A 55,917-nucleotide genomic window follows, 5' to 3' on the forward strand; every position below is an offset into this window, starting at 1 on the left:
CCCCCCCCCCCCCCCCCCCCCCCCCCCCCCCCCGCTCCCACCGGGAATTACGCTGTTCTCAGGTGAATGCAGCGAGCAGATCCTCCTCGAATGCCTTCTGCGCATCCCCCGGAACCTGTGCCCGATGGCGGGCCAGCTGGAATGACACGTCGAAACTCATGTCGCTGCAGCGCACCGCCCGTAGCAGCCCCTTGTCTTCCCACGCGCGGGCAAAGTGGCTGGGCAGGTAGCCGACATGCTTGCCCGACAGAATGAAGGCGAGGGTGCCTTCGACCTGTTCCGAGCGCGCCGAGCACAGCTTGCCCTGGAACGGCTCATCGCTGCGCAGGAAGCGATAGGGGTGATCGACTCGGTCGCAGGCCTGCATGGCCTCATCGTCCGGGGCATCGTGGGTGAACAGTGGATGGCCGGCGGCGCAGTACAGGTGTTGGGTTTCCGTGAACAGCTCACGGTAGTCAAAAGCGCTTTGCACCTGGGAGAAATAGCCGATCGCCAGGTCCAGCCGCTGCTGCAACAGCAAGCGCTCCATCTCGCCGGGCATGGCGCTGATCAGTTCGATGCGCACCGATTGATCGCGCTCGCGAAACCGCCGGATCGCGTCTGCCACCCGTTGCAGCACCGATTGATCCAGGGCCTCGGACAGCCCCAGACGCACTTCGCCGATCAGCCGACCGGCGACACCGTTGGATTGATGACGGAACGCTTCGATGGACTCGAACAGCCCGCGTGTCGCCAGCAGCAGTTGCTCGCCCTTGGGCGTGATGCGAAATCCACCCTTGCCGCGACTGCACAGGCGATAGCCGAGGCGGGTCTCAAGCCGGGCCATTTGCTGGCTGATGCTTGACTGGCTCAGGCCCAGTTCACCCTGGGCCGCGCTGAAGCCGCCGCATTCCACCACGCTGACGAACAGCCGCAGCAACTGCAAATCCACATCATGAAGCTGGCCGAGCATTAAACATTACTCCGCAATAAAGTCAGGGTAATTGACTTGGTATTTTTCCAATGTATCCGACGGCGCATTCTGCCACCACTTCCTCTGGTCAGGTGTTCGTCATGGCTCCTTTCTTCAAACTGTGTTTAGCCGCGCTGTTCGTGGCCGTGTCCGTGTCGGCCCTGGCCGAAGAAAAAGTCGTCAATCTCTACAGTTGGGCCGATTATGTCGCGCCGGAAACCTTGCAGCGTTTCGAGCAGGAAACCGGCATCCACGTGCGCTACGACACCTTCGACTCCTCGGAAGTCCTGGAAACCAAGCTGCTCACCGGTGGCAGCGGCTATGACGTGGTGGTGCCGTCGTCCAGCGTGCTGGCGCGAGGGTTGGCGGCGGGGGCGCTGAAGGCGATTCCCCACGAAGGCCTCAAGGGCTACGCCAACCTCGATCCGGACTTGCTGGAAAAACTCGCCGCGGTCGATCCCGGCAACCAATATGGCGTGCCGTACACCTGGGGCACGCTGGGGTTGGGGATGAATGTCGAGGCGGTGCAACAGCGCCTGCCGGGTGTGCCGCTCAACAGCCTCGATTTGCTGTTCAAGCCCGAGTACGCCAGCAAACTGAAGGATTGCGGCGTCGCGATCATCGATTCGCCGCAGGAAGTGATCGGCCTGGCGCTGCACTATCTCGGTAAAGATCCCTACAGCACCGACAAGGCTGATCTGTCAGCCGCCGAGGCCCTGTTGCATCAGTTGCAGCCGAATGTGCTGTACGTCGCCAGCGGTCGGCAGATCAACGACCTGGCCAACGGCAGTGTCTGCCTGGCGCTGACCTACAACGGCGACGCCAGCATGGCTGCCGATCAGGCGCGCAAGGCCAATAAACCCTACGAAGTGGCGTACCGGATTCCGAAGGAAGGCACGCTGGTCTGGCAAGACAACCTGGCGATCCCCAAGGACGCGCCACACCCTGAAGCCGCTCGCGAGTTTATCGAATTCATGCTGCGCCCCGAGTCCGTCGCGGCGCTGACCAACACGCTGTTCTTCGCCACGGCCAACCAGGCCGCCACCCCGTTGGTAGATGAGGCGGTGCGCAACGATCCAGACATCTACCCCCTCGCCGAGGTGCGTGAGCGGCTGTACGCCGACCGCAGCATGAGCCTCAAGGACATGCGTCAGCGCACCCGCTTGTGGACCACTTTCCGTAGCCGCCAATAACAAAAAAGGAGATACAGATGGACGTGCCCGTGCAAAACGATCAGGCCATGACCCGCGACAGCCTCTATGGGACTGCCGCCGAAAGTACCTACGCCGGCATCACCAGTTTCATGCGTCGACGTTATAGCCGTGACTTGCGCGGTGTCGACGTGGCCGTCAGCGGCGTGCCGTTCGATACCGCCACCAGCAACCGTCCCGGTGCGCGTTTCGGGCCGCGCGGGATTCGCGCGGCGTCTGCCGGGATTGCCTGGGAGCGCCACTGGCCGTGGACGTTCGACCCGTTCGATCACCTGGCCGTGATCGACTACGGCGACTGCGACTTCGATTACGGCTCGCCGCAGTCGACACCGGAAACCATCGAAGCCCACGCCGAACACATCCTGAATGCCGGTTGCGCAATGTTGACCTTCGGCGGCGATCACTTCATCAGTTACCCGCTGCTCAAGGCCCACGCCCGCAAGCATGGAACGCTGTCGCTGATCCACTTCGACGCCCACAGTGACACCTGGCCGGACGAGGGGGGCAAGCGAGTCGATCACGGCACGATGTTCTGGCACGCGGCCAGGGAAGGCCTGGTGGACCCGGCGCGCTCGGTACAGATCGGCTTGCGCACCACCAATGACGATCACCAGGGCTTTCAGGTGCTGGACGCGCGGCAAGTGCATCGCCGTGGGGTGGATGCGATTGTCGAGGACATTCGGGCGCGTGTCGGCGACAACCCGGTGTACCTGACGTTCGATATCGACTGCCTCGACCCGGCGTTCGCGCCGGGCACCGGGACCCCGGTGTGCGGCGGCCTGAGCACGGTGCAGGCGCTGGAGATCCTCGGCGGCTTGCGCGGGATCAACCTGGTGGGCATGGACGTGGTGGAAGTGGCCCCGGCGTACGACAGTGCGGAAGTCACCGCACTGGCGGCAGCGACGTTGGCAATGGAGATGCTGTGTCTGTATGCGGCGAAGCATAAGGTTGATCTGTAGTACGCCGTAAGGTGGGAGCGAGCCTGCTCGCGCAAGCGCTGTGTCAGGCCACATGAACACTTGAATGTGCAGGCCTCATCGCGAGTAAGCTCGCTCCTATAGTGGAACCCGGTGTGCGTGTGCCCCAATCCCTGTAGGAGCCAGCTTGCTGGCGATGGCGCCAGTTCAGGCGACGGGAATAATGGGCAGGTCCAGGGTCTCAGTCCCGGAATACCGCGGCTTCGACCCGACGATGGTTCCGTGAGGCACACCCGCTTCCACGGCACTCACCCCATCCAGTCGCGACACCTGCTGCGCATTCAACTGCACATCCAGCGCCCCCAGCGTTGCATCCAGCTGTTCACGGGTGCGCGAACCCAGGATCGGGATCAACGCCGTCGTCGAGCGTTTGGCTTTTTCCCGCAGCCAGGCAATCGCCACGTGCGTCGGGCTGGCGTCCAGTTCGACGGCCACCGCCAGCAACGCGTCGAGGAGGGCGGTTTCCCGGGCGCTTTTTTCCGCATGAATCAGCATGCCGAGCTTGGCTGCGCGGTTATCGCCATCGTTGTTGCGGTATTTGCCGGTGAGGAAGCCGCCGCCCAGCGGTGACCACAGTGTGGCGGCCAACCCGAGGGCCTCGGCCATCGGCAGCATCTCGCGTTCCGCGGTGCGTTCGACCAGGCTGTACTCGACCTGAATCGCAGCGATCGGCGCAAAACCGCGCAGTTCGGCCAGCACATCGGCCCGGGCAATGCGCCACGCCGGGAAGTTCGACAACCCGGCGTAATGAATCTTGCCGGCGCGCACCAGGTCATCGAAGCCCCGGAGGATTTCTTCCATAGGCGTCACGCCGTCGCTGATGTGCGCCCAGAACAGGTCGATGTGATCGGTGCCCAGTCGTTTCAGGCTTTCTTCCACTGCGCGAACCATGTTCTTGCGGCTGTTGCCGGTGTGGGAAATGCCCGCTGCCGGCGTCGTCCCCAAAGTGTATTTGGTCGCGACGACCAGGCGATCCCGCTCCGGGGCGATGAATTCGCGGAGCATGGCTTCCGACTGGCCACCCTGATAACCGTTGGCGGTGTCGATGAAATTGCCACCGGCCTCCAGGAAACCGTCAAAGATGCGTTTGGCTTCCTCGCGCTCGGCGCCATGGCCCCAGCCCGTACCAAAGTTACCGGCGCCCAGCGCCAGTTCCGAGACACGCAAGCCGGTTTTTCGGCCGAACACTTTGTAATGCATGGGAAGACTCCTGAGGGAAAACCATGGTGGAATGTTTTAAATGTTAAGCGACATGTATAAAACATGATGCCTCTCATCTATTCCGTCAAGCGACTTTTTGTTTGTGGGGGGCTGTGCAATGGCATACTCCCGCGCATGAATGCCAACTCCCCTTTAAGCGCCTGGCAGCACGCCATCGAACAGAAGGGCTTCGTTCAGGACGAAGCCCAAGAGCATGCTGTCTGGGCGCTGCAAAAATGTTACGAAGCCCTGCATGAAGGTCACGCGCCGGTGACAGGCGTCTACTTGTGGGGCCCGGTCGGGCGCGGCAAGACCTGGCTGATGGACCAGTTCTATCAAAGCCTGCAAGTACCGGCCCGCCGCCAGCACTTCCATCACTTCATGGGCTGGGTGCATCAGCGCTCATTTCAGCTGACCGGCACCGCCGACCCGCTGAAAGCCCTGGCCCGGGAGTTGAGCCAGGAAGTCCGGGTGCTGTGTTTCGATGAGCTGTTCGTCAATGACATCGGTGATGCGATCATTCTCGGGCGCTTGTTCCAGGTGATGTTCGACGAGGGCGTGGTGGTGGTCTGCACCTCCAATCAGCCGCCGGATCTGCTGTACGCCGATGGCTTCAATCGCGACCGTTTCATGCCGGCCATCGAGGCGATCAAGCGGCACATGCAGGTGATTGCGGTGGATGGCGGCGAAGATCATCGCCTGCATCCCGGTGCCGGCCTGCAACGCTATTGGGTTGCCGCGCCAGGGCAGCCGGGTGCGTTGGGTGAAGTGTTCAAGGCGCTGACCGCCGGGCAGGCGGTGTCCAGTGAGCCGGTCAAGGTCGGCTACCGCTCGCTGAATGTGGTGCAGGCCAGTGCAAGCGTGCTCTGGTGCCGTTATGCCGACCTTTGCGAGCAACCCTTTGCCGCCATGGATTTCATGGCCCTGTGCGACACCTTCAAGGCTATTCTGTTGAGTGATGTGCCCAGCCTCAGTGCGCAAAAACGCGAAGGGCGCATCGCTCGCGGCACCGAAGACGGTGTCGAGCGGGTGGTGGCGGGTGATCGCGAGTTGCCGCAGCTGTCGGTGCATGACGACGGCGTGCGGCGTTTCATCGCGCTGGTGGACGAATGCTACGACCGTAAAGTGCCGTTGTACCTTGAGGCGCAGGTGCCAATGGACGCGCTCTACACCGAAGGCTATCTGGAGTTTCCGTTCCGCCGTACCCTCAGCCGACTCCAGGAAATGCAGCTGCAGCGTTTCGCCGACGCGTGAATCCAGGGCGCCGCGAAAATGAATCACCCCTTGTCCCACCCTTTGCTGACCATGGCCTATCAGAACGCCTGGGCCAACCATCGACTGGGGCAGTTGAGCCCTGACGACCTCGCGGAGTTTTTCTGTGCCGGCGAATCGGCCCTGCGGGCGGCGGATGTCGCCGAACCGGGCTGGACCGAAGCGTTGATCTGGGACCGTTAGGGCAAAATGCCCGTTGCGCCATCCTCTGCGGCCGCGATAGGGTCGCGTCACGCTATTTCACGTGTGATCGAGGATGCAGATGGAACCCGCAGAAATTCTTGTGCTTCAGGCCAGCTATACCAACCCGGTGCATGCCGAGGCGGTGCGTGTGGTGTTGAATCATTACGCCGAAGACCCGATGGGTGGCGGTCACTCCTTGCCCGCCGAGGTGCTGGAGCATTTGCCCGAAGAACTGGCCAAGCGTCCCCATGCGTTCAGCGTGTTGGCGTTTGTCGGTGGTGAACCGGCCGGGCTGGTCAATTGTTTTGAAGGGTTTTCGACGTTTGCCTGTCGGCCGCTGGTCAACGTGCATGACGTCGCGGTGATGAAGCCGTTTCGCGGCTTGGGCTTGAGCCAGAGGATGTTGCAGAAGGTCGAGGAAATCGCCCGCCAGCGCGGTTGCTGCAAGATTACCCTGGAGGTGCTGGAAGGGAATGCGGTGGCCCAGTCGTCGTACGCCAAATTCGGCTTTTCCGCGGGCATGTTCGATCCGGAGCATGGGCAAATGCTGTTCTGGATTAAGCCGCTGTAGGCGTGCAAGCACTGTAGGAGCGAGCTTGCTCGCGATGAACGCACAGGCGGCGCGTTTATCCAGAAAAAGCACGCGTCATCGTTGACGACCCTCGCGAGCAAGCTCACTCCTACAGGGGCGGGCGTTACGGTTTGTAGTGCTCGGTCACTTGCGCCGTCTGATCGTCCGGAACCCGGACCTCGGCGGTTTGCTGGCTTTGATTGTCTTGCTGGCTGAGTCGCAGGGTCTCGTAGTAATAACGCATGCGTTCGGCGCCACCTTCGGCCAATGCGCTGGTCGCAACGAAGGTCATCAGGCCGGCAATGATCAGCGGTGTACGGTTCATGATTCGCCTCCCATCTAACGGATAACGGGTGCCTCTCCTCCATGAAGCAATGTCGAGAGGCAATGATCCGCCGATTCCGTTAAACGGGAATTAACTGCGAGGGGGCGAGGGCACAGCAAAAGGGGCCGGAATCGGCCCCTGTGGAGTTACTTCAAAACAACGCCGGCCGAATCCGGCTTCACCTTGGGCTTGATCAGGCTGAAGTCGATCAGCGCTTTCTGCTCGCGCTCGTATGGGTTGCCGATCAATAACGGCCGCGGCTTGAAGCTGTCGCTGACCAGGCTTTTGCTGCGATCGAGTTCATCGAAACTCAAACCGGCCAGATCAGCCCAGGTATGGATCAGCTGCGAGCTGCTGTACGGCCGCCCCAGATCCCCGGCGAAATTCCAGTCATGGTTTTCGCGCCATTTCGGCGAAGCCCAGGCCATGAACGGAATCGTGTACATCGGCGCCGTCGGCTTGGCCTCGTTGCGGCCCAGGGTGCTGTGGCCGGGCGAGTCGAACACGTCTTCGCCGTGGTCGGAGAGGTACAGCAGGAAACCGTTCGGATCGGACTTGGCGTAATCCTTGATCAGGCTCGAGACCACGAAATCGTTGTACAGCACCGCGTTGTCATAGCTGTTGTAGGTCGGCAGCTGATCGTCACTTATGCCGGCTGGAACGCCGTTACGGTCCTTGAACTTGTCGAAGGTCGACGGGTAACGGTACTGGTAGCTCATGTGCGTGCCAAGCAGATGCACAACGATCAGCTTGCGCGGCGCCGCGTCGGCCAGGGCCTTGTTGAACGGCTCGATCACGTCGCCATCGTACTGGGCGGCGTTCTGGTTGCGGTTGTTGTTCAGGTACACCTGCTCGTCGGCCTGCTCGGAAAAGGTCGTGAGCATGGTGTTGCGCTTGGTCATGGTCTGCTGGTTGGTGATCCAGAAGGTTTTGTAGCCGGCCTGTTTCATCATGCTGACCAGCGACGGCGTCGACAGGTACAGGTCCGGGTTTTCTTCGTCGGCGAAGGTCAGCACCTGCTGCAGCGCCTCGATGGTGTAGGGGCGCGGGGTGATGACGTTATCGAAGACCGCCAGTTGATCCTTGAGCTTGTCCAGTTCCGGCGTGGTTTCCCGCGGGTAGCCGTAGAGGCTCATGCGCTGGCGGTTGGTGGATTCGCCGATCACCAGTACCAGGGTCGCCGGCTGGTTGGCGGCCGAGTCCTTGAGGTTGTGCAGCGGCGCAATCTTGCTCGCGCTGTCGAGCATGTCCTGCATGCCGGCCAGGGTATCGAGGTAGCGGTGATAAGCCACGGCCATCTGCCATGGCACGGCAGGCTCGATGCGGGTTTCGAATTTCTCGAAACCGCCAGCGAAGCTGCCGGTGCGGGCGGTCTGCTTGATCAACGGATAACCGACAACGGCCACCAGAATGGCCGTCGCGGCCACCAGCGCGCGACCGCGGGGCATGTACACCGGGCGCAAGCGGGTCCACAGGAAGTAGGCAAACAGCGTGTGGGCAATGAACGCCGCCACCATCCACCAGGCGAAATACTGGGTCATGTACTCGCCAGCTTCAGCGATGTTCGACTCGAACATGATGAAGATGACGCTTTGGGAAAATTCCTGCTGATAGATGAAGAAGTAGCCGAGGCTGGCCATGGAACAAGCCCACAACACCACGCCGATGACTGCCGCCATGACACGCGTCTGTTTCGGGAACAGCAGCATCGGCGCCAGCCAGATCGCGCTCATCACGAAGGCTTGACGGAATCCGGTGAAGCCGGAAGTCCCTGTCAATTGAATCAGCAGTTGGGTGATGCCGGAAAAATACCAGAAGAACAGGAATAGCCAGAGAAATCCTGCCCAATCAAAACCTTCCGCAGACGAATTGCTGCGTTTGAACCAAGCCATTGCGCGCTCCAGCAATAATCACTTCCACCGCCGCGACCGGGAAGTCGCCGACGAACGGGCGCCGCGCGGATACCGAGCGGCCATAAAGGGCCGGAGTATCAACAAGTCCGTGTGAAAACTTTGTTAGTTGCGAGGGTGAATGAATCGGCGGAGCGTATCGGAAACAGCGGAGGCCGTTTCCGATCAGGCGAGGGGATCAGGCGTGGGGTGCACGCAGGGTGACAGGCATCGGCTGAGCCTGGAGTCCTTGCGTCAGCAGGCGAAGTTGTTCGACCTCCTGCTTCAGCTGGTCGCGCTCGTCTTTCAACTGGCGCAATTCATCACGACGGATCGTGACGTAAAGGGTTTGTGCTGGCCGTGCTGCTTGTACTGTGCCCATTGCTCACCTCGCAAATGGCTGTCTCAACTGTAGATCCGCCCCGACATCGGTGCTGTATCTACTATCGGCGCCAATTTTGATTTCTTTTGCCCGGGAAGGGAACTTTTTTATTTTTCACGGTCGTTGTGTCTTCGGCACGATTCCCGACGTTATCAATCAGGATCGGGCACAATGCCCGGAAACTTCACGCCAACGCTCTGGACTAACCCACATTAGTCGCGTTGGGCTATAACCTTTGACACACTTTATTTGTAGTAGGGAGCATCAGCACATGCAACTCGGGATTATTGGACTGGGCCGCATGGGCGGCAATATTGCGCGGCGCCTGATGCTCAACGGGCATACCACCGTTGTTTACGACCGCAATACCGCCTTCGTCGACACCCTGGACGCTGAAGGCTCCAAGGGCGTCATCGATCTGCCGGCCCTTGTCGCCGGCCTGGCCAAACCACGCGCCATCTGGGTCATGCTGCCGGCCGGCGCGCCGACCGAAGACACCATCGACGTTCTGAGCACCTTGCTCGAACCCGGCGATACCATCATCGACGGCGGCAACACCTTCTATAAGGACGACATCCGCCGGGCGAAAACCCTTTCGGAAAAAGGCCTGCACTACGTCGACGTCGGCACTTCGGGCGGCGTTTGGGGCCTGGAGCGCGGCTACTGCATGATGATCGGCGGCGAAGCCGAGGTGGTGAAGCGCCTTGACCCGCTGTTCGACAGCCTTGCACCGGGCATGGGCAGCATCCCGCGTACCAAGGACCGCAAGTCCGACGATGACCGCGCCGAACGCGGTTACATCCACGCTGGGCCGGCAGGTGCCGGTCACTTCGTGAAGATGATCCACAACGGCATCGAATACGGAATGATGCAGGCCTTCGCCGAAGGTTTCGACATCCTCAAGACCAAGGGCAGCACCCAGTTGCCGGAAGACCAGCGTTTCGACCTCAACGTCGCCGACATCGCCGAAGTCTGGCGCCGTGGCAGCGTGGTGTCGTCCTGGCTGCTTGACCTGACCGCCGACGCCCTGGCAGCCGATCCGAAGCTCGACGGCTATTCCGGTGAAGTCGCCGACAGCGGCGAAGGTCGCTGGACCATCGAAGCCGCCATGGAGCAGGCGGTGCCGGTACCGGTGCTGTCGAACTCGCTGTTCTCGCGCTACCGTTCCCGCGGTCAGGGTACTTTTGGCGACAAGATCCTCTCGGCCCAGCGCTTCGGCTTCGGCGGCCATGTGGAGACTCCGAAAAAATGACTCGATTGATCCGCAACAAATCCAAGGCAGAACCCGCACCACCGACCACGCTGTTCCTGTTCGGTGCCCACGGTGACCTGGTCAAGCGTTTGCTGATGCCGGCGCTGTACAACCTGAGTCGCGACGGTCTGCTGGGGGATGGGTTGCGGATCATCGGCGTTGACCACAACGCCATCACCGATGAGGCCTTTGCGCAAAAGCTCGAGGATTTCATTCGCGCCGAAGTGGCCAGCAAGGTCGGCAAGGGCGATGAAGTCCTCGATCCTGCGTTGTGGGCCAAGCTGGCCAAAGGCATCAGCTACGTCCAGGGCGACTTCCTGGACGACAGCACGTATCAGGCGCTGGCGGCAAAAATCGCTGCCAGCGGCACCGGCAACGCGGTGTTCTATCTGGCCACCGCGCCGCGTTTCTTCAGTGAAGTGGTGCGTCGTCTCGGCGCCGCCGGTTTGCTGCAAGAAACACCGGAAGCGTTCAGAAGGGTGGTGATCGAAAAACCGTTTGGCTCCGACCTGCAAACCGCCGAAGCCTTGAACGGGTGCCTGCTCAAGGTGATGACGGAAAACCAGATCTACCGGATCGATCACTATCTGGGCAAGGAAACCGTGCAGAACATTCTGATCAGCCGGTTCTCCAACAGCCTGTTCGAAGCGTTCTGGAACAATCATTACATCGACCACGTGCAAATCACTGCCGCCGAAACCGTCGGCGTGGAAACCCGTGGCAGTTTTTATGAACACACCGGCGCCCTGCGGGACATGGTGCCCAATCACCTGTTCCAGTTGCTGGCGATGGTGGCAATGGAACCGCCGGCGGCGTTTGGCGCCGATGCGGTCCGTGGCGAAAAAGCCAAAGTGGTGGGGGCGATTCGTCCCTGGTCCACGGAAGAGGCTCGGGCCAATTCGGTGCGCGGCCAATACGCCGCCGGTGAAGTCGATGGCAAGCGGTTGCCGGGTTATCGCGAGGAAAACAACGTCTCGCCCGACAGCACCACCGAAACTTATGTCGCCCTCAAAGTCATGATCGACAACTGGCGCTGGGTCGGCGTGCCGTTCTACCTGCGCACCGGCAAACGCATGAGCGTGCGCGACACCGAGATCGTCATCTGCTTCAAACCTGCGCCTTACGCGCAGTTCCGCGATACCGAGGTCGATGAGTTGCAACCGACCTATCTGCGGATCCAGATCCAGCCCAACGAAGGCATGTGGTTCGACCTGTTGGCCAAGCGCCCTGGCCCGGCGTTGAAAATGGCCAATATCGAACTGGGTTTTGCCTATAAGGATTTCTTCGAAATGCAGCCGTCCACCGGCTACGAAACCCTGATCTACGATTGCCTGACCGGCGATCAAACGCTGTTCCAGCGCGCCGACAACATTGAAAACGGCTGGCGCGCCGTGCAGCCGTTTCTCGATGCCTGGCAGCAGGATGCAAGTGTGCAGGCCTACGCGGCGGGTGAAGACGGTCCGGCGGCTGCAGAAGACTTGCTGACTCGCGACGGTCGCGTCTGGCATGGCCTCGGATGAGTGACGCGCCGCAACACCCTATCCGTTTCCTGCTCTGTGACATGGACGGCACGTTGCTGCTGCCGGATCACAGCCTGAGCCAGCGCACCATTGATGCCGTCCGTTCGTTGCGCGAGGCGGGCGTGCTGTTCAGTCTGGCCACCGGGCGCCCACCAAAAGCCATGCTGCAGCAGATCGAAGCCCTGGGCGTCGATCTGCCAACGGCGGCGTTCAACGGCGGCACGATCGTCCATCCCGATGGCAGTTTTCTGGTCGCGCATTACTTGCCGGCCACCGCGGCGCTGACCGCACTGGCGCAGTTCTCCGATCTGCCGGACATCGAGGTGTGGGTGTTCAGTGGCGGAGACTGGCTGGTCAAAGACCCGAACGGGCCGATGGTGCCGCGCGAACAGCATGGCCTGGGCTATCCGCCGGTGGTGGTGGAGAGCTTCGAGCCTTATCTGCAACGCATCGACAAGATTGTCGCGACGAGTCACAACACGCAGTTGTTGATTGAGCTGGAGGCGCAGTTGCTGCCCAAGGTCGAGGGCCAGGCGCAGGTCTCGCGTTCGCAGCCCGTGTACCTGGACGTGACCGCGATGCAGGCCAACAAGGGTGCAGCGTTGGCGACGCTGGCCGAATTCCTCGGCGTGTCACTGGAGCAAACGGCCGCCATGGGCGATGGCGGCAATGACCCGGCGATGTTTCATCGCGCCGGACTGTCGATCGCCATGGGGCAGGCGGAGGAGGCGGTGAAGCGCCAGGCCGACGTGGTCACCGGTGCGAACACCGAAGACGGTGCGGCGCAGGCGATTGAGCGGTACATCCTGCCGTAAGCCGCTTTTGTGGGAGCGAGCCTGCTCGCGATGGCGGTGGGTCTGTTATGCCTCTGGCAGCTGACATACCGCCATCGCGAGCAGGCTCGCTCCCACTGGCTATCAAAAACCGGTTACAACCAGTCACTCACCGCATACCACCCCAACACCCCCATGACCACTGTATACGGCAACGCCATCCACACCATCCGCCCATACGACAGGCGAATCAGCGGCGCAATCGCCGACGTCAGCAGAAACAGAAACGCCGCCTGACCATTAGGCGTGGCCACGCTCGGCAGGTTGGTGCCGGTATTGATCGCAATCGCCAGCGTCTCAAAGTGCTCGCGGCTCATGTGGCCGGAAAGGAACGCCTGTTTCACTTCAGTGATGTAAATGGTCGCGACGAACACGTTGTCGCTGATCGCCGAGAGCAAGCCGTTGGCGATGAACAGCATGCCCGGTTGCTGATTTTCCGGCAGGGTCAGCACCCACTGGATCAGCGGCGTGAACAACTGCTGATCATGAATCACCGCCACCACCGCAAAGAACACCACCAGCAGTGCGGTGAACGGCATGGCGTCCTTGAACGCGTTGCCGAGGCGGTGCTCGTCGGTGATGCCGGTGAACGCGGTGATCAGCACGATCACCATCAGGCCGATCAGGCCGACCTCAGCGATGTGAAAGGCCAAACCAGCAATCAGAATCAGCGCCGCCAACCCCTGAACGATCAGCGCCGCGCGTTGGCGCGAGGTGCGTTCGGCGTTGTCTTCGGCGGCGTAATTGGCCAGCACGGCGCGCACGGTGTCCGGCAGTAGCGTGCCGTAACCGAACCAACGCAATTTCTCCAGCAGCACGCAGGTCACCATTCCTGCCACCAACACGGGCAGCGAAACCGGTGCGATTTTCAGAAAGAACTCGGCGAAGTGCCAACCCATTTCATGGCCGATCAGCAGGTTCTGCGGCTCGCCGACCAGGGTGCACACACCGCCCAATGAGGTGCCCACGGCGCCGTGCATCAGCAGGCTACGCAGGAAGGCGCGGAACTGCTCGAGGTCATCGTGATGGAGGGTGGGTAAGTGGCGGTCGTCGTTGAATTCGCTGTCCTGGCGCGGATCGTTGCCCGAGGCGACACGGTGATACACCGAGTAGAACCCTACCGCCGCGCTGATGATCACCGCCGTCACGGTCAAGGCATCGAGAAAGGCCGAGAGAAACGCCGACAGAAAGCAGAACATCAGCGCCAGCATCGCCTTGGAGCGAACCCCGAGCAACAGGCGCGAGAATAGGAACAGCAGCAGGTCTTTCATGAAGTAGATGCCCGCCACCATGAACATTAGCAGCAGGATCACCGGGAAGTTGTGCAGCAGCTCGTCGTACAGCGCCTGGGGCGTGGTCATCTGCAGCAGCAGTGCTTCGATCAACAGCAAACCACCGGGCATCAGCGGATAACACTTGAGCGCCATGGCCAGGGTGAAAATGAATTCCAGCACCAGCAGCCAACCGGCCGCCACCGGACCTGCGGTCCACAGTACCAGGGCGTTGAGAATCAGGAAGCCGACAATGCTGGCCTTGTACCAGCGAGGTGAATGCCCAAGAAAATTGTGCGCGAACGCCCGGGCCATGGAAGCGGACATCGGCTACTCCTTGTATTAAGAAGCGCGCAAGGTGCCGTATGTCGGAGGCAAGATCAAGCGTAGGAGATTTGCGCGGGGCCTACCCCAGATACCGGGCGACGATTGCCCGGTAATTGCCGTCCAGGGAATAGCCGCCGACGACAATGTTGCCATTGGCCTGCACGGCCAAGGATGTCGCAGTGTCCGGGCTGCGGCTCAGGCGGGTGCGGACCCAGCCGACGCCGTTGCCAAACCGGCTGTCGAGCTGTCCGTCGGGCAGGTGCCGGGCCAGGACGAAATCCGCTTCGATCCCGCCGACGGTGGCGCCAACGGTCAACACGCTGCCATCGGCAAGGGCCTCGGCGGCGGTCCATTGGCAACTGCTGTGGCCAATTTGCAGCAATTGTGGCTGGCCGCCGTGGCAATGGATGTCCGGGCGACCATTGCTGTGGACCTTCAATGCCATGCATTGCATCGGATCGCGGCTGCTGCCGAAGCACTGCAGATCGCCATTGTCCTGCAAGACGATCTGGCTGACCTGAGCGTGACGTCCGTCGGCCATGAAACTCATGAAGCCGTCCAGGGCGAAGTGGTCGTCCAGGGTGCCGTCGCGGTGATAGCGCGCGAGCAGGCCTTCTTCGGGAAAGTTGATCGAGCCGCCGACCACGATCCGACCATCACGCTGGACCATCACGCTGCTGAGCCAGGTGTTCATCAGCAAATGCCTGACCAGCACGAAGCCGCGACCGTTGAAGGTTTCGTCCGGCGAGCCATCCGTCTTGAGCCGTATCAGCAGGCCGACGTGATCGGCCAGTTCGAAATGATGATTGGCCAGCAGCAGAATCCTGCCGTCGTCCTGCACACAGACATCGCAGACTTCGGCGCCCGGCACGCCGGGTGGCAACCAGGTGTCGCGCACGCCTTGGGAAAGATTGCCCGGCAGGCGCACGACGCATCGACCGTTGTCGCCAAAGGAGCGGACTGGTTTGCCCTGTTGATCGAACAGCGCAAGAGCCGGGAGCGTGTGGTGCGCGTCTTCGTAGTGGAGGCCGGCCAGCAGGATGCGCCCGTCGTCGAGCAGCAGGACTTTGCCGGCCATGGCCTCAAAGCCCGGTTCGAACTGGCTGATGACGCTGCCTTGCTGACCGAACGCCAGGTCAGCCGAGCCGTCCTCAAGCAAGCGCGCCAGGCCGAAGCGGCTGCCGCCCGGAGTGCCAACCTTCGCCGCTATCAGCAGCCGGCCCGCGGCATCGATCGCGACGTCGTTGGCCATGCTGGAAGTGCTGCCGACGAAATACACTTGAGTGGTGCCGGTGCCGCCAAAGCTGACGTCGAGTTCGCCGGCATCGTTCTGCGCGGGGGGTAGGGCCAAAGCGGTCTGGACTGACATTGCACGCATCTCCTTGCGAGTCGTCGTGATCCAGGGATAGGCGATGGCGACTGGGGAAACATTCAACGCCTGAATGATCCGATGCACAACTGACAGAACGAACAGGCGGAGGGTCGCTGTGTGCCAGAACGATGTCTTTTCGAACCACTGCTAAGCAGCCAAATAAATGGCCTGGAAGTTCGAATATAGGCATGTCGTAAGTTGCTGGTGTTTATGCCAGCAACTTACGATAAGGGGAGGGGGCGGATTACCTTGAGGTAATCCGCAAAACGCTTAGTGTGGCATGGACCACGATTGCAACGCATAACCTTCCTGGCTCAGCTCTTTGCGGGCTTCTTCCAGAACATGTTCAAGTTGCGCAGGATCGGTATAGGCACTGCTCGGAATCTGCTTGTGGCCTATACGGGTATTTGTACGGTCGATGACGGTCAGGCTGAGTTCGCCGTTGCCGTCTTGTGGGGCCCAGGCCACGCATTGAAATGGCTTGAACGCGCGGTCGGCAATCAAAAGAGCTTCGTTGATACGGAGCGGGGCGGTCATGGGATCTTCTCTCTGTATGCCCAATCAAGTGATGTGCCGTCGGTTGGGCTTACCGTTCGGCTGGTTACTTGTACTGATGCCCGCAACCCGTGGGCGGGTCACATACAATTAAAAGAAATTTCAACTTTCTTTCATCGGTTCAGGATAGCGACGGGTTTTGAAAGCTCGATGAAAGGTTCGGCTCGGTAGTTAAATAACGAAGTGACTTCTTATAACTGATTGAGCGATCACCCTATAGTCAATCGGTACAAGCGCGCGTCAAATTATTGCTAATGTTACAGCCAGGTCCGCCAAATGACTGTTTTTAGTGATATTTCCTATAATTTGGCGCCAAGGAACAGTCATGATCGAAGCGCCTGCATTGCGACGTCTATTGGTGGTGGATCCCTGCGACGACTGCCATCGTCTGTTACCGGGGCTGCGTTCCGTGGGTTGGGACGTTGACAGCTGTACGCTGGAGAATGCCGCTGACCGGCCTTGTGACGTGGGTTTGTTACGTTTGCAGCCCCATCATCTCGAGCACCCGGATGCCGTCAAAGAGGTGATCAGCCGCAGCGGTACGGAATGGATCGCTGTGCTCAATCAGGAAGTTCTGCGGCTACAGAACGTCGGAGACTTTGTCTGCGAGTGGTTTTTCGATTTTCATACGTTGCCGTTCGATGTGTCGCGGGTTCAAGTCACACTGGGGCGGGCCTTTGGCATGGCGCGCCTGCGCGGGCAGGGCACGGTTCATATCGATCAGCCCGAGCACGAACTGCTGGGCGACAGCAAGCCGATACGCGAACTGCGCAAGCTATTGAGCAAACTGGCGCCCACCGAGTCGCCGGTGTTGATTCGCGGGGAAAGCGGGACCGGTAAAGAGCTGGTCGCCCGCACGCTGCATCGGCAATCCCAGCGTCACAGCAAGCCCTTCGTCGCGATCAATTGTGGCGCGATTCCCGAGCACCTGATCCAGTCCGAACTGTTCGGCCACGAGAAGGGGGCCTTTACCGGCGCCCATCAACGCAAGATCGGGCGGATCGAGGCGGCTAACGGCGGCACGCTGTTTCTTGATGAGATCGGTGATCTGCCCCTTGAGCTGCAGGCGAATCTGTTGCGTTTTCTTCAGGAAAAGCACATCGAGCGAGTGGGTGGCAGTCAGCCGATTCCAGTCGATGTGCGGGTATTGGCGGCGACCCATGTCGATCTTGAGGCCGCCATCGAGAAGAAACGCTTTCGCGAAGATCTTTATTATCGACTGAACGTCTTGCAGGTTGTGACCGCGCCCCTGCGCGAGCGCAATGGCGATTTGTCGATGCTGGCCAACCATTTTTCGCATTTCTACAGCCATGAAACCGGCCGCCGTCCGCGCAGCTTCAGTGAAGACGCATTGATTGCGCTGGGCAAACATGACTGGCCAGGCAACGTCCGTGAACTGGCCAACCGGGTACGCCGCGGGTTGGTGCTGGCCGAAGGCCGGCAGATCGAGGCGCGCGACCTGGGGCTGATCAGCCATCACGCCATTGCCGCACCGATGGGCACGCTGGAGGACTACAAGCATCGGGCCGAGCGTCAGGCGTTATGCGATGTGCTTAACCGCCACAGCGATAATCTGAGCATCGCCGCCAAGGTGCTGGGGATTTCCAGGCCCACCTTCTACCGTTTGTTGCATAAACATCAGATCCGCTGAGCGCTAACGACCATCGCGAGCAAGCTCGCTCCTACATGCGAAAAGCCCCGCTGCGACCTGAATCGCAGCGGGGCTTTTCGTTGGGGGCCCGGATCAGAAGTAATACGGGAATTTCAGGCTGAAGGAAAAATCTGGCGCGTCGTCGGTCAGGCCGATGGCCAGGTTGGGCACGATTGTCAGGTTGTCGGTGGCGGCGAGCGTCATGCCGATGTTGAAGTTGGCGGCGTTGTAATCGCTGTTGGAAATCGATTGCCAATCACCGCCGTCCGGTTTGATCTTGCTCTTGCGGGCGAACTGATCACTGAACGAGAACGACATACTCATCTTCTCGTTCAAGGCAAATGCAATGCCGGCGCCGACCTGCCAGGAGTCGCCGAGCTTCACGTCGCCTTTAACCTTGGAGCCTTGCTGAGGGCTGATGTCGCTGAAAGAGTCCTGCACGTTGTAGGTGTAGGCGAGGGTGCCGAACAGCACGGCCGGATCGAACGTCTTGACCAGCGAGATCCCCGGGGTGATCGACCAGACCCCGTTACCGGTAGGCAAGTCCTCGGGGACGGCGAGGTTGTTGTTGTTTGGATCCTCGACCAGTTTGATGCCGTAAGGGTCCTTGCCGGTCGGTGCCTTGATACGCAGGGTAGCGACCGCATCGGGCAGGTTGGCCGACTCATCCAGAAACTTGTAGGCAACGCCGACGTTCACATCGCCAATGGTTGGATCGCGGGTGACGCTGGCGTCCGACGTCACCGGGCCGGCGCCACCTGCGCCACCAGAGGAATACGTCGAATCGCGATAAACAATGGGGACGTTAATGTCGAACTGCCACCGTTGAGCCACGTTGTAGCGGGCCGTCAGGTCCAGCGTCCAGTTGTCGGCCTTGATGCGGTCGAGGTTGATGTTGCCGAGGAAAATCGAATCGAGTGCCAGGAAGCCGTTGAGCGTCAGTGCGCGGGTATCGTAGTGGGTGTAGGTCAGGCCGGTTTCGACGCTGAACTTGCCGCCGCCGAAGAAGCCGCTGGCTTCGTCATACAGGTTGGAAACGCTCTGCGCAGGTTCGGAGTCATCCTTGAGCGATTGGCCGTATGAACTGCCGGTGGTGCCCGGCGCGGCGGCGGCCACCGCCTGACCACCCCTGGTCGATTCCGCAGGGGATTTGGTCAGACGTTTGGGAGCCGGTGCCGCAGGTGCTTCTTCGACTTGCTTGACGCGTTGCTCCAGCACCATCAACGCGTTCTGTTGTGCTTCGTAACGCTGTTTCAACTCCATGAGTTCTTGTTTTAGTGCTTCGACCTGGGGATCCGGTGCTGCGTACAGCAGTGAGGCCGGAGCCAGGCTACTCAAACAAACAATAGCTTTGAACGTTAACGATCGGTGCATGGGTTAGCCGTCCCTTCTGATACATCTGATGAGACTGAGCGTAGATCAGAATCCGAGAGCGCGAAGACCTTTCAGCTGGTCCAGGTTGCCGCTGAATGCCCCGGTGGTCGTCGCGCTGTCACGCAGCACGACATTGAGGGACGTCAGGTTGCGGACCTGGTTGCTGCCACCGAGCAAAGTCGTGTTCTGCATCAGCCCACCCTGGGCCAGACGTTGCATGGTAGTACCCTGGTTGTTGTTGGCCAGAATGTTGAGTTGCACGCCGGAACCGGTCGAGGAAACGCTCATCGAGCCCGCGGCATTGGCACCGGTCACCGTTGAACCTGCTTCCAACAGCTGGCCCTGTTGCTGGATTGCGGGTGCCTCGCTGGCCTTCGTAACGTTGATATCAACGTCGTTGTAGGCCGTGTTGTTGTCGCCGGCAGCACGTACGACTTGAGTGACGCCGTTGGTGTTGTTGAGGCCGTTGCCGCCCGTCACGCTACCGGTGCCTTGTTTGATCAATGAGCTATTACCGGTCTGGTCGATCGTCGATACGTAGAACTGAGGCTTGATGGTGGTTTGTTGAACCTGCATTGAGGTGCTGGCCCCGATCACAGTGCCATTGGCGTTTTGCCAGGTGCTGGTCATGACAATGCCGAAACTGATAATCCGTCCCGGCATGACATACCGGCCTCGCAGGTTCGCCAGTTCCTGATCCTTCAGTTCGATGGGGGTGAATATCTGTGCGTGGGCTGGCAGGCTGGCGGCGAGGCAAACCACTGCTAGCCAGATTGGAGTCTTCATTAAATGCTCCCGGAGCTTCGTGCTCCCTTGTTATTAGAAGAAGTCGCTGCGCAGGAATCCGAACTCCATCAACTCCGAGTCTTGTACCGGGTTGAAGGTGTTGAGGTTTTTCTTGGCGGTCAGTGGCAGGGGCGGGTCGAGCAACGCATTGGTTTTGTCGTAGCCCTGACCGATGACGGCAAAGATGATGCCGTTCCAGCCTTTGACAAAGTCTTCGACTTTGAAACGTTTATGACCGAGGACCGGATCTCCGATGTAAACCCAGCCCCTATCAACTTTTTGCATGACCACAAAATGTTTGTAGCCACGGATATCCAGCAGCACCACCACCGGAATTTTGATATCGCTCAACGTTTCCGGTGCTACCCGGTAGCCGCGGGCGCGCATGCCGATACTTTCCACGTAGCGCTTCATGTCGAGCATGGAGAAGCCTTGAACGCGGACGAGGTTTTGATCGGAGTGTTCCAGCATGCCTTCGATGATCTGGTCTTCAGTCACGTCCAGCCAATAGGCCTGGCGCAATACGGTCGCCAGGGCAGCTGCGCCACAACTGAAGTCGGTTTTCTGTTGCACCAGGTCGGCAAATTTACGCTCGCGTATGCTCTGGATCGGCTTGTAAACGACCGCGCCGCCCGGCAGAACGGAAAGCGGCATTTGTGCAGCCTCGCTCACACTGGCCACGCAGAGCAAAAATGCCAAGGCGATAATGCGCATGGTGGGACGCCCTCTGGTCGTACTGAAAAAGGCCCCCGTAAGGGGGCCTCCAGAGACAGCATTAGAACGATTGGTTGGAGATGGCCAGCGAGTTGCTTTGCTGGTTGCCCACACCGGCCGCCACGTTCACGCCGAGGTTGCCACTGCCGCCATTCACCGAACCGCTCAGGGTTGCAGTGTTGGTCACAGGGTTCGCCCAGCCAGTAGGCGTCAACACTTGATAGGAGTAAGTGTTGCTCAGGTCAAACGAACTGCTCTCGCTGTAGCTCTTCGTGACGTCTTTCGACGAAGCGGACGATTTCTCGCCAGACTTGTCGTACGAGGAGTCAAACGATTTTGCGAACGAGGAATCGTAGGCTTTCGCGAACGAAGAGTCGGTCGAGTTTGCGTTCGAGGTGTTGACCGAGCCATTGAGCGACGCGTTGAGCGATGCGTTGCCGTTGGCACTGCGAGTGTGATCGCCGTTGCCATTATTGAAGGTCACACTGCCGGCGGCATTCGCCGAGGCTGTCAGGTTAGCGTTGATGGAAGCGCTGCTGGTTCCGCTCGAATCCGTGCTGTGCGAACCGCTCGCGTCAACACTTTTCGAACCGCTGGCATCGAAGCTGTTGGAACCGCTCGCAGCCCAGTTGCTGGAAGCGCTCTTATCAACACTCAGATTCGAGTCTTTGTTGAACGAGGCACTGCCGCTGTGGGTTGTGGTGAACGACAGCGTATCGAGGCTGTAGGTACGATCAGCCACGTTGTTCACAACCAGGCCAGGACCGCTTTGATTGGCAGAGGCGGTAGCCGATGCGTTACCCAATGGCGAATTGGAGTTGGCAATGGCCATGGTGTTTTTCTGTTGGTTGAGGTCGCCGCCGGCAATGTTGATACCCATGTTGCCGCTGCCACCGTTGCCCGATCCACTCATCGTGGCTGAATTGGTGACGGAGTAGTTATCGACCCGGTTATTGTTGCTGTATTGCGTGACTTGAGCGGTGGCAGTAGCGGTACCAAATACGAAGCTGTTATCCAGACTCGAGTCAGACTGCGCGTTGGCGATGGCCGCGGCGTTGTCTTGTTGGTTACCGTCGCCGCCTGCCACGTTGACGCCGACGTTGCCGCTGGCGCCTGTGCCAGAACTGCTCATCTCGGCACTGTTCTGGGTCCCTTGGTTAAGGATGCGGTTGCCGGTGCTGCGCTGACTATCAGTGGCAGTGGCAGTGGCGCTGACAGGAATCATTGTGGGACGAGGAGGAGTTTGTTGACCGCCGTTGTTATGGCCATTGTGGTGGCCGTTGTGTTGGTCATCGTTCCCGTTGGCTTGTACAGCAACAGCCATGACCGCAGCAATTGCGAAAACCAGAGGCTTGAGTGCCATCGAAGGTTTCATGGTGATTCTCCGTACTTATTTTAGGTTAAGTGTTGTTATTACCTGTTTGGGTCAATCCGCGACCCGTATGCTCAAGGTGTTGGCCATTCGGTTTCCCACCCCGGCACTCTGATTCAACTGAACTACCCCACGACTACCGGTGAAGGCCTGGTCACCAGTGGTGACCTGGCGATGGCCCGGTGCAGCGTCAGTTGGATCGGAGTTGTTGAGCAGCGCCACGTTCTGTTGCATGAGGACGCTGTCGTCGATGCTTTGCGGCTGCGCACTGATGCTGATGCGCAGTGCGTTGGCTTGCTGGGTATTGGCACCCGCGCTCTGGTTGACCCCCAGTACGCCATTGCCGTGGCTGAAGGCGTCGCCCTGGATACTGGCGTTGGCATCCATCCTGGGGTCGGCAGGTGTATTCAGCCGTTGGCGAATCTGGGTGGTCGCACTGGCGCCGTGGCCAATGGCGATGGCCCGGGCGTTGGCCTGTTGCTGCTGATCGCCAGCCGCCTGGTTGACCCCGAGGTTGCCCTGGTACTGCGAGCCCGAGCTGTCGATGTCAGCGTTATTGATGACAGGCGACTGGGCAAACGCCGAAGCCGTGCAAAACATGGCGACTAACAATAAAGAGCGATTCATCTTAACGGTCTCCCGTTATGATTTTCAGCGCACCCAGACCTTGCTGGATGTTTGAATTGACCATGTTGGCAATGCCATTGCCGCCACCGCCTGAACGTCCACCCGGCATATTGGAGAGCTGACTCTGGTTGCTGATGTTGCCGCCCATGTTGGTGTTGTTCTGCACCACGAGGCGCGTAATGCCCGCACCGCTGGCGACGTTGGCAAAGTCACCGTCGCTCAACTCGTTTGTGGCCTTCAGGACGTATTGGGAAGGGTTGGCGTTTACGGTCGTGGGATTTGGGTCGGGAATCACCGGCGCTTGCACGGCATTGCGCACTTGAACATCGCGTTTGATGATAATGATGCCGTTGTCAGCCTGAACAGGCAGGCACACGACTGAGCCCAGTGCACATGCGGTCAGTAGAAGGCTGAAAATCTTGTTATTTAATGTCCCCACGGCGGCAATTCCTTCTGTGAGTCGAACGCTGGCCCTTATTAGCGTTGCGAGGTACAGAGCAGAAGCTGTGCCGGTTTTTGTGTTTCTTTTAAAAACAGTGGGTTGGAGTTAATCGCTAAGACCGTGAAGATAAATTTGTAACGCAGCTGAGACATAGCCCCGCGGCAATGCCGCTTTTGCTCGCGACATAGCGAGCCAGAGGCATTGCGGACCGGGTGTATCAGAGGGTTAACATTTTCTTGAGGGAGTTCCCGGGCCGCTTTAGCTCGCGGCTCTTAGGGGAAGAGGGTGTTTCAGGGATGGACATGGTGGCAAGGAGCTATACACCCTCCGGCCCTAATAAACGCCTTACAGCGTTGAATACCGTGTCCTTGCGTTGCTGCCAATCGCCTTCCACCACCAAGCAAGGCTGGTGGTGTTGTTCGAGCCATTCGCGGCTCGCCTGAAAAAACGCCTGTCGCTCCGCCAGGAGCGGCTGGCAACGCTGTCCGTCATCGTGCCAGGCCACGGTTTCAGGGCTCAGCAATAAATGCAGGTCGTAGTGCCGTGTCAGTAATGCTTGCTCGATCCACGCCGGGCAAGCGCCAAACAACGTGCGACTCCACAGAATGTTGCTCAGCAGGTGCGTATCGAGTATCAGCAGGGAAGGCTGTTTGGCACGGGCCTCATCTTCCCAGGTAAGTTGGCCATCTGCTATCGGTGTGATGTCTCCGTAGCACGTCTCCCGGGCTTCACGCTCGATGAAATGCCGAACGTACTCGCCGACCAATATGCCGCCAAAGTTGGCGTGAATCTCGTTCGACAGCCAGCTCTTGCCGCTGGACTCCGGCCCGGTAAGCACCAGCACCTTCATGTGCGCAACGCCGGATCGGCCCGCCATTCCCGCCAGCCTTGCACCGCCAGCAGCAGGAACAGCCCGTAAAGGGCCGCGGTCAGGTACAGACCTTTATAGATAAACAGCCCGACGAAGACCACGTCCACTGCGATCCACAATGGCCAGCACTGAACACGCTTCTGCGCCATCCACCCTTGCGCCACCAGGCTGAAGCCCGTCAGCGCCGCATCGAGCCAGGGCTGCGCAGCGTCGGTCCAATGGGCCATGGCCGCGCCCAGCAACAGGCCGCCCAGTGCGCCGACGGCCAGGCCGATCGCCACGGATCGTGTATCGAGCCGACTGACCTGCCGGCCATCCTGCGTGTCGCCCGCACGGGTCCATTGCCACCAGCCATACAGTTGCAGCGCGGCGTAGATCACTTGCAGCAGCATGTCCGAATACAGCTTCACTTCGAAAAAGATCCAGCTATAAAGCAGCACCATGACCAAGCCGATCGGCCAGCACCAGGGGTTCTGTTTGACCGTCAGCCAGACGGCGATGACACCGAGGGCGGCGGCAAACAGTTCAAGCCCGGACATGGAGGTTCCTTGGGGAAGACGAAGTGGGGGGCGGATTGTAGCCGCAGGCGCCCCCAAGTAGAACCGGCTTGCACAGGGTTGCGCTTAGACGCGGAACTGTTTGAGCAGGCCGTTCAGTTGCTCGCTCAAGTCCTTGAGGCGGACGCTGGCGACGCTCGACTGTTCCGCCGCCAACGCGGTGCTGTGGGACAAGCCGGCGGCCTGGGTGACGTTCTGGTTGATGTCCTCGACCACGTGGGATTGCTGCAGGGTGGCACTGGCAATGGACGCGTTCAGCCCGTTGAGGTTGCGCAAGGCCTGGCCGATGGCATTCAGGCTCGCGCCGGCCAGCCCCGCCTGTTCGATGGTGACCCGGGACGCTTGGCTGCTCTCGCCGATGACCTTCACCGCCGCTTCGGAGTGGCTCTGCAAACGCTCGATCATCGACTGGATCTCGGCGGTGGACTTCTGCGTGCGCTGGGCCAGCAGGCGAACTTCGTCCGCGACGACGGCAAAGCCGCGACCTTGCTCGCCGGCCCGGGCGGCTTCAATGGCGGCATTGAGTGCCAGCAGATTGGTTTGTTCGGCGATCGAGCGGATCACTTCCAGCACGCTGCCGATTTGCGTGCTTTCGCTGGCCAGCGTGCGAATGACTTCCACGGCCTGATCAATGGTGGACGACAACGTGTCGATCTGTTGCAGACTGCTGTCGATGTTGACCTGGCCCTGCCGCGCCTGGGATTCGGCGTCGCGCATTTCGCTCGCCGCCTGCTCGGCGTTCTTCGCGACATCCTGCACGCCGTAAGTCACTTCATTAATAGCCGTGGCCACCAGCTCCATCTGCTGGGATTGTTGCTGACTGCGTTGCTGAGCCTGGGCGGCATCGTTGCCCAGTTCACTGGACGACAGGCCCAGCGCGCTGGCGGACACTTGCAGTTCGCCGATCACGCCACGCAGTTTGGCGGTAAAGGCATTGAAGTGGCGAGCCAGTTGCGTGACTTCATCCTGGCCGTGGGTGTCGAGGCTGCGGGTCAGGTCGCTTTCGCCGCTGGCAATGTTGGCCATGGCGATCACGGTTTCCTGCAGCGGACGGACGATGCTGCGGGCGATCAGGATCACCAGCAGCGCCATGATGCCGGCGATCACCAGCCCGACGATGGAGGCTTCCCAGACCTGACCGACGAACTCGGCCTGCATGTCATCGATGTACACGCCGGAACCGATCACCCAGCCCCAAGGCTCGAACAATTTCACGTAGGAGGTTTTTTCCACCGGCTCGCTGGCGCCCGGTTTTGGCCAGCGATAGTCGATCGCGCCGGCACCCTTGCTTTTGGCGAGGGCGACCATTTCATTGAACACCGCAAACCCGTCCGGGTCGCGAATGGCCGAGAGGTTTTGACCATCGAGTTTCGGGTTGGCCGGGTGCATGATCATCACCGGCGTCAGGTCATTGATCCAGAAGTAGTCATTCTGGTCATAACGCAGGCCGCGAACGGCCGTCAGCGCCTGTTTCTGCGCCGCGTCGCGGGTCAGCGTGCCGGCGGTTTCCAGGTCATGGTAGTAGGCCAGAATGCCACTGGCGGTCTGCACGACGTGCTGGGTTTTCTGCGCCTTGGCGTGATACAGGTCTTCGTGAATCTGCTTGAGCATCAACACGCCCAGCGTCAAAAGCATCATGACGGCCACGATCAAAATGAGCCACAGACGGCGGCTGATCGACATATTGCGCAAGCTGTTCATAACGCTGTCACTCCGGATTCTTTTTCTTGTAATGAATGATCGCCAGCATCCAACCACACTTTGCCGATCGGGCATATCCGACCCAGGCCCAATAACGTGGCAGCGTTAATCGGGCTTGTCTGATAGGATTTCGGCCCCGCACGGAAAAACCTGAATCCACGTCGATTTTTCACGGAATTTTTACGGTTTCGTCCGGATTCTGTGCGCGCGGGATCTTTAGCTACGCTGGTCGCAGTGAACGTTTAAAAAAATACTAACGGGGCATGCTGTCGAGCATCGCTTTTTGGGGGATTAATGGATCTTTGGACCGCCTTGCAGGCATTGATACTTGGAGTTGTAGAAGGGCTGACGGAGTTTTTGCCCATTTCCAGTACCGGACACCAGATCATTGTGGCCGACTTGCTCAACTTCGGTGGCGAGCGTGCCATCGCGTTCAACATCATTATTCAGTTGGGTGCGATCCTGGCGGTAGTGTGGGAGTTTCGGCGCAAGATCCTTGATGTCGTGACCGGCTTGCCGACGCAACCCAGCGCTCGACGCTTTACCGCCAACCTGCTGATCGCATTCATGCCGGCGGTGGTGCTCGGGGTGATTTTTTCCGACCTGATTCACCATTACCTGTTCAACCCGATTACGGTCGCGGCGGCGCTGGTGGTGGGCGGGGTCATCATGTTGTGGGCGGAAAAACGTCAGCATGAGGTGCACGCCGAAACCGTTGACGAGATCACCTGGCAAGACGCGCTGAAAGTCGGTTTCGCCCAATGCCTGGCGATGATTCCCGGCACCTCGCGATCCGGCTCGACCATCATTGGCGGCTTGCTGTTCGGCCTGTCGCGCAAGACCGCCACCGAGTTCTCGTTTTTCCTGGCCATGCCGACCATGGTTGCGGCGGCGGTGTACTCAGGGTTCAAGTACCGCCATATGTTCGTGCCGGCTGATTTTCCGGTGTTCGCCATCGGCTTCGTCACCGCGTTTATCTTCGCGATGATCGCGGTCAGGGGACTGCTCAAGTTCATCGCCAGCCACAGCTATGCAGCGTTCGCCTGGTATCGCATTGCGTTTGGCCTGGTGATCCTGGCCACCTGGCAGTTCGGTTGGGTCGATTGGAGCGCGGCCGCGCCATGAGTGACGCCAGCGCGCGCAACACGCCCGGACGCCGCTCGGCAGGGCAGATCCAGCATCCTCGACTGAAGCTGCTGGTGTTCGCGATGGTGTGCGCGCTGCCGCTGACGGGTTCGTTGTCGTTTTTTCTGCGAGGCATTTCGCTGATCCCGCTGGCGGCCTACGGCCTCGTCAGCGTCCTGGCGTTCTTCCTTTATTGGAGCGACAAACGCAAGGCCCGAACCGACCGCTGGCGTACACCGGAGAATGTGTTGCATGCGGTGGAACTCGCCGGCGGCTGGCCAGGGGCCTTGCTCGCCCAGCAAGTGTTCCGGCACAAGACGCGCAAAGTGTCGTTCCAAGTGTTGTTCTGGATTATCGTAATATTGCACCAAGTGTTCTGGATCGATCAATTGTTCGTGCAGCCACATTGGCTTGGCTTGTCTTTAAGCGGCTGATCGGCCTACTTGTCATTACATTAAATCGAACAACACTAGGGCTGTTAACGGTGCTTCCGGAAAATAAACTTACAGTTATGCGTTCGTCTTTGAATTTTTGCCGTGCTAGCTTCCAATAACTTTAATTATCTAGAGATTAGTAATGCGATTTGAAGCAATTACGAATGAGATGGCGATGAGCAAGTTGGCGGCATTTATTGCTTGTACACCTGCGGAGAAAGTAGCTTATGTAAGGAGCCGCTCAGAAGTTGTCAGGCACGAAGATCTGAGCGACTTGTCCGACCAACATATACTTGACTCTTTGGTGTCGCTAGAAAGTCGTATGCAGTCATACATTGATCGGTTCAACAAGGTGAAGTGCGCAATTACTCCGGGGCTGATTCTCGATAGCGACTTGATCGCGAAAACCAATGAATTTTTCAATGTTGCCGTTCCCGCCGGTATTGAGTCTATTCTGCAGGCACTTGAACCCGGCGATGGTGTGACGCCTGCTGGCAATGAGGAACTAACCAGGGCCATCGATACGTTATTTTCAGACAGGCAGCATATGCGGGAGCAGCTTGAACTCATTTATACGTCGATCAAGAAGCCGGAACTTGTCTGCGAAGTCATTCGAACGGATGCCAGGACTTACAAAAAGCTTTACTACCCGGTGCTCAACCGGATTATCAAGGGGCTCGAAGTTCCGTTTGCGCTCGCGTTTCCGGCCTTCTTGGGTATAGAGTCATGTCTATTAGTTCATTCGGCGGGCCTGAGGGTCAATCAAACATACACTCCCAAGGTCTCGGGATTTTCAAATGAGTTCCTCATGTATCTGATGCTGCATGAAGTCACGCACTTGTTGCGTTACACCAGTGACACCGCCTATGTGTTTGAAGGCACGACGCAAGTGAGTGATTTTGACGTCTATTCAATGACCAGCTTGCCAGCTGAAAATAATCATAACGCTGACAATTACACCGTCTTGATCCTTAATGCCTTGGCCCTGATGCACAAAGAGGGGCGCATCGATCTTCGCAACTATTGAGTACTTGGCCAGAATTGTCTATCAGTCGCCCGTTGAAAGAAGCGTTGCCTCCTGAATGCGCTTCGTGCTATCGGGCGGCATTTAAAATTACTTATCAGGTTATTAGCGATTGTTGCTGGCAGATTCCGTTGGCCCAATTGCACAAAGCGGGGTGCCTGGACCTGCGTCGGTATTAAAGCAACAACCCGACCTGGGTGCGCTTGGGTAATTTGCTCACCACCAGTTGGTGGGAGCGCTGCAGCAAGGCTTGCAGCTCCTGGGTACCCAGCGGGTAGGGCGTTTCCATGATGATCCACTGCGCTCGAGCCAGATAAGGCGCCGGGTGAATGCCCGGACGGTCGCAGTGGCCCAGGAACAGGTCCTTGTCGACCTTGAAAGCCAGGGAGTCGCCCCGCAGGTTCTGCAGGGCGAACATCTTGTTCCCGGCAATAGAAAACACCCGCACGCCTCCCCACTTGAAGTCTTCCCTGGCGCCCGGCAGGGCGAGACAGAATTGTGCGACGTCTACTTCGTTCATTCGTCCAGCGTTCATATCAGTCGGTCCCCGCAGGCATTGAATGATTCGATCAAATGGTCGAGCCAGGCGCGCACGGCCGGCATCACGCCGCGCCGATGAGGGTAGACCGCTTGCAGCCAGCCACCCGGCAACGACCATTCGGGGAGCAACTGCACCAGAGCACCACTTTCCAGTTCCTGCTCGCAATACATCATCGGCAGCATGGTAAAGCCCTGGCCCGCGAGCGTGCAGGCCCTGCGCACGATAAAGTCGTCGATCCCCAGTCGCGCCTCAAGGGCCAGTTCATGGCTTTTACCGTGTTGATCGAGCATGCGGATGTGCACCATGCGGTCAGCCTCAAGAGCACCGAGCACTGGCAAGTCCTTGAGGTCCCCGGGATGATTGATCTCCCGGCCATGGAGAAAGCCCGGGCTGGCCACCATCAGCATCTGTGCCTGACGCAGGCGGCGGGTGACCAGCAACGGGTCTTCATCCCCCAGCTCACGGACCCGCAGGGCGACATCGACGCCTTCGGTCACCAGATCGACGCGCCGATTGAGCAGCATCACTTCCAGTTGCACCTGCGGGTATTTTTCAAGAAACCGGCTGATGACCGTCGGCAGCATTTCATGGGCCAGCCCGACGGGGCAGGACACTCGCAAACGCCCGCGAGGCTCGCTGGACATGCTGGCCACGGCTTCATCGGCCATCTCGGCTTCCAGCAGCATTGCCTGACAATGCCGCAGGTAGCGTTCACCCACGGCAGTCAGCTTCAGTTGTCGCGTAGTACGTTGCAGCAGGCGTGCGCCCAGGCGCTCTTCCAGTTCGGCGATGCGCCGCGACAGCCGCGACTTGGGAATCCCGAGCAAACGCCCGGCTGCCGCGAAACCACCGGCTTCGACCACCTTGGCAAAGTAATAGAGGTCATTGAGGTCTTGCATGATGATGACTCGACTGTTCTATTCGTGGGACGAACTATCGCATTGTTGCCGCCTAATCAGCTATTGGATTCGTCTGTAGGATTGTCTCCATCAGATCGCCCCGTGGCGATCCTCACCTGGAGATCCCACATGAAACTGCTGCACATCGATTCGAGCATTCTTGGTGACAACTCGGCTTCCCGTCAGCTCAGCGGCGAAGTCGTCAAAGCCTGGCAAGCCGCCGAGCCGGCCGCGGTGGTGACTTACCGCGACCTGGCCAACGATGCCATCAGCCATTTCTCCGCCACGACCCTGGTCGCCGCCGGCACCACCGCTGAATTGCGCAACGCCGCACAACAGCACGAAGCCGAGCTGAGCGCCTCGACCCTGGCCGAATTCATTGCCGCCGATGCCGTCGTCATTGCCGCGCCGATGTACAACTTTACCGTCCCGACCCAACTCAAGGCCTGGATCGACCGCATCGCTGTTGCCGGCCAGACTTTCCGTTACACCGAAGCCGGCCCGGAAGGCCTGTGCGGCAACAAGAAAGTCGTGATCGTCTCGACTTCTGGCGGTCTGCATGCCGGTCAGGCGACTGGCGTTGCCCATGAAGAGTACCTGAAGGTGCTGTTCGGTTTCCTCGGCATCACCGATATCGAATTCGTCCGCGCCCACGGCCTGGCCTACGGTGACGAAGTGCGTACCAAAGCCATGAGCGACGCTCACACGCAAATCAGCGAGCAGCTGTTCGCCGCTGCGTAAGGCTTGCGTAAAGATGTAAATCAGCTCGGGCAACACCCCAAAAAACTCTGTATTCTGATCACGCAAGTGTCAGATACGGAGTTTTTTGTTTCTGACTATTTCGCATTCTGGCCCAGGTTATGCAGTCGAGGGTTATCGTCCCCGTTCTGCAACGACCTTGGTGGCCGCAATTGCTGGTACAAGGCCGCTTCCTCGATGTTCCAGGGAGAACGGGCTTTCCGGTCAAGTAACAAAGGTGGGGCATCCCATGGTGCGTCTTTGTGCAATGTTACTGATTTGCCTGCTCAGCAGCCTGAATTCAGTGCACGCCGCGCCTGCGCCGCACCCTCGCTGGAGCGTCGGCTTCCATGAGCTGACTTTTCTCGATCCGCTGGATCTGCAGCCGATGCGCGCCATCGCGTTCTACCCCTCCAGTGACCGGGAACACACCAGCAAACTCGAGGGCTACACGGTCGAAGCGGGCGAGGACACGCGCGTCGCCATTGGCCGTTTCCCGATGCTGATGCTGTCCCACGGCAACACCGGAACCCCGCTGGCCCTGCATGACCTCGCCACATCGCTGGCGCGCAAGGGATTTGTGGTGGTGGCGGTGTTTCATCCCGGTGACAACTCCAAGGACCACAGCCGCCTCGGCACCTTGAGCAACCTCTATGGGCGGCCGATCCAGATTTCCGAAGCCATTACCGCGACGCTGGGCGACCGCATGCTCGCGCCGTTTGTGAATGCTGATCAGGTGGGGGTGATTGGTTATTCGGCGGGCGGCGAGACGGCGTTGATTTTGTCCGGCGCGACGCCTGACCTGGATCGTCTGCGCCGCTACTGCCAGGAGCGCCCGGATGACCGCGATGCCTGCAACACCAAGGGCGAGTTGATCGTTGACCGTGATGACCTGCAGCCGGTGGCGGATCCGCGGGTTCACGCGCTGCTGCTGATGGCGCCGCTGAGCCTGAAGTTCGGTCGTCACACCCTGGCGGATGTGCATGTGCCCGTGCTGTTGTACAGCGGGGACGGCGACAAACTGGTGGCATTCGACAAGAATGCCGCGGCGCTGGCGCGCAAACTGCCGATCGCGCCGGATTTCAAATTGCTGGCCGGGGCAGGGCACTTCGTGTTCATGGCGCCGTGCAACGAAGAGCAGATCGCGACGATGCCAGCGCTGTGCACCGATGCAGACGGTGTCGACCGCGAAGACATTCATCGCAACATGATTTCCGAAGCCGGGCGGTTCTTCTCCCATGCGCTGGGCAAACCCACCCGCGCGGGCATGCAAACCGCCGACCAGTAACGTCACGCAATCCCTGTAGGAGCCAGCTTGCTGGCGATAGCGATTTCGAAGACGCCATCGCCAGCAAGCCGGCTCCTGCAAGGGTTATGTCCTTCAGGCCGTGGCGCGGCGTTTCAGTAGGAGGGTCAAGGCCAGGCCCGTCACCGACAACATCGCCGCGCTGAAGAAAATCCACGGATACCCCAGATTCAACGCCACCGCCCCCATCAACGGCCCGGCGATTGCCAGCGCCAGATCAAAAAACACCGCATACGCGCTCAGGCCGGCGCCGCGACTGGAGTTCGGCACTTGCTTGATCGCCTCAACCCCCAGCGCCGGGTACACCAGTGACAAACCAAACCCCGCCAATCCTGCGCCAATCAGCGCATAACCGGTCGAAGGCGCGAGCCACAGCAGCACCAGGCCGGCCGTTTCAATGCTCATGCAGGCAATCGCGGATGTGAAACCACCGAACCGGCTGATGCTCGAGATAAACAGCAAGCGCGCCAGAATGAAGCAGATCCCGAACACCGTCAGGCAGTACGCGGCACCCGTCCAGCCACGGTTGACGTAATAGAGGGTGATAAAGGTGGTCAGTGTGCCGTAGCCGATGGACGCCAGGCTCAGGCTCGCGCCAAACGGCGCGATGCGTCCGAACACCGCCCAGAACGGCATTCGTTCACCGCGAACAACCGGCACCGAGGGTTTGTTGCGGATCAGCACCAGTGCCAGCCCGGCCAGCACCGCCAACGCGATGCCGAGGCTGACGAAGCCATACTCGGCCACCATCACCACACCCAGCGGCGCACCAATGGCGATGGCGCCGTAGGACGCAATGCCGTTCCACGAGATCGAGCGCGCAGTGTGTTCAGCGCCGACCTGGCCCATGCACCAGCTGATGGTGCCGACGCCGATCAGACCCTGGGCGATCCCCAGCAGCAAACGACCAGCGATCAGGATCAACAGGCTCGCCATCGGAAAACTTTGCAGCAGCGTCGACAGCAATGTCAGCACGCCGCTCAAGACAATCCCCGACAAACCGTAGACGATCGAGCGTTTGGTGCCGACGCTGTCCGACATGCGCCCGGCCATGGGGCGGCTGAGCAGGGTGGCGAGGTATTGCGAGCCGATGGTCAGCCCGGCGACCACCGCACTGAAACCCAGTTGCTCATGGACATAACCCGGCAACACCGCAATCGGCAGGCCGATGCAGAGGAAGGCAATAAAGGTATAGAAAACAATGGAGACGATCTGCAGTGTGATCGCCATGGAGCTTTGCGGTGGCAGTTGCTGCGCAGACATGAGGGCTCGTTCGCGGGCGGCGGTGGGAGAGCTGCATCATGGCGTGGGTGTGGAATAAATGAAAGCTGGCTAACGATCAAAAAACCAGACGCATCCTGTAGGAGCGAGCCTACTCGCGATGATCGCCCAGACACCGCGGGCATTCAGACAGCCCGCGTCATCGTTGTCGTCCATCCCGAGCAACCTACAGGTGCGTTTTCTGTAGGAGCGAGCCTGCTCGCGATGGCGGTACAGACACCGCGGGCATTCAGGCAGGTGCTTTGCTTAGAACACCACACCCTGGCTACGCAGGTAATCATCATACGTGCCGCTGAAGTCGATCACGCCGCTGGCACTCAATTCGATAATGCGCGTGGCCAGCGACGATACGAACTCACGGTCGTGGCTGACGAAGATCAGCGTGCCCGGATAGTTCTCCAGCGCCAGGTTCAGCGCCTCGATCGACTCCATGTCCAAGTGGTTGGTCGGTTCATCCATGATCAGCACGTTCGGTTTCTGCAGGATCAGCTTGCCGAACAGCATGCGACCTTGCTCACCGCCGGAGATGACCTTGACCGACTTCAGGATCTCGTCGTTGGAGAACAGCATGCGGCCGAGGGTGCCGCGAACCAGCTGCTCGCCGCCCTGGGTCCACTGGCCCATCCAGTCGAACAGGTTGCAATCGTCTTCGAAGTCGTGGGCGTGGTCCTGGGCGTAGTAGCCCAGTTCCGCGGCGTCGGTCCACTTCACGGTGCCGGCATCCGGGGTCAGTTCGTTGACCAGGGTGCGCAGCAGGGTGGTTTTGCCGATACCGTTCGGGCCGATGATCGCCACACGCTCGCCGGCTTCAACCTGGAAGCTGAAGTCCTTGAACAGTGGCTTGCCGTCGAAGCCCTTGGCCATGTTCTCGACGATGACCGCCTGACGGTGCAGCTTCTTGGTTTGTTCGAAACGGATGAACGGGCTCACACGGCTCGAAGGCTTGACCTCGGCCAGCTGGATCTTGTCGATCGCCTTGGCGCGGGATGTGGCCTGCTTGGCTTTCGAGGCGTTGGCCGAGAAGCGGCTGACGAACGATTGCAGTTCGGAAATCTGCGCTTTCTTCTTGGCGTTGTCCGACAGCAGTTGCTCGCGGGACTGGGTCGCCACGGTCATGTACTCATCGTAGTTGCCCGGGAACAGGCGCAGCTCGCCGTAATCCAGGTCAGCCATGTGGGTGCACACGCTGTTCAGGAAGTGACGGTCGTGAGAGATGATGATCATCAGGCTGGAGCGCTGGGTCAGCACGTTTTCCAGCCAGCGAATGGTGTTGATGTCCAGGTGGTTGGTCGGTTCGTCGAGCAACAGCACTTCCGGATCGGAGAACAGCGCCTGGGCCAGCAATACGCGCAGTTTCCAGCCTGGGGACACCTCGCTCATCGGGCCGAAGTGTTGCTCGATGCCGATACCCAGGCCCAGCAACAGCTCGCCGGCGCGGGATTCGGCGGTGTAGCCGTCCATTTCGGCGAACTCGGTTTCCAGTTCAGCCACGGCCATGCCGTCTTCTTCGGTCATTTCCGGCAGCGAGTAGATGCGGTCGCGCTCGGCCTTGACCTTCCACAGCTCTTCGTGACCCATGATCACGGTGTCGATCACGGTAAATTCTTCGTAGGCGAACTGGTCCTGGCGCAATTTACCCAGGCGCACGTTCGGTTCGAGCATGACCTGACCGCCGGACGGCTCGAGGTCGCCACCGAGGATTTTCATGAAAGTCGACTTGCCGCAGCCGTTGGCGCCGATCAGGCCATAGCGGTTGCCCGCGCCGAATTTGACCGAAACGTTTTCGAATAGCGGCTTGGCGCCGAACTGCATCGTGATGTTAGCTGTAGAGATCAAAGGTTTTTCCTGCGAAGCATTCAGAGTAGCTAGGGTTGCGGCAGTACCGATTCAGTACCTGTTTCCGGTTTTCGAACCACGGGAAATGCATCCCGGTCAGAAGCGGAAGGTCCATCTGGCAATAAGTGGACAGCAGCATGTGGAGCGCTTGGCCCGAGTCGAAGTGCGCTGAGGCGGGGTTAATTCCGTCGTCAACCAAGGGGGGCGCGTAATGTTTGGCGGCGATTGTACTGGTCTGGCTCTTTAAACGATAGGGCGTTGAGGCCCCGCGGGCGTTTTGGCTGCCTCGGCGGACAGATTTTCACATTTGCAGGTTAACTATTGGTTACAAATCGTGGCTAAAATGCCATCTTTCGAACTGACGCCGACAGGCACGGACGCAGTTTGTTCACTTCTGACGTGTGACGATTTCCGTGAAACTCATCATTGCCGCTATTTATATTGTCTCGATTGCATACGTCCACCTGCGCGGGCGCGTGCGCCACAAACTGGGCCGCCAGTTGAGCGATCACTCTTCGTTTCTGGCACCCATCAATTGCTTCCTTTACCTGTGCTCGAAGATGCCCAACAAGCCGTACCTCGATCCGGCCGATTTTCCTGACCTGAGTCCGTTGCAGGCCCATTGGGAGGAAATCCGTGCCGAAGGCCAGAACCTGCTGCGGGCCGGTGAGATCAAGCGTTCGAACCAGTACGACGATGTCGGTTTCAACTCGTTCTTCAAGACTGGCTGGAAGCGTTTCTATCTCAAGTGGTACGGCGCCAGCCATCCGTCGGCGATGAAGCTCTGTCCGCGCACCACGGAGCTTGTACAAAGCATCGGCTCGATCAAGGCCGCGATGTTCGCCGAGTTGCCGCCAGGCTCCAAACTGGTGCGTCATCGCGACCCGTACGCGGGTTCCTATCGTTATCACCTGGGCCTGGAAACGCCCAACGATGCCGGATGCTATATCAACGTCGACGGCGAGAATTACCACTGGCGCGATGGCGAAGCGGTGATGTTCGATGAAACCTTCATTCATTACGCGGAAAACACCACCGATCAGAACCGCATCATCCTGTTCTGCGATGTCGAGCGGCCGATGAAGTATCGCTGGGCGGCGGCGTTCAACGGCTGGTTCAGCCGTAACGTGATGGCGGCCGCGGGTGCGCCGAATGATGTGGGGGACAAGACCGGAGCGATCAACCGGCTGTTCGCCAAAATCTACAAGATTCGTTTACGCGGCAAGGCGCTGAAGAAGCGCAACCGCAAGCTCTATTACCTGGAAAAATGGGCGATTTTTGGTGGGTTGCTGGCGTTTTTTGTGTTGATCTGATTTTTGCCTTGTTGCTGGTTGCCCCTTCGCGAGCAAGCCCGCTCCCACATGGGGCTCTCGGTGTGTCCAGGATTTTGTGCACACCACCGAGCCAATGTGGGAGCGGGCTTGCTCGCGAAGAGGCCATCACTTTCACCGCCCAGCCGACAAATCAACCACTCGACCGCTTGCTCGCCTTCTTCGCCGCCGGTTTAGCCGTCGCTTTCGACTTGGCCGCCGGCTTGGCCCCAGCCTTGCCACCGAGGCTGCGCTTCAGCAATTCGGTCAAATCGATAACATCCGCAGTCTTGCGTTCCTCTTCCCCGGTCGCGGTTTCCACGTCCTCGATCTTGCCTTCATTGGCCTTCTTCTCGACCAGCGCCATGATCTTGTCTTCGAAGCTGTCGCGGTAATCGTCAGGGCTCCAGTCGCCGCTCATGTCCTGCACCAGGCGCTTGGCCATGTCCAGTTCGCCCTTGGCCAACTCCGGCTTGGTCACTTCGGTGCCCAGCTCCAGGGTGTCGAGGCTGCGCACTTCTGCCGGCCAGCGCAGCATCACCAAAACCATCGCCGACTCCAACGGCATCAGCGCCGCCAGATGCTGACGGGTGTGCAGCACCACGTGGGCGAGGGCGACCTTGTTGGTTTTGCTGAGGGTTTCACGCAGCAACGCATAGACCTTGCCGCCGCGTTTATCCGGGGCGAGGTAGTAGGGCGTGTCGATGTTCTGCAGTGGAATCTGCTCGCTGTCGACAAAGGAAAAGATGTCGATGGTCTGCGTCGACAGCGGGTGCGCCGATTTGATTTCCTCCTCGCTGAGCACCACGTAGCGACCCTTCTCGTATTGCACCCCTTTGACGATGTGCTCCTTGGTCACTTCCTTGCCGGTCACCTTGTTCACCCGTTTGTAGCCCACGGGTTCCATGCTGCGGCTGTCGAGCCAGTCGAAATCCACCCCTTGGGAAGACGTCGCCGAGACCAGCGCCACAGGGATATGCACCAGCCCGAAACTGATTGCGCCTTTCCAGATTGCCCGTGCCATGGTCGTTTACTCGCGATTGATGTTCAGGTGACCCATGCCCCGAAGAAAAAGTTTCAGCGGCGTTCGGGCCAGCCCCGCCAGGGGCTCAACTTCGTGTTACATCTTGCCGGGGAGGTTTTGGTTAACAAATCCGAACCCTGGGCGTAGCGTGCTATCGAAGGCTGTATGACTGGAGAAGCTGCCCATGAACCGATTTTTGCCTGCCATCTTCGCGCTGGCATTGAGTGGCGCGCTAGGGAGTGTGGCCCTGGCTGACGTTGCTTCGCCCTTGCTGTTGGCCCAAAGCCCGACGAGCGCCGCCAGCAATCCCTACAACAGTCCGATTCGCCGGGCCAACCCCAACAGCATGCAAGGCACGCAACCCAGCGCCCCGGCGATTCGCGGACCCAATACGGTGCCCGTGCCGCGGTCGCCCACACTGGACAATGGCGGCATTGGCAATCGCTCCCCCCAGGAGCGGACAGCGCCCGCCAGGCCGCCGACATTCACTCCCAATCCACCGCCTAGGGATTCGAACACCCGTTGAAGCTGCCAGCCTCCAAACCACAAAAGGAATCGTGCATGTTGCGTAAAACCTTCCTGGCCACTGTCTGTGCCAGCGCGCTGATCGCTGCTGCGCCCGCTTTCGCCGCGCCCACTCAAGAATTGAATAGCGAACAAGGCACCCTTGAAGTCACCCCCATCGTCAAAGGGCTGGACCATCCGTGGGCGTTGGCGTTCCTGCCCGATCGGCAAGGCATGCTGGTGACCGAGCGGCCCGGCAACCTGCGCGTGGCCAGTGCCGATGGCAAGCTCTCGGCACCGCTGAGCGGCGTGCCGAAAGTCTGGGCCAAGGGCCAGGGCGGTTTGCTGGATGTGGTGTTGTCGCCGGACTTCAAGCAGGACCGCACGGTGTACCTGTCCTATGCCGAAGGGGGTGGCGAGGGCGACAAGGCCGGCACGGCCGTCGGTCGCGGCCAGCTGTCGGAGGACCTGACCGGCCTGAGGAATTTCAAAGTGATTTTCCGTCAGGAGCCCAAGCTTTCGGTCGGCAATCACTTCGGCTCGCGGCTGGTGTTCGATCGCGACGGCTACCTGTTCATCACCCTCGGCGAGAATAACGACCGGTCCACCGCCCAGGATCTGGACAAGCTGCAGGGCAAGGTGGTGCGGATCTACCCGGACGGCAAAGTGCCTGACGACAACCCCTTTGTCGGTCAGTCCGGTGTGCGCCCGGAGATCTGGTCCTACGGCCAGCGCAACCCGCAAGGGGCGGCGCTCAACCCCTGGACCGGCGTGCTTTGGGAAAACGAACACGGTCCTCTGGGTGGTGACGAGGTCAATATCATTGAGCGCGGCAGGAATTATGGCTGGCCACTGGCGACCAACGGCATCAATTATTCAGGCCAGCCGATTCCGGAAGCCAAGGGCAAGACCGCCGAAGGCACCGTCCCGCCACACCATGTCTGGGAAAAATCCCCGGGTTTGAGCGGCATGGCGTTCTACGACGCGGACCGCTTCAAGCCGTGGCAGCACAACGTGTTCATCGGCGCGCTGGCCAGCCAGGAGTTGATCCGCTTGCAGTTCGACGGCGATCAGGTGGTTCATGAAGAACGCCTGATGGGCGAGCTCAAACAACGCATTCGTGATGTGCGGCAGGGGCCGGACGGATATTTGTATGTGCTCACCGACGAGGGCGATGGCGTCCTGTACAAAGTGGGCCTGAAATAACCTCGCCTTTTTAGGTGCCACAGGCTCACGGTTGCTTGATGCCCGCATAGAGAATGACCGCCGCCCGCAATTTGCCGCGCCCGAAACTGCACATCTTGTCGAATTCCCCATGGCTGACCGGCAAGTGCTGGCAGTCCATGGGCTGACGATGCTGGCTGTGATCGACGTCCGGGTCATGCAGGTAGACAAACTCTTCATCGCAGTCGGTGACGGTCACCCAGTGCGGGGACTTGGAGCGGGTCAGCCGGTAGCTACTGATCAGCACCAGTGGCTGTCCGCCATCGGCCAGTAGCCGTGGCAGATCCAACGGTCCGCCGAGCACCTGTTCGACATCGGTACTGTGCAACTGCGCGACGAACTCGTCGTGGACCAAACGCATGACGTCTTTTTTATGCTGATCGCGTACGCCATCGAGAAACAACGGCCCGGCCATGCTCACTTGCAGGCGCACGCGGAATCCGCGTCGCCAGGCGGCCAGCGCCAGGCCTTGCGGGCTGCAACCACCGTGGCCTGAGGTCATGAACACGGTGGTCGCTTCGCGCCAGATCTGCAGTTCTTCGCGGCGCTCCAGCACCCTGTCAGCCTGCAAGGCGCCCATGGCCATCAACAGGCACGCCGGCCCGCAGGTGAAATCGGTGGTCTGCGCGTACCAGGGCACCTTGATGCTGCGGGCATCGCGATGCTGCAGAATGCGTTTTTCCAGGCGCAGCGCATCGGCGTGATCTTCGTAATAGTCGTGTTTCAGGGCGAAACGCCGATAGCCATTACGCTCGTACAGGGCAATGGCGGCGGGGTTGTCGATGCGTACTTCCAGGCGCAGGTACGCGCAGTCATGCTCAACGGCACAGGCCTCGATGCGTTCGAGCAATTGCTTGCCCAGTCCGCTGCCGCGAGCCTGCTCGGCAATGGCAATCGAGTAAAGCCGCGCCAGCGAGGTGCCGCGGTGAAACAGCACCACCGCATAACCCAGCAATTGCCCGTCGCGTTCAGCCACCAGCAACTGCCCGTGGGCCCGGGTAATCATCCATTGGAAGCTGCGGCTGGTAAGCCGGTCCGTGGTGAAACATTGCTGTTCGAGTGCCAGCAACGCGGATAAGTCTTCAACTACAGCCAAGCGAAAGACAGGATTCATATGACCGCCGTAAAAGTTGCGTAACGAAACGGGACTTTCGAAAAAGTTCGTGCTTAATAGGAAAGGTCTTGTTCTCCAACGGATCAATCACTATGTCAGCGGTACAGGGTCATTGGCGCGAAGTATCCGAGCAAACTTTGCCGGCGGCAACTTATTTAAATACAGGGGTTAGAACTTCCAGCCAATTGATAATCATCGTCGAACGCAAGGAGGACTGGGCTTCCTATTTTCCCAGTGAAGACATCGTCACCGCTCAGGAGTACCTCGAACAAACCCGCGACTGCGAGCAGGGCAAGCGGGTCCAGGTGATCAACCTGTGCCGCAGCTACAAGTACCTGGGGCACGGTTATTACTGCTCGCTGCTGGCCGAGGCGCGGGGGCACAAGGTCATTCCTTCGGTGCGTACCATCAGCGAACTGACCCGAAAAGCCCTTTACGGCCTGGCGCTGGACGACCTGGATAAAACCCTGGAGAAAGCCCTCAATCATCATCTTTACAGTGATACCGAAGGCTTTACCCTGACCCTGTACTTTGGCCAGACACATATCGAGCCTTTGCAGGATCTGGCGCGCCAGTTATTTGAAGTATTTCCGTGTCCGATAGTGTTAGTTGAGTTTCGTCGAACTAACGGTTGGCACATTGAAGGAATAAAGTCAGGTGCCCTGCACAAGTTGCGTGAAGATCAGGAGGATCAGTTTGCGCACTCACTCGACAGTTTCAGCCGCAAGATCTGGCGCATGCCGCGCTCGCGACGCCTGGCCCGTTATGACCTGGCGATCCTGCACGATCCCCACGAAGCGCTGCCGCCGTCCAACCCCAAGGCGCTGGACAATTTCGTACGCGTTGGCAAGACATTAGGCATCGATGTCGAGCTGATCGAGCGCAAGGACTACGCGCGCATCGCCGAATACGACGGCCTGTTGATCCGCGAGACGACCAGTGTCGATAACCACACCTACCGTTTCGCCAAGAAAGCCGAAAGCGAAGGCTTGGTGGTGATGGACGACCCGACGTCAATCCTGCGCTGCACCAACAAGGTGTACCTGACCGACCTGCTCAAAAGCCATCAACTGGGCATGCCCGCCACCGAAATCCTCTACAAGGAGCGACCGGAAGATTTCGAACGGGTGGGCGAGCGCCTGGGGTTTCCGCTGGTGTTGAAGATCCCCGATGGCTGCTTCTCCCGCGGTGTGATCAAGGTCGAAAGCCAGCAAGCCTTGCTTGAAGCCACCGCTGAGCTGTTCGAACACTCGGTGCTGTTGCTGGCCCAGGAATTCTTCTACACCGAGTACGACTGGCGCATCGGCGTGCTCAACCGCAAGCCGATCTTTGCCTGCCAGTACTTCATGTCGAAGGGGCATTGGCAGATTTACAACCACAAGGCCAAGGGCCAGGACATCAACGGCGAATGCCGCACCCTGGCGGTCCATGAAGCCCCGCGCGCCGTCGTGGAGCTGGCAGTGAAAACCGCCAACCTGATCGGCGACGGCCTTTATGGCGTTGACCTCAAACAGTCCGGCGACAAAGTGGTGGTGATCGAGGTCAACGACAACCCGAACATGGACGCCGGCATTGAAGACGCTTATTTGCAGGACGATCTGTACTCGCTGGTGCTGGAAGAGTTCGTCCGCCGTCTGGAACTGAAACGCCGCGGCCAGGCCTGGTGAAGCGCCGATGATAAAGAGTTTTCAACTGACCCACGGTGCCTTGCAGGCGGTCGAGCGACTCGACGCCGAGGTGATGCTGTTCAGCAACCCCGATGCGGCCGAGCGGGACCTGCTGCACAGTCATTTCAAACTCGATGAACATGCGCTCGCCTCGGCGCTGGACCCGGACGAGGTGTCGCGCATCGAGTTTCACCCGGACAATCTGTTCCTGATCTGGAAACGCCCGGAAAACTATTCCGGCGGCGGCAGCCTGGCGTTCGAGGTGTCGTCCTGCGGTTTGCTGTTTTGTGCGGAGCGCTTGCTGGTGATCGCCACCGACGATACGCCGCTGCATGGGCTCGGCACCCGGCAGCGCTTGAATACACCGCTGGATGTGTTGCTCGATGTGCTGTTCAACAACATCCATCACTACCTGGGCCACCTCAAGGTGATCAAGCTGGTCGCCCGGGAGTTACAGCAGAAATTCAACGCGTCGATGCAGAACCAGCACCTGATCCAGATGTTCAACCTCAGCGAAAGCCTGATCTATTACGCCAACGCCATCCACAGCAACGGCGCGGTCCTGACGCGACTGCGCAACCACGCGGAAAAGCAGCACTTCAGCGCCGAAGCCATCGGCCTGATCGACGACCTGATCATTGAAAATAATCAGTGCTACAAACAGGCGGAAATCTACTCGACGGTGTTCTCCGGGCTGATCGACGCCCGAGGCAACCTGATGAACAACAGCATGAACAACCTGCTGCGCAAACTGACGCTGATCAACGTGGTGTTCCTGCCGTTGAACCTGATTGCGAGCATTGGCGGTATGTCCGAGTTCAGCATGATGACGGCCGGGACGCCGTGGTGGGTGTCGTACCCATTGTTTCTTACAGCGATGATGTTGGGGGCGGGGGTGATGGTGTTGGGGCTCAGGAGGTTGGCCAAATGATGGGTTGGGTGTCAGGCCGCCATCGCCAGCAAGCTGGCTCCTACAGGGTTTCGGTGCGTACGACGCAGGTCACTGTGGGAGCGGGCTTGCTCGCGAAAGCTATTGTTTTGCCACTGCAAAACCCGGATCAGACCATTTGTTCCGTGTCACCCGATCTCTTCCGATCCTGCAAACCCCGAACAACCAGATACAACAACGGCCCAATCGACACAAAAATCGCGGTAAGCAAAAGATAAGGAATGACGGACAACGCCGTCTGCGCACGCTTGCGCGCATCGCGGTACATCCACACCCCGGCCAGTGTCGCCAACAGGTACAGGTCAATCACCACCTGCGCGGTGTCTGGCCGTGACATCAGGCTGATGCCAAATTCGATCAACGACTGTTCAGCCTGGAGCATCACCGACGCGGTGTAGCCGGCGAAGGCGATCAATGCGATCAGGGGCAGGGCGACAGACTTCATGTTTTCCTTCCTTGGGTCAGCGAGTGGAATCGCCAGCCTACAGAACCCGCAGAAATCTGGCCATTGACTTGGTCGCGACGCCCGGCTAATTTCCAGCCATGACTTCCACCGTATTGCGCTGCCAGCCAAGCATTATTACCGCCATTCCTTATTTGGCGGGCTAGCTCACGATTGCAGCACCCAACCCGCCCTCGAGGCGGGTTTTTACTTTCTGTCTCCTGGGTTCTGAACGATGTCAGGAGACACCATGCACAGCACAGCCGCCCAGCAATCCTTGCTTGAGCACTACGTCAAAAAGATCCTCGCCGCGCCCGTTTACGAGCTGGCGATACGCACGCCGTTGCAGGCGGCGCCGGCGCTGTCCGACGCCCTGGGCAATCAGGTGCTGCTCAAACGCGAGGATTTGCAGCCGACCTTTTCCTTCAAGATCCGCGGTGCCTACAACAAACTGGTGCAACTGAGTGATGAGCAGAAGGCACGCGGCGTGATCACCGCTTCCGCCGGCAACCATGCCCAGGGCGTGGCATTGGCCGCGCGAGAGTTGGGGATTGCCGCGACCATCGTCATGCCCGCGACAACGCCTGAGCTGAAAGTGCTCGGGGTCCGCAGTCGCGGGGCCGAGGCGGTGCTGCACGGGGAGAGTTTTCCGTTTGCCCTGGAATACGCGTTGAGCCTGGCCGCGCAGACCGGCCGCACGTTCGTCTCGCCCTTCGACGACCCGGACGTGATCGCCGGGCAAGGCACGGTCGCGATGGAGATCCTGCGCCAGCACCAAGGGCCGCTCGATGCGATCTTCGTTCCAGTGGGCGGTGGTGGTCTGATCGCGGGCATTGCGGCGTACGTCAAATACCTGCGTCCTGAAGTCCGCATCATCGGCGTCGAGTCGGAACATTCGGCGTGCCTGCGCGCAGCTCTACAGGCCGGTGAGCGCGTTATCCTGCCCGGCGTAGGCACGTTCGCCGATGGCGTCGCAGTCGCGCAGATCGGCGCGTATGGATACGAGGTCTGCCGGTTTTGCGTCGATGACGTGCTGACCGTCAGCGACGATGAGCTCTGCGCTGCCATCAAGAACATCTACGACGATACGCGCTCGATCACCGAACCTTCTGGCGCGCTGGCGGTGGCCGGTATCAAGAAGTACGTGGCGCAGACCGGCGTTCGGGGCGAGACACTGGTGGCGATCGATTCGGGTGCGAACATCAACTTCGACAGTTTGCGCCATGTCGCCGAGCGCGCTGCGTTGAGCGTTGCCCCGGCATAAGAGGGCGAGCCTGTGGGAGCGAGCCTGCTCGCGAAAGCGGTGTGTCAGTCAACCCACATGCCGGCTGACACACCTTCGAGTTCTGCCGCCCTGAACGACGATCGACAGCCCGGCAACAATCAGCCCGGCGGTAGTGATCCCGGTCAAGGAACCGATGATGCCTTCTTGCGTGTGAGTACGGTCAGCGGATACTGGATGGACAGCCCGCAGGTTTACCGCCATGTCCGGCAATGCAAACCGCGCCTCGTCAGGTTGCAATTTGCAGGGCAAAAAACCGCTCTTCTTGCAAATTGCACGGGCATATTTCTAGACGGTTTTGCTAAACCCTTGATTTGCCGATGAGCTGCACGGCGGAATTTGAGGCATGTTTTATGCTGTAGCTGTCTCTTAAAGCTGGCCGGGTTTTTATAGAGTCAGTATTTGATTGTTGTTTGGCTGTCTCACACTCTGGAGAGGGTCGCCATGTTTCTGTCTGCCTTGGAACTTCGCAATATCATTGAAAGCAGTTTTCTGCCAAAACGCTGCCAGTGCACGCTGTCGCCCGATCTGTCGATGACCGTAAAAGTGTTTGCCGACGGCCAGACCGATCAAGTAGACCTGTTGGTCACCGGAATTAACGCCAAGTCGCTAAATGGCTGTCGGGAAATCAATGACCTGATCGCCGAATTGCGCTCTGACATGCAGCATCGGTCCGACATGCACACGCTGCATCCCGACCGGCAAGCGCTTTAATCAATCCGATCGCTTCAAAAAAACGGGTCTGGCCATCAAGCCAGACCCGCGTTCGTTGATGTTCAATCAGTTTTGATAGCTGCACGCATCGGACAGTTTGCGATACGTAATCTCTGCCGGTTTGCCCGACGCATCGATGTATTTCATATCAGCCGTGACGACTTTGCATTCGAGGGTCGAGGGTTCATTCAAGGAAATGACCTTGGCCACGTGCAGCGGCATGCCATAGTGATAGGGCACCGCTTGCGAGGATGCGGTGTCGTTGGCCTGGGCAAGTGCGGTAAATGCGGTGCAGGCGAGGGCGGCGGTAACCAGCAAAGTGCGCATATTCATGAGCAATCTCCAGTGCAGACAGAGGTGAACTCGACGTGATAGGCGTCGAGCCTGCCGCACTGGGCGTCAGAGCAACCTGAGGGCGTGCGGTCCAGTAAAGTGTTGGACCGCAGGATTAATCGAAGGTTAAGTCACCAGTGATAACTGACGGTACTCACCAGCTGCCGCTCGTCGCCATAACGACAAATGGCGAACTCACAGTAGGTGTAACGTTTGTTGGTGAGGTTATTGGCGTTAAGTGCAACTTCCCAGTTCTCGCCGATCTCGTAACTGGCGCGGGCGTCATACAGCGTATAAGCCGGCATGTCCGAAGGCACGCCCGAGGCTTGAGTCGTTCCCTTGTATCGGGCACCGCCGCCGACGCGTAGTTTCGGCAGGCCCAATGCTGTCAACCGATAGTCGGCCCACAAGACGGCCTGGTGGTAAGGCGTGTCCTCGCTGCGCTGGCCAATCTCCGAGGCGATGTTGCTTTCGGTAATTCGTGCATCGATGTACGCGTATGACGCAATGACGCTCAAATCGCGCGTGATGTCGGTCTTGGCCTCCAATTCCAGCCCACGGGAGCGCACTTCGCCGGTTTGCACATTGAAGTTGATGTCGGTGCTGTCCTGGGTCAGCACGTTTTTCTGAGTCAGCTCGTACACCGCGGCACTTAACAGAGTGTTACTGCCTTCGGGTTGATAACGGATGCCCACTTCGTATTGCTTACCCTCGGTAGGCACGAACGCCTGTCCGGATTTGTCGGTGCCAGGCACCGGGAAAAATGACTCGCTGTAGCTGATGTAAGGGGCCAGACCGTTATCCGCCTTGTACACCAGGCCGGCACGCCAGGTGGTGGCCTCATCGCTCTGACTGCTGCGACCGCCGTCGCGGAAGGTTTCGGTGTCCTGGTCAGCCCAGTCGTGGCGGCCGCCCAGCAGCAATACCCAATGCTCGTCGAACTTGATCTGATCCTGCAGATAAATGCCTTTTTGCAGGGTGTCGATTTGTGAACCGCGATCCAGCAGCGGACTCCTGTTCACAATGACCGGCTGACCATAGTTGTAGGTGGTGAGGTTCAGCGACGGCGCGTTGCCGCGGAAGTTATGCGAATCGTAACTGGTGTCATAGCCGTCGAAGCCCACCAGGAACGTGTGTTCCCAATCGCCGAACGTCCATTTGCTTTCGATGTTGGTGTCGCTGGCCAGGCCCCGGGAGCGCTCTTCGCGATCGCTGTACTGGCGCCGCAGCAAGCCGGAACTCAGTGATTGCGCCAGCGTTGCCGGAGTCACGTTGACTTGCAGGTATCTCCAGGTCACGTCGGACTGGTAGTACCGCAGTTTGTGGCTGATGCGCGTGTGCTCGTCGAAACGGTGTTCGAACTCATAGCCGAGCGCTGACATTTCGCCATTCATTTCATCGTATTCCGGTTCCCCGATGAAATCGTGACGACCGATCTGGAAGCGGTTATTGCCGACGCCTTTGACGAATGGGTACGGCAGCGGTGCGGAGAACCCGGTTTCGGTTTTCTGGTAGAACGACAGCAGGGTCAGAGACGTGTCGTCGTCCGGGCGCCAGGTCAGCGCCGGCGCAATGTAGAGCTTGTCGTTATCGATGTGATCGGCCGATGTCTGGCTGTCGCGATCGAGCAGGGTCAGGCGATAGCTGAGCGTCTCGCTGTCACCCAAAGGGCCGGTGAAATCGGCGGAAATCTGTTTGCGGTCGTTCTGCCCCGCCTGCACATTGATTTCATGGTAAGGCGTCTGGCTTGGGCGTTTGCTGATCGTGTTGATCATGCCGCCGGGGGACAACTGGCCATACAGCACGGACGCCGCGCCGCGAATCACTTCGGCGCGCTCCAGGCCGTAAGGCTCCTGAACCCCGTCATAGGAGTTGTTTTGCAGGCGCAGGCCGTCGCGCAACGACCCCCCGGTTGCCGACTCGACATCAAATCCGCGAATGCGGAAGCGGTCCGAAGTACGGTTGAAACTGGTGGGTTGGCTGGTGAAACCAGGGGTCAGGTCCAGGGTTTGCGACAGGGTTTCCGATTGCCGATCGCGGATTTCATCACTGGTCACCACCGATAACGACTGTGGCGTTTCGATGATCGGCGTATCGGTTTTGGTCGCACTCAGGTTGTGCTTGGCCACGTAGCCTTTGACGTGGGCGATGGCATTCTCGTCCTCCAGCCCGTTGATGGCGGTCGGGCCAAGTTCCAGTGCGCCTTGATTGATCGGGGCTGGTGTCAGGACGTAACCGTTGCTGCCTTTTTCCGCTTGGTAACCGCTGCCCTGGAGGAGCTGCGCAAACCCTTGCGCTACGCCGACTTGACCCTGCAGGCCCGGGCTGTTCAAGCCGGCCACGCGGCTGGCGTCGAACAGGATCGCCACCCGTGATTGCTGGGCGAACAGGTTCAGCGTTTGCCCCAGCGGGCCGGCCGGAATGTTGTAACTGAGTTGCGCGCCCTCACTTTGCGCCATGGCCTGGCCGGGTAACGCCAGACCCAAGAGTGTCGTCATGGCCAGGTTCACCGCCAGCGCGAGCGGGGCCAAGGTGACGCGAGGGCGTTGCGGTAGAGGCGACAAAGCGGTGTCCAGCGGCATGGCGGAAGGTCCTGTGATGAATGGCTTACCTTCCTTGACGGGTCACTGAAAAAAAGCGGAACCGTCTTCGCGAAAATAATCTGGCGGCTTCCACAGGTCCGGATTCAGACGCCGTCCTTTGAACTGCGCCGCATCTGCCCCGCGTTCATTCAGGCAGCACGCGTTATCGTTAACGACCATCGCCAGCACGCTGGCTCCGACAGGGTTGGCGTAATCTCCAGGGATTCGGTATTCAAGGCCTGCGATCAACCCACACCAGCCACGGCGTGAACTGACGCACGCGCACCGGCAACGCATCGGCAATCAGCTTCAACGCGCGGTCCGGATCGTCCAGCGGTAACACCGCGCTGACCCGCAAGTCCGCCAGGCCAGCTCGATCGAACTGCACGCGGCCATTGATCTGACGGGCGACTTCATCCAGCACTTCCGGCAGCGGCCGATCCTGGATTACCAATTGATGCTGCTGCCACGCCTGATCCCGGGTGCGCGGCTCGACATCGCCGAGCCTGTGCACCGATTGCGTGGTAATCCGCACTTGCTGCCCGGCCTTGACCTCAGTGACCGCGCTGGACTCGCTGCCTTTGGCCGCCACCGTCGATTCGAGCATGGTCAACACTGTCGAATGCTCATCGCGGCGCACGGTGAATCGAGTGCCGAGCGCGCGCATCTGGCCGTCGTCGGTGATTACCGTGAACGGCCGCGCCGCGTCATGGGCCACTTGCACAAGGATTTCACCGCGCAACAACTCGACCTGTCGCCGCGTGCCATCGAAGCGCACATCCACGGCGCTGTTGCCGCTCAGGGTGATTTGCGAGTTGTCTTCCAGGCGCTGACTGTTCCACTGGCCGGGCGCGGTGCGCAGGTCCGCCAGCCAGTAATCCGGCGGGTAACTGTGCATCCACACGCCCAAGGGCAGGGCCAGCAACAGCGCCAAGGCCGTGCCGCCAGCCAGCGTGCGGCGCGAACGCCGACGCTCGACGAACGCCGCGCTCAATGCAACCTGCACTGGCGCCTGCTGGGGGCGGAGCGCCTGCAAGCGTCCGACAAACGCCTGCAACCGTTCGGCCGCCGCTGCGTGGCGCGGGTCCTTATTTTTCCAGGCTTCGAATTGCTGGCGGTCGTGGTTGTCGATGTCGGCCTCATTGAGGCGGATCAACCAGTGAGCGGCTTGCTCATCGATGGAGCGTTGCGGTTCCGTCATCGGCCGTCAGACGTCCAGCGCGTGATTGCAATGGAGCAGGGCGTTCATCAGATGCTTGCGCACCATCCGCTCCGACACCTCGAGCCGCAATGCGATGTCGGCCTGGCCCAGCCCCTCCAGGAAATACAGCAAAAACGCCTGCTGCGCCTTATGCGCCAAGCCGTCCAGCACAAATGCAATCTGTTCCAGCGCCTCCAGCGTCAGCAAGATCTGCTCCGGCGACTGCTGATAACCCTCCAGCATTTCAACCGTCAGCGCCAGTTCGCGCAGGTATGCATCCTCGATCTGCCGTCGCCGCGCGCCGTCGATAATCAAGCGTCGGGCGGTGGTGGTCAGAAATGCGCGCGGCTCGCGCAGACTGGTCAGCGAATCGCGAGAAGTCAGAATGCGTACAAACGTATCGTGGGAAACATCCGCCGCATTCTGTGGGCAGCCGAGCTTTTTGCGCAGCCAGCCGAACAGCCAGCCGTGGTGCTCGCTGTAGAGGTCATGAACGGTTTGCTGCAAGGGAAGCGTGGCGGCCGGCATGGGAAGTATCTGCGGATAAGAACTATTCGCAAGATTAGCGGGCGCGGGCAGGGGAAAGCAAGTGGCCAGTTTTAGCGTCCATCGCGAGCACGCCCGCTGCCACAGTGGATTTCAGTGAACACAACTGTTGTATTCGACGTGCATCCATTGTGGGAGCGGGCTTGCTCGCGAAAAGGCCGGTAGCTTCAACGAACATCCAACTGATGCCGATACGGCAAATCCGGCCCGGTCTTGCTGCAGGTCAGCGCCGCTGCCTGCACCGCGAACTTCAGCAGGCCATCGATCTGCTCACGCCCGAGCGACTGCACTCCTTCGATGGAATCCAGCTGCTGCTCGGTCAACCAGGTGATCAATGCCGCCTGGAACGTATCGCCAGCCCCCACGGTGTCGGCAATCTTCACCGCAGTGGCGGGGACCGACCACGAACCGTGCCTGCGACTGAACACCGTCGCGCCTTCGCCACCGCGGGTCAAAAACACCAATTGGCAGCGATGCTGCAACCAGCCTTCGATCACGCGTCGGGGATCTTGCTCGGGGTACAACAGGCCCAGGTCCTCGTCGCTGACTTTGATCAGGTCGGCCAGCTCGACCAGCGTCGCCACGCGCGAGCGCCACAGGTCGATGTTCGGCTCGGGATTGAGGCGCACGTTCGGGTCCAGGCTGATCAGCCGCTGGCCAGTTTCCCGCTGCACCAAAGCCAGCAGGGTATCGGCAATCGGCTGCACCACCAGCGAGAACGAGCCGATGTGCAAGCCGCGCACCTCAGGGCCCAGCGCCGGCAGATGCTCCGGTTTCAGCTGGCGATCCGCGCAGCCTTCGCCCCGGAAGCTGTAATGCGGTGAACCGTTGGCGCCCACCGCGACCATCGCCAGTGTGGTCGGTGCGGCGAAATCCACCAGGTAATCCGGGCTCACGCCTTCCTCCTGCAGCACCTGCTGCAAGCGTCGGCCCAGGTAGTCAGTCGACAACCCGGCGAACAATGCCGCGTCCACGCCCAAACGGCGCAAGCCGACCGCGACGTTGAACGGCGAACCACCGGCGATCGCCTTGAAGTTCACTTTTGAAGCCAGGCCGCTGGCGTCGTCTTCGCTGAAGAAATCGAACAGCGCTTCGCCACATACCAGATACATAATTTGTCCGCTCTTTAAAGGGTTGCGACCTGCTGTTGATAGCGATCATAGGCCTGCTGAAACGCCGCCACGTTGTTGGCGATCGGCAGGGTTTCGCTGGCCGGGTCGAGCTTCACGCACCGCTCGCACAGGTCGGCCAGCGTGTCTTCATGCCCATTCGCCCAGGACTTGCACCACGCCGCTTGAATCGCCGCGCCGAGGGCCGCGGCTTCGCTGTGTTCGGTGCAGATCACCGGGGTGTTCATGATATCGGCGACGATCTGCCGCCACACCGGGCTCTTCGAGCCGCCGCCGATCAGGCAGATGCTGCGGCTTTGTAAGCCATTCTGGCGCAACAGGTCCAGTCCGTAACGCAAACCGAAGGTCGTGCCTTCGACCACCGCGCGGCACAGATTGGCCCGGGTCAGATTGGTCATGGTCAACCCCGAGAGGCTGCCCGTGGCGTGCGGCAGGGCGGGCACCCGTTCACCGTTGAGAAACGGCAGCATGCACACGCCTTCGGCACCGATCGGTGCTTGCGCGACCAGCTCGTTGAACGGCGCGATGTCGAGATCGAACAGCTCGCGAATCACCCCGGTGGCGTTGGTCAGGTTCATCGTGCAGATCAACGGCAGCCAGCCACCGCTGGAGGAGCAGAATGTCGCGACCGAGGCGTCCGGGCTGACGTTCGGTTGATCGCTATAGGCGTACACCGTGCCGGAGGAGCCGAGGCTCATGGTGATCGCCCCCGGCTGGATGTTGCCGGTGCCGATGGCGCCCATCATGTTATCGCCGCCGCCGCTGGACACCAGCGCCTGCGGGTTGAGGCCGAGCTGTTCGGCGATGCCGGGCAGGATCGTGCCGACGGCTTGATGGGCGTCGATCAGCTCCGGCAGTGCCGCCTGCAAACGTCCGGTCGGGTCGATGTCGCGTAGCAGTTGCAAATCCCATTGGCGGGTGCGCACATTGAAATAACCGGTGCCCGAGGCGTCGCCGTACTCGCTGCAATTACGGCCGGTGAGCCAGTGGTTGAGGTAATCGTGGGGCAGCAGGATGCGCGCGATCCGCGAGAAAACGTCGGGATGCTGGTCCTTGGTCCACAGCAGTTTTGAAACGGTGTAGCCCGGGGCGATGACCACGCCGAGGCGCTCCAGCGAGCCTTTTTCACCGCCCAGGTGGGCCAGCAGGCGGTCGTTCTCCGGCGTGGTTTCGGTGTCGCACCAGAGCTTGGCGGGGCGCAGCACTTGGCCCTGGTCGTCGAGCAGAACCAGGCCGTGTTGCTGGCCGGACACGCCGATGCCGAGAATCTGCTGGCCGTCGACGTTGGCGGCGATCAGGGCTTGCCGGGTGGCGGACGCGAATGCTTCAAGCCATTGCGCGGTGTCCTGCTCGCGACGACCGTTGGCGCCGCTGATCAACGTGTGCGCGGCAGCGCCCTGACCGAGGACCTGGCCGCTGACTGCATCGAGGACGATGGCCTTGGTGCCTTGGGTGCCGCAGTCGATGCCGAGGAAAAGGTGTGGGTTTGGCATGGTGGGTCCTTGTTGTCAGGTCAATCGGGGTGAAGCTGTTCGCGAGCAAGCCCGCTCCCACATTGGGCTGTTGGTGAACACAAACCTGGGGAACGACGCTGACCCAGTGTGGGAGCGGGCTTGCTCGCGAAGACGGCCGTCAACTCACTGCGGGGACACTACCAATACCCGCTCAAGCGTCTGCGTCACCCCCACATCCCGCAAACTGTTACAGCACCACTCAAACGCCGCGACAAACTCCGGTGAGCGCGGAATCGCCGTACCAAAAATTTCCTCAACCGCGAGCAACCGCTGGGTTATCAATGCATCATCCGCGACCAGCGACTGACAGAACGCCGCCCGCGGATCGGGGATCGCGTAGGTGTCTCCGTTTTCATCAACGCCCTTCAGATAGAGGGCCCACGCCGCCACCACCAATGCCGCACGCTTGGTCTCCTGACCATCGGCGATCAAGCGGTTGATCGTTGGCACGGTGAATTTGGGAAACTTCGACGAGCCGTCCGAGCACACGCGCTCCAGCTGATCGGCAATCGCCTGGTTGGAGAAACGCTCGACCAGGGTGTTCTTGTAGTCGGTCAGGTCGATCCCCGGCACGGACGACAGTTGCGGCGTCACGTCCAGGTCCATATAAGCGCGCATGTAGCGCACGAACAGCGGGTCGTTCATGGTCTCGTGGACGAAGCGGTAACCCTTCAAAAACCCGAGGTACGTCAGCGCCAGGTGACTGCCGTTGAGCAGTTTGATCTTCATTTCTTCGTAAGGCGTGACGTCATCGGTGAACTGTACGCCGACCTTTTCCCAGGCCGGGCGGCCGTTGACGAACTTGTCTTCCAGCACCCATTGCACGAAGGGTTCGCAGACCACCGGCCAGGCATCGTCGACGCCGTGTTTGTCGTGCAATTGCAGCTTGTGTTCGGTGCTGGTCATTGGCGTGATGCGGTCGACCATGGCGTTGGGAAAGCTCACGTTCTCGGCAATCCAGTCGCGCAGGTCTGCATCGCGTAACGTTGCAAACGCCAGCAACGCCTTGCGGGTCACCGCGCCGTTGTGCGGCAGGTTATCGCAGGACATCAAGGTGAAGGCTGGCGTGCCGGCAGCGCGGCGTCTGGCCAGGGCGGCGCAGAGAAAACCGAACACGGTTTTCGGCGCTTCCGGGTGCACTAGGTCGTGCTGGATCTGCGGTAGCTGGGCCATGAATTCGCCATTGCTGTCGTCGATGCAGTAGCCGCCTTCGGTGATGGTCAGCGAGACGATCCGGATCTCGGGACTGGCGAGTTTGTCGATCAATGCCTGGGCGCCGTCCTCGGCCAGCAACATGTCGCGGATCGAGCCGATCACTCGCACTTCGGTGTCATCGGTATCGCCGAGCTCAAACAGGGTGAACAGGTAATCCTGTTCCTTGAGGTCGTCCCGGGCACGGCGGTCTTCGGCGCGCAGGCCGACCCCGCATATCGCCCAGTCCAGGCCTTCGCCGGTGTTCATCAAGGCGTCGGTGTAGAACGCCTGATGAGCGCGGTGGAAGCCGCCGACGCCAATGTGCGCGATGCCTTGGCGCGTGTCGGCCAGGGCGTAGGCGGGCAGCACCACCTCGGGGGCGAGGTGGTGCAGGTTCTGTTTATTCAGTTTCATCACAGGCTCTCTAGATCAGGCCGCAGCGCGCAGCGGGCGGGTCAGCGCCACGCCGTCGGCATCGAATAAATGGCAGTGTCCGGCGTCCAGGTGCAGGCTCAGGGTTTCGCCGTAACGGCTGGCGAGGTCGCCGCGCACGCGCATGGTCAGGGCTTCGCCGGACGAGGTCAGGACGTGGCAGAAGGTGTCGCTGCCCAGGCGCTCGCTGACGTCGGCGGTGACGTGCAAGGTGCAGTCGCCGGGTTGCGCCAGTTCCAGGTGTTCCGGGCGAATGCCCAGGGTCACCGCACTGCCCACGTTGAGGCGGGTGCCGGTCAGTGGCAGGGTGATGCGTGTACCGGCGTCCAGCGCGACTTCACAGCTCTGGCTGTCGACGCGGGTGACGTTGCCCTTGAGGAAGCCCATTTTCGGCGTACCCAGGAAGCCTGCGACGAACAGGTTGGCGGGCTGGTGATACAGGTCCAGCGGCGAACCGACCTGTTCGATCTTGCCGCCGTTGAGCACGACCACTTTGTCGGCCATGGTCATGGCCTCCACTTGGTCGTGGGTCACGTAGATCATCGTCGCTTGCAGCTCCTTGTGCAGGCGCAGCAGTTCCAGGCGCATTTGCACGCGCAGGGCGGCATCGAGGTTGGAGAGGGGCTCATCGAACAGGAAGATTTTCGGGTTGCGCACGATTGCCCGGCCAATGGCCACGCGCTGGCGTTGACCACCGGACAGCTGCTTCGGTTTGCGTTCGAGCATCGGCCCCAGTTCGAGGATGCGCGCGGCTTCGCCGACTTTCTTCTCGACTTCGGCTTTTGGCACGCCGGCGAGGTCGAGGGCGAACGACATGTTTTTACGCACGCTCATGTGCGGGTACAGGGCGTAGGTCTGGAACACCATCGCCAGGTCGCGCTTGGCCGGGCTGACTTCGGTGATGTCGCGACCATCGAGTTCGATGGTGCCGCCGCTGACTTCTTCCAGGCCGGCGATCAGCCGCAGCAAGGTGGATTTGCCGCAGCCCGACGGGCCGACGAAGACCACGAATTCCTTGTCGTTCACTTCCAGGTCGATGCCTTTGATGATGGAAAAGCCTTCGAAGCCTTTTTGCAGATTCTTGATTTTCAGGTTGGCCATGGGGTGGGCCTCCATTTGTTTTTGTTCAATTGAGCCGGAGCATCAGAAACGGCGCTGGACCCTGTGGGAGCGGGCTTGCTCGCGAATGCGATGTTTCATTCGGCAAAGATGCATCGGACGTACCGGCCTCTTCGCGAGCAAGCCCGCTCCCACAGGGTTGGGATCGGTTCAGGGGCGCGGGGGTATTCATTTCACGGCGCCAAACGACAGGCCGCGCACCAGTTGCTTCTGGCTGATCCAGCCGAAGATCAGGATCGGTGCGCAGGCCAGGGTCGAGACTGCC

53 protein-coding genes and 2 pseudogenes (1 of these 55 only partly in view) are annotated in these 55,917 nt (G+C 59.9%); 21 read left to right on the forward strand and 34 right to left on the reverse strand.

The features are described 5' to 3' along the window. Window positions 1–58: 58 nt before the first annotated feature. On the reverse strand, window positions 59–952 hold the full coding sequence (locus tag NTD84_RS27935; RefSeq protein ID WP_262172289.1) for a LysR family transcriptional regulator: 894 nt from the start codon (window positions 950–952) through the stop codon (window positions 59–61). A 101-nt stretch (window positions 953–1,053) separates the two neighbouring features. On the opposite strand from NTD84_RS27935, the gene NTD84_RS27940 reads away from it, so the two are divergent. Next, window positions 1,054–2,145, forward strand: coding sequence for a polyamine ABC transporter substrate-binding protein (locus tag NTD84_RS27940; RefSeq protein WP_262172290.1), 1,092 nt, complete (start codon window positions 1,054–1,056; stop codon window positions 2,143–2,145). A gap of 17 nt (window positions 2,146–2,162) precedes the next feature. Next, the gene (gene speB / locus NTD84_RS27945) at window positions 2,163–3,122 is read left to right on the forward strand and encodes an agmatinase (RefSeq protein ID WP_262172291.1); all 960 of its coding nucleotides are present in this window, start codon (window positions 2,163–2,165) and stop codon (window positions 3,120–3,122) included. A gap of 165 nt (window positions 3,123–3,287) precedes the next feature. On the opposite strand, the gene NTD84_RS27950 is transcribed toward speB, so the two are convergent. Further along, entirely contained in the window at window positions 3,288–4,340 is a 1,053-nt protein-coding gene (locus NTD84_RS27950) for an aldo/keto reductase (protein ID WP_262172292.1), read from the reverse strand. A 135-nt stretch (window positions 4,341–4,475) separates the two neighbouring features. Between NTD84_RS27950 and zapE the strand changes: the two genes are divergently transcribed. The 3 genes and pseudogenes from zapE to NTD84_RS27965 all read left to right on the forward strand — a co-directional run bounded on the left by zapE (window position 4,476) and on the right by NTD84_RS27965 (window position 6,366). Then, window positions 4,476–5,594 (forward strand): cell division protein ZapE, encoded by a 1,119-nt coding sequence (gene zapE / locus NTD84_RS27955; RefSeq protein ID WP_262172293.1) that lies wholly within the window; start codon window positions 4,476–4,478, stop codon window positions 5,592–5,594. A gap of 18 nt (window positions 5,595–5,612) precedes the next feature. Then, window positions 5,613–5,708, forward strand: a pseudogene (locus NTD84_RS27960) (damage-inducible protein DinB); the annotation flags it as partial. 166 nt (window positions 5,709–5,874) lie between these two features. Continuing rightward, window positions 5,875–6,366: a GNAT family N-acetyltransferase gene (locus tag NTD84_RS27965; RefSeq protein WP_262172294.1), complete on the forward strand. Its 492-nt coding sequence runs from the start codon at window positions 5,875–5,877 to the stop codon at window positions 6,364–6,366. A gap of 124 nt (window positions 6,367–6,490) precedes the next feature. On the opposite strand, the gene NTD84_RS27970 is transcribed toward NTD84_RS27965, so the two are convergent. The 3 genes from NTD84_RS27970 to NTD84_RS27980 all read right to left on the reverse strand — a co-directional run bounded on the left by NTD84_RS27970 (window position 6,491) and on the right by NTD84_RS27980 (window position 8,962). Beyond that, window positions 6,491–6,691, reverse strand: a complete 201-nt coding sequence (locus NTD84_RS27970) for a hypothetical protein (RefSeq protein WP_262172295.1) — start codon at window positions 6,689–6,691, stop codon at window positions 6,491–6,493. Window positions 6,692–6,837: 146 nt separating this feature from the next. After that, a complete protein-coding gene (locus NTD84_RS27975; protein WP_262172296.1) occupies window positions 6,838–8,583 on the reverse strand; it encodes a phosphoethanolamine transferase CptA in 1,746 nt (581 codons plus the stop codon). Window positions 8,584–8,779: 196 nt separating this feature from the next. Continuing rightward, window positions 8,780–8,962, reverse strand: a complete 183-nt coding sequence (locus tag NTD84_RS27980) for a DUF6026 family protein (protein ID WP_262172297.1) — start codon at window positions 8,960–8,962, stop codon at window positions 8,780–8,782. 271 nt (window positions 8,963–9,233) lie between these two features. Between NTD84_RS27980 and gnd the strand changes: the two genes are divergently transcribed. The 3 genes from gnd to NTD84_RS27995 are packed head-to-tail and all read left to right on the forward strand — an operon-like array spanning window position 9,234 to window position 12,549. Further along, window positions 9,234–10,214 (forward strand): phosphogluconate dehydrogenase (NAD(+)-dependent, decarboxylating), encoded by a 981-nt coding sequence (gene gnd, locus NTD84_RS27985; protein WP_262172298.1) that lies wholly within the window; start codon window positions 9,234–9,236, stop codon window positions 10,212–10,214. Beyond that, window positions 10,211–11,734, forward strand: a complete 1,524-nt coding sequence (zwf, locus tag NTD84_RS27990) for a glucose-6-phosphate dehydrogenase (protein WP_262172299.1) — start codon at window positions 10,211–10,213, stop codon at window positions 11,732–11,734. Before gnd ends, zwf begins: the two co-directional genes overlap by 4 nt. After that, window positions 11,731–12,549 (forward strand): HAD family hydrolase, encoded by an 819-nt coding sequence (locus NTD84_RS27995; RefSeq protein WP_262172300.1) that lies wholly within the window; start codon window positions 11,731–11,733, stop codon window positions 12,547–12,549. The genes zwf and NTD84_RS27995 overlap by 4 nt, the downstream gene beginning before the upstream one ends. A gap of 113 nt (window positions 12,550–12,662) precedes the next feature. On the opposite strand, the gene nhaB is transcribed toward NTD84_RS27995, so the two are convergent. The 3 genes from nhaB to NTD84_RS28010 all read right to left on the reverse strand — a co-directional run bounded on the left by nhaB (window position 12,663) and on the right by NTD84_RS28010 (window position 16,074). Next, on the reverse strand, window positions 12,663–14,165 hold the full coding sequence (gene nhaB, locus NTD84_RS28000; protein WP_262172301.1) for a sodium/proton antiporter NhaB: 1,503 nt from the start codon (window positions 14,163–14,165) through the stop codon (window positions 12,663–12,665). Window positions 14,166–14,244: 79 nt separating this feature from the next. Continuing rightward, window positions 14,245–15,534 carry a hypothetical protein gene (locus NTD84_RS28005; RefSeq protein ID WP_262172302.1) on the reverse strand — a complete coding sequence of 430 codons (1,290 nt, stop codon included), beginning with the start codon at window positions 15,532–15,534 and terminating at the stop codon, window positions 14,245–14,247. Window positions 15,535–15,807: 273 nt separating this feature from the next. After that, window positions 15,808–16,074, reverse strand: a complete 267-nt coding sequence (locus NTD84_RS28010) for a hypothetical protein (protein WP_262172303.1) — start codon at window positions 16,072–16,074, stop codon at window positions 15,808–15,810. A 343-nt stretch (window positions 16,075–16,417) separates the two neighbouring features. Here NTD84_RS28010 and NTD84_RS28015 point away from each other — a divergent pair, with 343 nt between their 5' ends. Continuing rightward, window positions 16,418–17,743, forward strand: coding sequence for a sigma-54 dependent transcriptional regulator (locus tag NTD84_RS28015; RefSeq protein WP_262172304.1), 1,326 nt, complete (start codon window positions 16,418–16,420; stop codon window positions 17,741–17,743). A 93-nt stretch (window positions 17,744–17,836) separates the two neighbouring features. On the opposite strand, the gene NTD84_RS28020 is transcribed toward NTD84_RS28015, so the two are convergent. From NTD84_RS28020 to NTD84_RS30195, 10 genes and pseudogenes are all read right to left on the reverse strand, one after another. After that, complete coding sequence (locus NTD84_RS28020) at window positions 17,837–19,117, reverse strand: hypothetical protein (protein ID WP_262172305.1); 1,281 nt, start codon at window positions 19,115–19,117, stop codon at window positions 17,837–17,839. A gap of 45 nt (window positions 19,118–19,162) precedes the next feature. Beyond that, window positions 19,163–19,903 (reverse strand): hypothetical protein, encoded by a 741-nt coding sequence (locus NTD84_RS28025; protein WP_262172306.1) that lies wholly within the window; start codon window positions 19,901–19,903, stop codon window positions 19,163–19,165. 33 nt (window positions 19,904–19,936) lie between these two features. Further along, window positions 19,937–20,617 carry a C39 family peptidase gene (locus tag NTD84_RS28030; RefSeq protein WP_262172307.1) on the reverse strand — a complete coding sequence of 227 codons (681 nt, stop codon included), beginning with the start codon at window positions 20,615–20,617 and terminating at the stop codon, window positions 19,937–19,939. A 61-nt stretch (window positions 20,618–20,678) separates the two neighbouring features. Next, the gene (locus NTD84_RS28035) at window positions 20,679–21,992 is read right to left on the reverse strand and encodes a heme utilization protein (RefSeq protein WP_262172308.1); all 1,314 of its coding nucleotides are present in this window, start codon (window positions 21,990–21,992) and stop codon (window positions 20,679–20,681) included. Between the two features lie 51 nt (window positions 21,993–22,043). Further along, on the reverse strand, window positions 22,044–22,616 hold the full coding sequence (locus tag NTD84_RS28040) for an adhesin (protein ID WP_262172309.1): 573 nt from the start codon (window positions 22,614–22,616) through the stop codon (window positions 22,044–22,046). A gap of 1 nt (window position 22,617) precedes the next feature. Continuing rightward, entirely contained in the window at window positions 22,618–23,055 is a 438-nt protein-coding gene (locus NTD84_RS28045; protein WP_262172310.1) for a hypothetical protein, read from the reverse strand. Window positions 23,056–23,374: 319 nt separating this feature from the next. After that, entirely contained in the window at window positions 23,375–23,908 is a 534-nt protein-coding gene (locus NTD84_RS28050) for an AAA family ATPase (protein WP_262172342.1), read from the reverse strand. Beyond that, the gene (gene pnuC, locus NTD84_RS28055) at window positions 23,905–24,468 is read right to left on the reverse strand and encodes a nicotinamide riboside transporter PnuC (protein ID WP_262172311.1); all 564 of its coding nucleotides are present in this window, start codon (window positions 24,466–24,468) and stop codon (window positions 23,905–23,907) included. The genes NTD84_RS28050 and pnuC overlap by 4 nt, the downstream gene beginning before the upstream one ends. Window positions 24,469–24,552: 84 nt before the next feature. Further along, window positions 24,553–25,287, reverse strand: a complete 735-nt coding sequence (locus NTD84_RS30190; RefSeq protein WP_410017386.1) for a methyl-accepting chemotaxis protein — start codon at window positions 25,285–25,287, stop codon at window positions 24,553–24,555. A gap of 123 nt (window positions 25,288–25,410) precedes the next feature. Beyond that, a pseudogene (locus NTD84_RS30195) lies at window positions 25,411–26,262 on the reverse strand (cache domain-containing protein); the annotation flags it as partial. A 219-nt stretch (window positions 26,263–26,481) separates the two neighbouring features. On the opposite strand from NTD84_RS30195, the gene NTD84_RS28065 reads away from it, so the two are divergent. From NTD84_RS28065 to NTD84_RS28075, 3 genes are all read left to right on the forward strand, one after another. Continuing rightward, the gene (locus NTD84_RS28065; RefSeq protein WP_262172313.1) at window positions 26,482–27,312 is read left to right on the forward strand and encodes an undecaprenyl-diphosphate phosphatase; all 831 of its coding nucleotides are present in this window, start codon (window positions 26,482–26,484) and stop codon (window positions 27,310–27,312) included. After that, window positions 27,309–27,746, forward strand: a complete 438-nt coding sequence (locus NTD84_RS28070) for a DUF1294 domain-containing protein (protein ID WP_262172314.1) — start codon at window positions 27,309–27,311, stop codon at window positions 27,744–27,746. The genes NTD84_RS28065 and NTD84_RS28070 overlap by 4 nt, the downstream gene beginning before the upstream one ends. A gap of 142 nt (window positions 27,747–27,888) precedes the next feature. Further along, window positions 27,889–28,773 carry a hypothetical protein gene (locus tag NTD84_RS28075; protein WP_262172315.1) on the forward strand — a complete coding sequence of 295 codons (885 nt, stop codon included), beginning with the start codon at window positions 27,889–27,891 and terminating at the stop codon, window positions 28,771–28,773. Between the two features lie 172 nt (window positions 28,774–28,945). Here NTD84_RS28075 and NTD84_RS28080 read toward each other — a convergent pair whose 3' ends face one another. After that, window positions 28,946–29,305, reverse strand: a complete 360-nt coding sequence (locus tag NTD84_RS28080) for an MmcQ/YjbR family DNA-binding protein (RefSeq protein WP_262172316.1) — start codon at window positions 29,303–29,305, stop codon at window positions 28,946–28,948. Further along, window positions 29,302–30,210, reverse strand: a complete 909-nt coding sequence (locus tag NTD84_RS28085; RefSeq protein ID WP_262172317.1) for a LysR substrate-binding domain-containing protein — start codon at window positions 30,208–30,210, stop codon at window positions 29,302–29,304. The genes NTD84_RS28080 and NTD84_RS28085 overlap by 4 nt, the downstream gene beginning before the upstream one ends. A gap of 129 nt (window positions 30,211–30,339) precedes the next feature. Between NTD84_RS28085 and NTD84_RS28090 the strand changes: the two genes are divergently transcribed. Both NTD84_RS28090 and NTD84_RS28095 read left to right on the forward strand, forming a co-directional pair. After that, window positions 30,340–30,951, forward strand: a complete 612-nt coding sequence (locus tag NTD84_RS28090; protein WP_262172318.1) for an FMN-dependent NADH-azoreductase — start codon at window positions 30,340–30,342, stop codon at window positions 30,949–30,951. A gap of 247 nt (window positions 30,952–31,198) precedes the next feature. Beyond that, window positions 31,199–32,236, forward strand: a complete 1,038-nt coding sequence (locus tag NTD84_RS28095; protein ID WP_262172319.1) for an alpha/beta hydrolase family protein — start codon at window positions 31,199–31,201, stop codon at window positions 32,234–32,236. Window positions 32,237–32,329: 93 nt separating this feature from the next. Here NTD84_RS28095 and NTD84_RS28100 read toward each other — a convergent pair whose 3' ends face one another. Both NTD84_RS28100 and NTD84_RS28105 read right to left on the reverse strand, forming a co-directional pair. After that, on the reverse strand, window positions 32,330–33,517 hold the full coding sequence (locus NTD84_RS28100) for an MFS transporter (RefSeq protein WP_262172320.1): 1,188 nt from the start codon (window positions 33,515–33,517) through the stop codon (window positions 32,330–32,332). 264 nt (window positions 33,518–33,781) lie between these two features. Beyond that, window positions 33,782–35,371 carry an ABC-F family ATPase gene (locus NTD84_RS28105; protein WP_262172321.1) on the reverse strand — a complete coding sequence of 530 codons (1,590 nt, stop codon included), beginning with the start codon at window positions 35,369–35,371 and terminating at the stop codon, window positions 33,782–33,784. Window positions 35,372–35,784: 413 nt separating this feature from the next. On the opposite strand from NTD84_RS28105, the gene lpxO reads away from it, so the two are divergent. Further along, complete coding sequence (lpxO, locus tag NTD84_RS28110) at window positions 35,785–36,684, forward strand: lipid A hydroxylase LpxO (protein ID WP_262172322.1); 900 nt, start codon at window positions 35,785–35,787, stop codon at window positions 36,682–36,684. Between the two features lie 151 nt (window positions 36,685–36,835). On the opposite strand, the gene NTD84_RS28115 is transcribed toward lpxO, so the two are convergent. Beyond that, window positions 36,836–37,705, reverse strand: coding sequence for a Ku protein (locus tag NTD84_RS28115; RefSeq protein WP_262172323.1), 870 nt, complete (start codon window positions 37,703–37,705; stop codon window positions 36,836–36,838). A 184-nt stretch (window positions 37,706–37,889) separates the two neighbouring features. Between NTD84_RS28115 and NTD84_RS28120 the strand changes: the two genes are divergently transcribed. Together NTD84_RS28120 and NTD84_RS28125 are read left to right on the forward strand one after the other, a co-directional pair. Then, a complete protein-coding gene (locus NTD84_RS28120) occupies window positions 37,890–38,231 on the forward strand; it encodes a hypothetical protein (RefSeq protein WP_262172324.1) in 342 nt (113 codons plus the stop codon). Window positions 38,232–38,266: 35 nt separating this feature from the next. Continuing rightward, window positions 38,267–39,415, forward strand: a complete 1,149-nt coding sequence (locus NTD84_RS28125; RefSeq protein ID WP_262172326.1) for a PQQ-dependent sugar dehydrogenase — start codon at window positions 38,267–38,269, stop codon at window positions 39,413–39,415. Window positions 39,416–39,440: 25 nt separating this feature from the next. Here NTD84_RS28125 and rimI read toward each other — a convergent pair whose 3' ends face one another. Next, window positions 39,441–40,547 (reverse strand): ribosomal protein S18-alanine N-acetyltransferase, encoded by a 1,107-nt coding sequence (gene rimI, locus NTD84_RS28130; protein WP_262172327.1) that lies wholly within the window; start codon window positions 40,545–40,547, stop codon window positions 39,441–39,443. 92 nt (window positions 40,548–40,639) lie between these two features. Between rimI and NTD84_RS28135 the strand changes: the two genes are divergently transcribed. Together NTD84_RS28135 and NTD84_RS28140 are read left to right on the forward strand one after the other, a co-directional pair. Next, complete coding sequence (locus NTD84_RS28135) at window positions 40,640–42,214, forward strand: RimK family protein (RefSeq protein WP_262172328.1); 1,575 nt, start codon at window positions 40,640–40,642, stop codon at window positions 42,212–42,214. A 7-nt stretch (window positions 42,215–42,221) separates the two neighbouring features. Continuing rightward, window positions 42,222–43,145, forward strand: coding sequence for a magnesium transporter CorA family protein (locus NTD84_RS28140; RefSeq protein WP_262172329.1), 924 nt, complete (start codon window positions 42,222–42,224; stop codon window positions 43,143–43,145). Between the two features lie 127 nt (window positions 43,146–43,272). Here the strand turns inward: NTD84_RS28140 and NTD84_RS28145 are convergent, their stop codons facing one another. Continuing rightward, window positions 43,273–43,608 carry a DUF2834 domain-containing protein gene (locus NTD84_RS28145; protein WP_262172330.1) on the reverse strand — a complete coding sequence of 112 codons (336 nt, stop codon included), beginning with the start codon at window positions 43,606–43,608 and terminating at the stop codon, window positions 43,273–43,275. Window positions 43,609–43,855: 247 nt separating this feature from the next. On the opposite strand from NTD84_RS28145, the gene ilvA reads away from it, so the two are divergent. Beyond that, window positions 43,856–44,869, forward strand: a complete 1,014-nt coding sequence (ilvA, locus tag NTD84_RS28150) for a threonine ammonia-lyase, biosynthetic (protein WP_262172331.1) — start codon at window positions 43,856–43,858, stop codon at window positions 44,867–44,869. 462 nt (window positions 44,870–45,331) lie between these two features. Further along, the gene (locus NTD84_RS28155) at window positions 45,332–45,601 is read left to right on the forward strand and encodes a DUF1652 domain-containing protein (RefSeq protein WP_262172332.1); all 270 of its coding nucleotides are present in this window, start codon (window positions 45,332–45,334) and stop codon (window positions 45,599–45,601) included. Window positions 45,602–45,667: 66 nt separating this feature from the next. Here the strand turns inward: NTD84_RS28155 and NTD84_RS28160 are convergent, their stop codons facing one another. The 9 genes from NTD84_RS28160 to NTD84_RS28200 all read right to left on the reverse strand — a co-directional run. Further along, the gene (locus NTD84_RS28160) at window positions 45,668–45,934 is read right to left on the reverse strand and encodes a DUF2790 domain-containing protein (protein ID WP_262172333.1); all 267 of its coding nucleotides are present in this window, start codon (window positions 45,932–45,934) and stop codon (window positions 45,668–45,670) included. A gap of 131 nt (window positions 45,935–46,065) precedes the next feature. Beyond that, the gene (locus NTD84_RS28165) at window positions 46,066–48,516 is read right to left on the reverse strand and encodes a TonB-dependent siderophore receptor (protein WP_262172334.1); all 2,451 of its coding nucleotides are present in this window, start codon (window positions 48,514–48,516) and stop codon (window positions 46,066–46,068) included. Between the two features lie 232 nt (window positions 48,517–48,748). After that, window positions 48,749–49,717 (reverse strand): FecR family protein, encoded by a 969-nt coding sequence (locus NTD84_RS28170; RefSeq protein WP_262172335.1) that lies wholly within the window; start codon window positions 49,715–49,717, stop codon window positions 48,749–48,751. A 6-nt stretch (window positions 49,718–49,723) separates the two neighbouring features. After that, window positions 49,724–50,245 (reverse strand): sigma-70 family RNA polymerase sigma factor, encoded by a 522-nt coding sequence (locus NTD84_RS28175; RefSeq protein WP_262172336.1) that lies wholly within the window; start codon window positions 50,243–50,245, stop codon window positions 49,724–49,726. 185 nt (window positions 50,246–50,430) lie between these two features. Then, on the reverse strand, window positions 50,431–51,375 hold the full coding sequence (locus tag NTD84_RS28180) for a carbohydrate kinase family protein (RefSeq protein WP_262172337.1): 945 nt from the start codon (window positions 51,373–51,375) through the stop codon (window positions 50,431–50,433). Window positions 51,376–51,389: 14 nt separating this feature from the next. Next, entirely contained in the window at window positions 51,390–52,886 is a 1,497-nt protein-coding gene (gene xylB / locus NTD84_RS28185; protein ID WP_262172338.1) for a xylulokinase, read from the reverse strand. A 144-nt stretch (window positions 52,887–53,030) separates the two neighbouring features. Beyond that, a complete protein-coding gene (locus NTD84_RS28190) occupies window positions 53,031–54,515 on the reverse strand; it encodes a mannitol dehydrogenase family protein (protein ID WP_262172339.1) in 1,485 nt (494 codons plus the stop codon). Window positions 54,516–54,530: 15 nt separating this feature from the next. Beyond that, complete coding sequence (locus NTD84_RS28195; RefSeq protein WP_262172340.1) at window positions 54,531–55,634, reverse strand: ABC transporter ATP-binding protein; 1,104 nt, start codon at window positions 55,632–55,634, stop codon at window positions 54,531–54,533. 186 nt (window positions 55,635–55,820) lie between these two features. Next, window positions 55,821–55,917 carry the 3' end of a carbohydrate ABC transporter permease gene (locus NTD84_RS28200; RefSeq protein ID WP_262172341.1) on the reverse strand. Its footprint extends 734 nt past the window's final position, so 97 of the gene's 831 nt are visible here — the last part of the coding sequence; the start codon falls outside the window, past its right edge — the gene reads right to left on this strand; the stop codon is at window positions 55,821–55,823.

Origin of the sequence: Pseudomonas sp. 14P_8.1_Bac3, assembly GCF_025466085.1 — a bacterium.
Lineage (GTDB): Bacteria > Pseudomonadota > Gammaproteobacteria > Pseudomonadales > Pseudomonadaceae > Aquipseudomonas.

What these genes read in the sequence shown, in the direction of transcription:
- zwf (WP_262172299.1), top strand. Translation starts at nt 10,211, where the DNA reads ATGACTCGATTGATCCGCAACAAATCCAAGGCAGAACCCGCACCACCG.
- NTD84_RS28080 (WP_262172316.1), bottom strand. Translation starts at nt 29,305, where the DNA reads ATGAACGCTGGACGAATGAACGAAGTAGACGTCGCACAATTCTGTCTC.
- NTD84_RS27935 (WP_262172289.1), bottom strand. Translation starts at nt 952, where the DNA reads ATGCTCGGCCAGCTTCATGATGTGGATTTGCAGTTGCTGCGGCTGTTC.
- NTD84_RS28160 (WP_262172333.1), bottom strand. Translation starts at nt 45,934, where the DNA reads ATGAATATGCGCACTTTGCTGGTTACCGCCGCCCTCGCCTGCACCGCA.
- NTD84_RS27970 (WP_262172295.1), bottom strand. Translation starts at nt 6,691, where the DNA reads ATGAACCGTACACCGCTGATCATTGCCGGCCTGATGACCTTCGTTGCG.
- NTD84_RS28050 (WP_262172342.1), bottom strand. Translation starts at nt 23,908, where the DNA reads ATGAAGGTGCTGGTGCTTACCGGGCCGGAGTCCAGCGGCAAGAGCTGG.
- zapE (WP_262172293.1), top strand. Translation starts at nt 4,476, where the DNA reads ATGAATGCCAACTCCCCTTTAAGCGCCTGGCAGCACGCCATCGAACAG.
- NTD84_RS27965 (WP_262172294.1), top strand. Translation starts at nt 5,875, where the DNA reads ATGGAACCCGCAGAAATTCTTGTGCTTCAGGCCAGCTATACCAACCCG.
- NTD84_RS27995 (WP_262172300.1), top strand. Translation starts at nt 11,731, where the DNA reads ATGAGTGACGCGCCGCAACACCCTATCCGTTTCCTGCTCTGTGACATG.
- pnuC (WP_262172311.1), bottom strand. Translation starts at nt 24,468, where the DNA reads ATGTCCGGGCTTGAACTGTTTGCCGCCGCCCTCGGTGTCATCGCCGTC.
- NTD84_RS28075 (WP_262172315.1), top strand. Translation starts at nt 27,889, where the DNA reads ATGCGATTTGAAGCAATTACGAATGAGATGGCGATGAGCAAGTTGGCG.
- NTD84_RS28180 (WP_262172337.1), bottom strand. Translation starts at nt 51,375, where the DNA reads ATGTATCTGGTATGTGGCGAAGCGCTGTTCGATTTCTTCAGCGAAGAC.
- NTD84_RS28020 (WP_262172305.1), bottom strand. Translation starts at nt 19,117, where the DNA reads ATGCACCGATCGTTAACGTTCAAAGCTATTGTTTGTTTGAGTAGCCTG.
- NTD84_RS28070 (WP_262172314.1), top strand. Translation starts at nt 27,309, where the DNA reads ATGAGTGACGCCAGCGCGCGCAACACGCCCGGACGCCGCTCGGCAGGG.
- NTD84_RS28145 (WP_262172330.1), bottom strand. Translation starts at nt 43,608, where the DNA reads ATGAAGTCTGTCGCCCTGCCCCTGATCGCATTGATCGCCTTCGCCGGC.
- NTD84_RS28190 (WP_262172339.1), bottom strand. Translation starts at nt 54,515, where the DNA reads ATGAAACTGAATAAACAGAACCTGCACCACCTCGCCCCCGAGGTGGTG.
- NTD84_RS27975 (WP_262172296.1), bottom strand. Translation starts at nt 8,583, where the DNA reads ATGGCTTGGTTCAAACGCAGCAATTCGTCTGCGGAAGGTTTTGATTGG.
- speB (WP_262172291.1), top strand. Translation starts at nt 2,163, where the DNA reads ATGGACGTGCCCGTGCAAAACGATCAGGCCATGACCCGCGACAGCCTC.
- NTD84_RS28100 (WP_262172320.1), bottom strand. Translation starts at nt 33,517, where the DNA reads ATGTCTGCGCAGCAACTGCCACCGCAAAGCTCCATGGCGATCACACTG.
- xylB (WP_262172338.1), bottom strand. Translation starts at nt 52,886, where the DNA reads ATGCCAAACCCACACCTTTTCCTCGGCATCGACTGCGGCACCCAAGGC.
- NTD84_RS28195 (WP_262172340.1), bottom strand. Translation starts at nt 55,634, where the DNA reads ATGGCCAACCTGAAAATCAAGAATCTGCAAAAAGGCTTCGAAGGCTTT.
- NTD84_RS27980 (WP_262172297.1), bottom strand. Translation starts at nt 8,962, where the DNA reads ATGGGCACAGTACAAGCAGCACGGCCAGCACAAACCCTTTACGTCACG.
- NTD84_RS28095 (WP_262172319.1), top strand. Translation starts at nt 31,199, where the DNA reads ATGGTGCGTCTTTGTGCAATGTTACTGATTTGCCTGCTCAGCAGCCTG.
- NTD84_RS28175 (WP_262172336.1), bottom strand. Translation starts at nt 50,245, where the DNA reads ATGCCGGCCGCCACGCTTCCCTTGCAGCAAACCGTTCATGACCTCTAC.
- NTD84_RS28030 (WP_262172307.1), bottom strand. Translation starts at nt 20,617, where the DNA reads ATGCGCATTATCGCCTTGGCATTTTTGCTCTGCGTGGCCAGTGTGAGC.
- NTD84_RS30190 (WP_410017386.1), bottom strand. Translation starts at nt 25,287, where the DNA reads ATGGAGCTGGTGGCCACGGCTATTAATGAAGTGACTTACGGCGTGCAG.
- NTD84_RS28115 (WP_262172323.1), bottom strand. Translation starts at nt 37,705, where the DNA reads ATGGCACGGGCAATCTGGAAAGGCGCAATCAGTTTCGGGCTGGTGCAT.
- NTD84_RS28015 (WP_262172304.1), top strand. Translation starts at nt 16,418, where the DNA reads ATGATCGAAGCGCCTGCATTGCGACGTCTATTGGTGGTGGATCCCTGC.
- NTD84_RS28135 (WP_262172328.1), top strand. Translation starts at nt 40,640, where the DNA reads ATGTCAGCGGTACAGGGTCATTGGCGCGAAGTATCCGAGCAAACTTTG.
- NTD84_RS28035 (WP_262172308.1), bottom strand. Translation starts at nt 21,992, where the DNA reads ATGAAACCTTCGATGGCACTCAAGCCTCTGGTTTTCGCAATTGCTGCG.
- NTD84_RS28085 (WP_262172317.1), bottom strand. Translation starts at nt 30,210, where the DNA reads ATGCAAGACCTCAATGACCTCTATTACTTTGCCAAGGTGGTCGAAGCC.
- ilvA (WP_262172331.1), top strand. Translation starts at nt 43,856, where the DNA reads ATGCACAGCACAGCCGCCCAGCAATCCTTGCTTGAGCACTACGTCAAA.
- NTD84_RS28140 (WP_262172329.1), top strand. Translation starts at nt 42,222, where the DNA reads ATGATAAAGAGTTTTCAACTGACCCACGGTGCCTTGCAGGCGGTCGAG.
- NTD84_RS28165 (WP_262172334.1), bottom strand. Translation starts at nt 48,516, where the DNA reads ATGCCGCTGGACACCGCTTTGTCGCCTCTACCGCAACGCCCTCGCGTC.
- NTD84_RS28170 (WP_262172335.1), bottom strand. Translation starts at nt 49,717, where the DNA reads ATGACGGAACCGCAACGCTCCATCGATGAGCAAGCCGCTCACTGGTTG.
- nhaB (WP_262172301.1), bottom strand. Translation starts at nt 14,165, where the DNA reads ATGTCCGCTTCCATGGCCCGGGCGTTCGCGCACAATTTTCTTGGGCAT.
- NTD84_RS28155 (WP_262172332.1), top strand. Translation starts at nt 45,332, where the DNA reads ATGTTTCTGTCTGCCTTGGAACTTCGCAATATCATTGAAAGCAGTTTT.
- NTD84_RS27940 (WP_262172290.1), top strand. Translation starts at nt 1,054, where the DNA reads ATGGCTCCTTTCTTCAAACTGTGTTTAGCCGCGCTGTTCGTGGCCGTG.
- NTD84_RS28040 (WP_262172309.1), bottom strand. Translation starts at nt 22,616, where the DNA reads ATGAATCGCTCTTTATTGTTAGTCGCCATGTTTTGCACGGCTTCGGCG.
- NTD84_RS27950 (WP_262172292.1), bottom strand. Translation starts at nt 4,340, where the DNA reads ATGCATTACAAAGTGTTCGGCCGAAAAACCGGCTTGCGTGTCTCGGAA.
- rimI (WP_262172327.1), bottom strand. Translation starts at nt 40,547, where the DNA reads ATGAATCCTGTCTTTCGCTTGGCTGTAGTTGAAGACTTATCCGCGTTG.
- NTD84_RS28025 (WP_262172306.1), bottom strand. Translation starts at nt 19,903, where the DNA reads ATGAAGACTCCAATCTGGCTAGCAGTGGTTTGCCTCGCCGCCAGCCTG.
- gnd (WP_262172298.1), top strand. Translation starts at nt 9,234, where the DNA reads ATGCAACTCGGGATTATTGGACTGGGCCGCATGGGCGGCAATATTGCG.
- NTD84_RS28010 (WP_262172303.1), bottom strand. Translation starts at nt 16,074, where the DNA reads ATGACCGCCCCGCTCCGTATCAACGAAGCTCTTTTGATTGCCGACCGC.
- NTD84_RS28005 (WP_262172302.1), bottom strand. Translation starts at nt 15,534, where the DNA reads ATGTCAGTCCAGACCGCTTTGGCCCTACCCCCCGCGCAGAACGATGCC.
- NTD84_RS28065 (WP_262172313.1), top strand. Translation starts at nt 26,482, where the DNA reads ATGGATCTTTGGACCGCCTTGCAGGCATTGATACTTGGAGTTGTAGAA.
- NTD84_RS28120 (WP_262172324.1), top strand. Translation starts at nt 37,890, where the DNA reads ATGAACCGATTTTTGCCTGCCATCTTCGCGCTGGCATTGAGTGGCGCG.
- NTD84_RS28125 (WP_262172326.1), top strand. Translation starts at nt 38,267, where the DNA reads ATGTTGCGTAAAACCTTCCTGGCCACTGTCTGTGCCAGCGCGCTGATC.
- NTD84_RS28090 (WP_262172318.1), top strand. Translation starts at nt 30,340, where the DNA reads ATGAAACTGCTGCACATCGATTCGAGCATTCTTGGTGACAACTCGGCT.